Annotated in this window: 49 protein-coding genes, 1 other RNA gene and 1 pseudogene (1 of these 51 running past the window's edge); 35 read left to right on the forward strand and 16 right to left on the reverse strand. The window is 35.7% G+C overall.

The annotated features are described in order from the left end of the window. The 7 genes and pseudogenes from MT489_RS17995 to MT489_RS18025 form a co-directional block, all read left to right on the forward strand. A pseudogene (locus tag MT489_RS17995) lies at positions 1-247 on the forward strand (ABC transporter substrate-binding protein); the annotation flags it as partial. Positions 248-582: 335 nt separating this feature from the next. Beyond that, positions 583-2,244 (forward strand): extracellular solute-binding protein, encoded by a 1,662-nt coding sequence (locus MT489_RS18000; protein WP_244682961.1) that lies wholly within the window; start codon positions 583-585, stop codon positions 2,242-2,244. A 125-nt stretch (positions 2,245-2,369) separates the two neighbouring features. Further along, positions 2,370-3,116 carry a YesL family protein gene (locus MT489_RS18005; RefSeq protein ID WP_244682962.1) on the forward strand — a complete coding sequence of 249 codons (747 nt, stop codon included), beginning with the start codon at positions 2,370-2,372 and terminating at the stop codon, positions 3,114-3,116. A 139-nt stretch (positions 3,117-3,255) separates the two neighbouring features. Beyond that, positions 3,256-3,620, forward strand: a transfer-messenger RNA (tmRNA) gene (gene ssrA / locus MT489_RS18010). 1,971 nt (positions 3,621-5,591) lie between these two features. Further along, positions 5,592-6,926, forward strand: coding sequence for an ABC transporter substrate-binding protein (locus MT489_RS18015; protein ID WP_244683083.1), 1,335 nt, complete (start codon positions 5,592-5,594; stop codon positions 6,924-6,926). Positions 6,927-7,060: 134 nt separating this feature from the next. After that, positions 7,061-8,011 carry a carbohydrate ABC transporter permease gene (locus tag MT489_RS18020; protein WP_244682963.1) on the forward strand — a complete coding sequence of 317 codons (951 nt, stop codon included), beginning with the start codon at positions 7,061-7,063 and terminating at the stop codon, positions 8,009-8,011. 15 nt (positions 8,012-8,026) lie between these two features. Beyond that, on the forward strand, positions 8,027-8,887 hold the full coding sequence (locus MT489_RS18025; RefSeq protein ID WP_244682964.1) for a carbohydrate ABC transporter permease: 861 nt from the start codon (positions 8,027-8,029) through the stop codon (positions 8,885-8,887). A gap of 86 nt (positions 8,888-8,973) precedes the next feature. Here the strand turns inward: MT489_RS18025 and MT489_RS18030 are convergent, their stop codons facing one another. Then, positions 8,974-10,206 carry an MFS transporter gene (locus MT489_RS18030; protein WP_244682965.1) on the reverse strand — a complete coding sequence of 411 codons (1,233 nt, stop codon included), beginning with the start codon at positions 10,204-10,206 and terminating at the stop codon, positions 8,974-8,976. Between the two features lie 163 nt (positions 10,207-10,369). On the opposite strand from MT489_RS18030, the gene MT489_RS18035 reads away from it, so the two are divergent. The 4 genes from MT489_RS18035 (at position 10,370) to MT489_RS18050 (ending at position 15,265) form a co-directional block, all read left to right on the forward strand. Continuing rightward, complete coding sequence (locus MT489_RS18035) at positions 10,370-11,473, forward strand: Gfo/Idh/MocA family protein (RefSeq protein ID WP_244682966.1); 1,104 nt, start codon at positions 10,370-10,372, stop codon at positions 11,471-11,473. Between the two features lie 82 nt (positions 11,474-11,555). Then, positions 11,556-12,728, forward strand: coding sequence for an MFS transporter (locus MT489_RS18040; protein ID WP_244682967.1), 1,173 nt, complete (start codon positions 11,556-11,558; stop codon positions 12,726-12,728). Between the two features lie 70 nt (positions 12,729-12,798). Continuing rightward, a complete protein-coding gene (locus tag MT489_RS18045; RefSeq protein WP_244682968.1) occupies positions 12,799-14,142 on the forward strand; it encodes a multi antimicrobial extrusion protein MatE in 1,344 nt (447 codons plus the stop codon). A gap of 106 nt (positions 14,143-14,248) precedes the next feature. Next, positions 14,249-15,265 (forward strand): Gfo/Idh/MocA family protein, encoded by a 1,017-nt coding sequence (locus tag MT489_RS18050; RefSeq protein WP_244682969.1) that lies wholly within the window; start codon positions 14,249-14,251, stop codon positions 15,263-15,265. A gap of 222 nt (positions 15,266-15,487) precedes the next feature. Here the strand turns inward: MT489_RS18050 and MT489_RS18055 are convergent, their stop codons facing one another. After that, the gene (locus tag MT489_RS18055; RefSeq protein WP_244682970.1) at positions 15,488-16,381 is read right to left on the reverse strand and encodes a helix-turn-helix domain-containing protein; all 894 of its coding nucleotides are present in this window, start codon (positions 16,379-16,381) and stop codon (positions 15,488-15,490) included. Positions 16,382-16,523: 142 nt separating this feature from the next. Between MT489_RS18055 and melA the strand changes: the two genes are divergently transcribed. Next, positions 16,524-17,822, forward strand: a complete 1,299-nt coding sequence (gene melA / locus MT489_RS18060) for an alpha-glucosidase/alpha-galactosidase (RefSeq protein ID WP_244682971.1) — start codon at positions 16,524-16,526, stop codon at positions 17,820-17,822. 37 nt (positions 17,823-17,859) lie between these two features. Here the strand turns inward: melA and MT489_RS18065 are convergent, their stop codons facing one another. Then, positions 17,860-18,492 carry a YesL family protein gene (locus MT489_RS18065; protein ID WP_244682972.1) on the reverse strand — a complete coding sequence of 211 codons (633 nt, stop codon included), beginning with the start codon at positions 18,490-18,492 and terminating at the stop codon, positions 17,860-17,862. A 222-nt stretch (positions 18,493-18,714) separates the two neighbouring features. Here MT489_RS18065 and MT489_RS18070 point away from each other — a divergent pair, with 222 nt between their 5' ends. The 8 genes from MT489_RS18070 (at position 18,715) to MT489_RS18105 (ending at position 27,899) form a co-directional block, all read left to right on the forward strand. Continuing rightward, a complete protein-coding gene (locus tag MT489_RS18070) occupies positions 18,715-19,704 on the forward strand; it encodes a LacI family DNA-binding transcriptional regulator (protein ID WP_244682973.1) in 990 nt (329 codons plus the stop codon). Between the two features lie 27 nt (positions 19,705-19,731). Continuing rightward, positions 19,732-21,033 carry an ABC transporter substrate-binding protein gene (locus MT489_RS18075; protein WP_244682974.1) on the forward strand — a complete coding sequence of 434 codons (1,302 nt, stop codon included), beginning with the start codon at positions 19,732-19,734 and terminating at the stop codon, positions 21,031-21,033. A gap of 72 nt (positions 21,034-21,105) precedes the next feature. After that, a complete protein-coding gene (locus tag MT489_RS18080; RefSeq protein WP_244682975.1) occupies positions 21,106-21,975 on the forward strand; it encodes a carbohydrate ABC transporter permease in 870 nt (289 codons plus the stop codon). 10 nt (positions 21,976-21,985) lie between these two features. Beyond that, positions 21,986-22,846 carry a carbohydrate ABC transporter permease gene (locus tag MT489_RS18085; RefSeq protein ID WP_244683084.1) on the forward strand — a complete coding sequence of 287 codons (861 nt, stop codon included), beginning with the start codon at positions 21,986-21,988 and terminating at the stop codon, positions 22,844-22,846. Between the two features lie 195 nt (positions 22,847-23,041). Then, entirely contained in the window at positions 23,042-23,509 is a 468-nt protein-coding gene (locus MT489_RS18090; RefSeq protein WP_280518699.1) for a CarD family transcriptional regulator, read from the forward strand. A gap of 122 nt (positions 23,510-23,631) precedes the next feature. Beyond that, entirely contained in the window at positions 23,632-25,350 is a 1,719-nt protein-coding gene (locus MT489_RS18095; protein WP_244682976.1) for an ABC transporter ATP-binding protein, read from the forward strand. A 14-nt stretch (positions 25,351-25,364) separates the two neighbouring features. After that, positions 25,365-27,191, forward strand: coding sequence for an ABC transporter ATP-binding protein (locus MT489_RS18100; RefSeq protein WP_244683086.1), 1,827 nt, complete (start codon positions 25,365-25,367; stop codon positions 27,189-27,191). A gap of 135 nt (positions 27,192-27,326) precedes the next feature. Continuing rightward, positions 27,327-27,899, forward strand: a complete 573-nt coding sequence (locus MT489_RS18105; RefSeq protein ID WP_244682977.1) for a DUF7010 family protein — start codon at positions 27,327-27,329, stop codon at positions 27,897-27,899. Positions 27,900-27,934: 35 nt separating this feature from the next. Here the strand turns inward: MT489_RS18105 and opp4C are convergent, their stop codons facing one another. The 6 genes from opp4C to MT489_RS18135 form a co-directional block, all read right to left on the reverse strand. Continuing rightward, positions 27,935-28,834: an oligopeptide ABC transporter permease gene (gene opp4C / locus MT489_RS18110; RefSeq protein ID WP_244682978.1), complete on the reverse strand. Its 900-nt coding sequence runs from the start codon at positions 28,832-28,834 to the stop codon at positions 27,935-27,937. A gap of 13 nt (positions 28,835-28,847) precedes the next feature. Then, positions 28,848-29,798, reverse strand: a complete 951-nt coding sequence (locus tag MT489_RS18115) for an ABC transporter permease (RefSeq protein WP_244682979.1) — start codon at positions 29,796-29,798, stop codon at positions 28,848-28,850. A 137-nt stretch (positions 29,799-29,935) separates the two neighbouring features. Next, complete coding sequence (locus MT489_RS18120) at positions 29,936-31,618, reverse strand: peptide-binding protein (RefSeq protein ID WP_244682980.1); 1,683 nt, start codon at positions 31,616-31,618, stop codon at positions 29,936-29,938. A gap of 94 nt (positions 31,619-31,712) precedes the next feature. Then, a complete protein-coding gene (locus MT489_RS18125; protein WP_244683087.1) occupies positions 31,713-32,732 on the reverse strand; it encodes an ABC transporter ATP-binding protein in 1,020 nt (339 codons plus the stop codon). Positions 32,733-32,737: 5 nt separating this feature from the next. Continuing rightward, positions 32,738-33,721 carry an ABC transporter ATP-binding protein gene (locus MT489_RS18130; RefSeq protein WP_244682981.1) on the reverse strand — a complete coding sequence of 328 codons (984 nt, stop codon included), beginning with the start codon at positions 33,719-33,721 and terminating at the stop codon, positions 32,738-32,740. Positions 33,722-34,168: 447 nt separating this feature from the next. Further along, positions 34,169-34,315 carry a lmo0937 family membrane protein gene (locus tag MT489_RS18135; protein WP_244682982.1) on the reverse strand — a complete coding sequence of 49 codons (147 nt, stop codon included), beginning with the start codon at positions 34,313-34,315 and terminating at the stop codon, positions 34,169-34,171. Between the two features lie 339 nt (positions 34,316-34,654). Between MT489_RS18135 and MT489_RS18140 the strand changes: the two genes are divergently transcribed. Next, positions 34,655-35,260: a spore coat protein gene (locus MT489_RS18140; protein ID WP_244682983.1), complete on the forward strand. Its 606-nt coding sequence runs from the start codon at positions 34,655-34,657 to the stop codon at positions 35,258-35,260. 70 nt (positions 35,261-35,330) lie between these two features. Here the strand turns inward: MT489_RS18140 and MT489_RS18145 are convergent, their stop codons facing one another. After that, the gene (locus MT489_RS18145) at positions 35,331-35,648 is read right to left on the reverse strand and encodes a thioredoxin family protein (RefSeq protein WP_244682984.1); all 318 of its coding nucleotides are present in this window, start codon (positions 35,646-35,648) and stop codon (positions 35,331-35,333) included. Between the two features lie 285 nt (positions 35,649-35,933). On the opposite strand from MT489_RS18145, the gene MT489_RS18150 reads away from it, so the two are divergent. Then, positions 35,934-37,103: an FtsW/RodA/SpoVE family cell cycle protein gene (locus tag MT489_RS18150; protein WP_244682985.1), complete on the forward strand. Its 1,170-nt coding sequence runs from the start codon at positions 35,934-35,936 to the stop codon at positions 37,101-37,103. A 222-nt stretch (positions 37,104-37,325) separates the two neighbouring features. On the opposite strand, the gene MT489_RS18155 is transcribed toward MT489_RS18150, so the two are convergent. The 5 genes from MT489_RS18155 to MT489_RS18175 form a co-directional block, all read right to left on the reverse strand. Next, entirely contained in the window at positions 37,326-38,384 is a 1,059-nt protein-coding gene (locus tag MT489_RS18155; protein WP_244682986.1) for a Ger(x)C family spore germination protein, read from the reverse strand. Beyond that, entirely contained in the window at positions 38,381-39,463 is a 1,083-nt protein-coding gene (locus tag MT489_RS18160) for a GerAB/ArcD/ProY family transporter (RefSeq protein ID WP_244682987.1), read from the reverse strand. The genes MT489_RS18155 and MT489_RS18160 overlap by 4 nt, the downstream gene beginning before the upstream one ends. Positions 39,464-39,483: 20 nt before the next feature. Next, a complete protein-coding gene (locus tag MT489_RS18165) occupies positions 39,484-40,995 on the reverse strand; it encodes a spore germination protein (RefSeq protein ID WP_244682988.1) in 1,512 nt (503 codons plus the stop codon). A 177-nt stretch (positions 40,996-41,172) separates the two neighbouring features. Continuing rightward, positions 41,173-41,508 carry a spore coat protein gene (locus MT489_RS18170; RefSeq protein ID WP_244682989.1) on the reverse strand — a complete coding sequence of 112 codons (336 nt, stop codon included), beginning with the start codon at positions 41,506-41,508 and terminating at the stop codon, positions 41,173-41,175. 14 nt (positions 41,509-41,522) lie between these two features. Next, a complete protein-coding gene (locus MT489_RS18175) occupies positions 41,523-41,822 on the reverse strand; it encodes a hypothetical protein (RefSeq protein ID WP_370876421.1) in 300 nt (99 codons plus the stop codon). Positions 41,823-41,944: 122 nt separating this feature from the next. Here MT489_RS18175 and MT489_RS18180 point away from each other — a divergent pair, with 122 nt between their 5' ends. The 8 genes from MT489_RS18180 to MT489_RS18215 all read left to right on the forward strand — a co-directional run bounded on the left by MT489_RS18180 (position 41,945) and on the right by MT489_RS18215 (position 51,558). Continuing rightward, on the forward strand, positions 41,945-42,862 hold the full coding sequence (locus MT489_RS18180) for a proline dehydrogenase family protein (RefSeq protein WP_244682990.1): 918 nt from the start codon (positions 41,945-41,947) through the stop codon (positions 42,860-42,862). A gap of 129 nt (positions 42,863-42,991) precedes the next feature. Then, positions 42,992-45,376 (forward strand): 3-hydroxyacyl-CoA dehydrogenase/enoyl-CoA hydratase family protein, encoded by a 2,385-nt coding sequence (locus MT489_RS18185; protein WP_244682991.1) that lies wholly within the window; start codon positions 42,992-42,994, stop codon positions 45,374-45,376. 123 nt (positions 45,377-45,499) lie between these two features. After that, complete coding sequence (locus MT489_RS18190; RefSeq protein WP_244682992.1) at positions 45,500-46,675, forward strand: acetyl-CoA C-acetyltransferase; 1,176 nt, start codon at positions 45,500-45,502, stop codon at positions 46,673-46,675. 46 nt (positions 46,676-46,721) lie between these two features. Next, positions 46,722-48,506 carry an acyl-CoA dehydrogenase family protein gene (locus MT489_RS18195; RefSeq protein WP_244682993.1) on the forward strand — a complete coding sequence of 595 codons (1,785 nt, stop codon included), beginning with the start codon at positions 46,722-46,724 and terminating at the stop codon, positions 48,504-48,506. Between the two features lie 166 nt (positions 48,507-48,672). Further along, the gene (locus MT489_RS18200; protein WP_244682994.1) at positions 48,673-49,032 is read left to right on the forward strand and encodes an arsenate reductase family protein; all 360 of its coding nucleotides are present in this window, start codon (positions 48,673-48,675) and stop codon (positions 49,030-49,032) included. 71 nt (positions 49,033-49,103) lie between these two features. After that, positions 49,104-49,487, forward strand: coding sequence for a glycine cleavage system protein GcvH (gene gcvH / locus MT489_RS18205; RefSeq protein WP_244682995.1), 384 nt, complete (start codon positions 49,104-49,106; stop codon positions 49,485-49,487). Positions 49,488-49,773: 286 nt separating this feature from the next. Then, positions 49,774-50,688: an NERD domain-containing protein gene (locus MT489_RS18210; RefSeq protein ID WP_244682996.1), complete on the forward strand. Its 915-nt coding sequence runs from the start codon at positions 49,774-49,776 to the stop codon at positions 50,686-50,688. Between the two features lie 123 nt (positions 50,689-50,811). Continuing rightward, entirely contained in the window at positions 50,812-51,558 is a 747-nt protein-coding gene (locus tag MT489_RS18215) for a hypothetical protein (RefSeq protein ID WP_244682997.1), read from the forward strand. A 17-nt stretch (positions 51,559-51,575) separates the two neighbouring features. On the opposite strand, the gene MT489_RS18220 is transcribed toward MT489_RS18215, so the two are convergent. Next, positions 51,576-52,382 carry a glycoside hydrolase family 16 protein gene (locus tag MT489_RS18220; RefSeq protein WP_244682998.1) on the reverse strand — a complete coding sequence of 269 codons (807 nt, stop codon included), beginning with the start codon at positions 52,380-52,382 and terminating at the stop codon, positions 51,576-51,578. A 353-nt stretch (positions 52,383-52,735) separates the two neighbouring features. On the opposite strand from MT489_RS18220, the gene MT489_RS18225 reads away from it, so the two are divergent. The 5 genes from MT489_RS18225 to MT489_RS18245 all read left to right on the forward strand — a co-directional run. Further along, on the forward strand, positions 52,736-53,437 hold the full coding sequence (locus MT489_RS18225) for a winged helix-turn-helix domain-containing protein (RefSeq protein ID WP_244682999.1): 702 nt from the start codon (positions 52,736-52,738) through the stop codon (positions 53,435-53,437). A 32-nt stretch (positions 53,438-53,469) separates the two neighbouring features. Next, on the forward strand, positions 53,470-54,246 hold the full coding sequence (locus MT489_RS18230) for a hypothetical protein (protein WP_244683000.1): 777 nt from the start codon (positions 53,470-53,472) through the stop codon (positions 54,244-54,246). Positions 54,247-54,451: 205 nt separating this feature from the next. Beyond that, positions 54,452-55,795 (forward strand): ABC transporter substrate-binding protein, encoded by a 1,344-nt coding sequence (locus MT489_RS18235; protein WP_244683001.1) that lies wholly within the window; start codon positions 54,452-54,454, stop codon positions 55,793-55,795. Positions 55,796-55,881: 86 nt separating this feature from the next. Then, positions 55,882-56,883: a family 20 glycosylhydrolase gene (locus MT489_RS18240; protein ID WP_244683002.1), complete on the forward strand. Its 1,002-nt coding sequence runs from the start codon at positions 55,882-55,884 to the stop codon at positions 56,881-56,883. A gap of 681 nt (positions 56,884-57,564) precedes the next feature. Further along, positions 57,565-57,671 carry the beginning of an ABC transporter substrate-binding protein gene (locus MT489_RS18245; RefSeq protein ID WP_244683003.1) on the forward strand. It continues 1,216 nt past the right edge of the window, so the window shows 107 of its 1,323 coding nt (coding positions 1-107); it begins with the start codon at positions 57,565-57,567; its stop codon lies off the right edge, out of view.

Here is a 57,671-nt window from a genome sequence, read left to right on the forward strand (position 1 = left end):
AGCAAATGGTACAGAGTTCTCTAACCTTTCTCCGCTTCCTGAATCAGAAGAAGGTTTAGCAGAGCAACGTGTCAACGATATCTATGACGAAGCAAGAGCGAAAGCCCTTCATGCGAAGAGTGAAGAAGAAGTGCTAAAAATTCTGGACCAAGCAGAAAAAGATGCTCAAGCAGTCGGATATAGTAAAATGCTAGAATTCAAAACGAAAAAATGGCAAGCAAACAAAGATAGAATGGCTGGTAACTAATAAATAATAAAATGCCACATCAGACATAGAGTGTTATTAAATTGACACTCTATGTTTCTGAAGTGGCTTTTTTAGTTTGTTTCAACAATATTCTACAATTCTCTTAAGTATTTATTGACTATTTGTTACACCAAGTTTAAAATGATTATAACAATATGATGAAAAGGGTTTCATGAAGGTTTTTTTATTTTTGTAATAATAACACCATATATATTTTTTTGTGAAAGGTAAGCGTTTTAATTTTATGGATAGTTGCAACCGCATTTATCCATGCTTAGATTGGTTTAAGGCGCAAGCTTTAAATATATATAAAGTATAATTAGGGGGAAAAATGAATGAGAAACAAGATGAAGTTTTTAACTTTATCTCTAGTCGCTCTACTTATGGCTTTTAGTGTATTATCCGGTTGCTCAAAAGATAGTGCCGGTGATAACAAAGGCAATACCGGTGACGGATCAAAAAATTCAGGTGGTAAGAGTGAAGGATTCGTATTAGGTGAGGACGAGCTAGAATACACAATGTACGGTCATTACGACTGGTACACAATGCCAAATTGGGGTGAGGATGCTGCTTCAAAATGGATTAAAGAAAACAAAAAAGTTAACGTAAAGTCCGTTTCCTCTGGTGGTAACGCAGCCCAAAAGTTCAATACGATGATTGTTAGTAATGAACTGCCAGATGTTATCTGGATGGATCGTGGTCCAGATGTAGAAAAACTTCGTGAGGCTGGAATGCTTGTTCCACTTGATGAATACATCGAAAAATATCCAAATCTTAAAGAATGGGCTGGCGAATCAACACTTAATATGCTTCGTTCTGAGGATGGACATATTTATCAGTTTCCAAACTGGTATACAACTCAACCAAACGGTAACTCAGGTTATGTTGTAAACGATAAAATATATAAAGAATTAGGTTCTCCAAAATTAGAAACAACAGAAGATCTTTATGCTTTCTTAAAACAAGTAAAAGAAAAATATCCTGATATTATTCCTTATGAGCCTGGCCAAGGAGACGGACTTGATATCCTTTACTCCGCTTTTGGTGAAGATCATACGACAGCATTTGTAGGAATGCGTGCGGTTCCACAAGGTGATAAGCTAACTTCTATCTTTGCAGATCCTGTTTATAGAGAATCTATGCTATATGTCAGCAAGCTTTTCCGTGAAAAACTTATCTCACAAGATGCTTTAACACAAACAGCTGACCAGGTTAAGGAAAAAGTAATGACTGGTAAATTTGCAGTTTATGCAGGAAGCAGTCCAACAGTTAATTCTAACTTAGCCCACTCATTATTAAAAGATCAAGATCCAGATGCGGGGCTATTCATGGTTTGGCCGTTCCATAAAGAAGGCTTAGATAAAAATAAAATTTGGACAGGAAGCTGGTCACAGCTAGGATGGAACGTAAGTGTTATCACGAAAGCAGCAAAAAATCCTGAAGCTATCTTTGCATTCTTAGACTGGTATACTGGACCTGAAGGTCAACGTCATATATTCTGGGGACCAGAAGGTTTATATTGGGAAGGAACTCATGCTGTTGATGGAATAGCAGAAGCTCCTGTATTCACCGAGAAGTTTGTTACAGATGCTACAGAACGCGATAAATTAATGCAAGCAACAGATCCACTTCAATGGGCTGGAAACACTGTATATATTGACAAATCCAAAACTGCATTCGAGATGACATTACCAGAAGAACAACAAAACTGGGCTACAAGATATCAATCTCAAATTACTTGGAAAACACAATATAATACAACTGAATACGTTAACCTTTCTCCAATGCCAGATTCTGAAGAAGGTATAATTGAACAGCGAGTTAACGATATTTATGACGAAGCTCGTGCGAAATCAGTACACGCGAAGAGCGACGAAGAAGTCATTAAAATCCTTGATCAAGCAGAAAAAGATGCTAAATCTGTAGGATATGAGAAATTATTAGAATTTAAAACAAAAAAATGGCAAGAAAACAAAGCGAAAATGGCTGGTAACTAATTAGCCATATACAAAAGGGCCACTTCGTGCTGTATAGAGTGTCATATATTTGACACTCTATATACGTGCCGAGGTCAGGCCCTTATGTTATTCTAAACAAGAAAGATTGTTTCGAGGGGGACATCATGGGATACACAGGCTTTTCAAGGATACTTCTTGCAGTTTCTGAATGGATTATGAAATTTTCGCTAACTAATATTCTATGGTTGCTTTTTAATTTACCAATCGTCTATTTTGTACTGACTTTGCTTTATGCAGATTCTTTTGAAAAACTTCAATTAATTGTTATCACATTAGCCATTTTAACACCATTTTTCTTTTTTCCTGCAACAACAGCAATGTTTGGAGTTGTTAGAGATTGGATACTAGAAAAAAAATCCATGACACTTATCGCTTCTTATTGGAAATATTATAAAGAAAACTATGTAAGGAGCTTGCTTGGAGGCCTTATTATTGTACCAATATGGTCTGCATGGCTTTACAACTTTTTAACTTCTGGTGTAAAAATGGGTTCAGTATCATTTTATTTTTACGTAGCTATTACAATATTCCTGTTTACTATTACTGTTCATTTCTTTTCAGATACTGTTCATTTTCAAGTTAAATTAAAGGATTCACTTGTAAAATCGATTTTGCTGGCTATTGGAAATCCTCATTATACTATTGGTATAGCATTATTAAGTGGAATGCTAGTTTTTATGTTAATCAAATATATACCAGTCCTCATTCCATTTTGCATAGGTTCAATCATAGCTTATTTATCTTTTTATGGATATTATCGGATATTTTTAAAAATGAAATCATTAGTTGAAAAACTTGAAGGTTCGGTTGAAAATACAGTTCAAAACTCGGAAGAAAGTACAGAAAAATAAACTTTTTCTAGTTGGTACTTATTGTAAAACCAAGCAGTAAACCTTGAATTTTTACGAACAAATGTTATAATAATTTATGTAACACCTCAGATGTTTTGATCATGGTTACTAATAGTACCTAAAAACATCTTCTTATCATGGGGACGTTACGGATTCGACAGGGATAGTTCGAGCTTGGGTTGCGAGTCGAGGGGATCGTCCTCGTAAAAACGTCAAAGCCAATAATAACTGGCAAAGAAAACAACAACTTCGCATTCGCTGCTTAATAACAGTCGAAGCGGTTCCTCCCTCCATCGCCCATGTGGTAGGGTAAGGGACTCACTCTAAGTGGGCTACGCCGGAAGTCCTCCGCCTGAGGACCATGGAAGAGACCAATCAGGCTAGCGCTTCGGATGCCCGTCGATAGGCGAAAGAAGACGCGAAACAATAATATATTGACTACACTCGTAGACGCTTAAGTGGCGATGTTTCTGGACGCGAGTTCGACTCTCGCCGTCTCCACCAAATACATATTTGGTGGTTTTTATTTTGATCTTTTTTCAAAAATAATACTGTGAAACTCATCCAGTACTAATATGTCGTATGTTATTTTGTCTTATTAATATTTTAGCTAGATTACACTGCAGTAAAATTGCAATCTTTGAAATCTCATATATTCTTATCGTAAAAAAGCCAGTTAATTCCTTGAAAATAAGGAATAACTGGCTTTTATCATTCAAAAATAGCTTATCCTATACCAATTAAGGCAAAGATGTTTAGATTGCAAGGAAAAATAATACCCGGTCTACAGTATTGAAGACCCAGGTAAAAAATTTTACATAAGTCAATCATCCTATTTGGAAGAAAACTCCAGACATGTTATCAGAATAGTGATATAATTAAAAAATCAATAGAATTGGTTTCTCAAGGGTGGTCAGCATACCTCTATAGAAAGGGGGAGTGCTTGTGTCGGTCTTTGAAGCGTTGATTTTTGCGTGTACCTTTGCAGGCTTACTCGTGGCAATGCTACAAACTGGACCAAAAAAGTAACCCACCCTTGAGCCTCCAAGCATAAGGGGTGGGTTGATATCCTGCTAATAGCCGATTGCCCATGGAGGGAACCTTCTATTGTATGGACCGCGTAGTGCTTCAACGTAACCGTGGTTTCCAGCACCAGCGGTCTGTTTTTAAAATATGCTTCTGTATACTTTTATAATACCCGAAATAATAAATGGTTACTATTGAAAAAGGTAAATACTTTATCTATTTGTCACAGAAGCAAATAGGAAATGTGTATAATTTTGAGAGCAGACGCTGTTTTTGAAGGTGAGTATTAGTATGGTTATTGTGAAATATAGTCTCTAGGTGATAGTAATGGATAAGGAACTGTTATATGCTATTGAAAAATAAATTGAATATATGAAAAACCATTTGGATCAATAAAGCACTTCAGAAGAGCTAGCTGGTAAATTTGGCTACAGTACGTCTATTTTTTAAGATCCTTTAAGAAGCTATGGAAAAACACCATTTTATATCTGAGTTAAGGATTGAAGCGAGCAAGGAAATTTTATTGTACCCTCGAACACGATCCCCTAAAATGTATATTAGTTGTTGGACATAAAAGTATAGGTTCTTTTACCTCATGTTTTAAACAATTTGTAGGGTGGACTCATCAACAATTTAAAATCAAATAAATCACACTATTGTGCCCTCGAGAACAAAAAAGATAGGTGTTAAGGTTATCAATCACGCTAATGGTTCCCTTGAAAGAATAAAAGCTGAGGGTCAAGGTCACCAATTACAGTATTGGTGCCTTTTTAATCTAATAAAGTTTGGGGAGATTTAGGTCATCAATCTCTGTATCTTTTCTAAATCTTTAAGAAATAAAAATGATCAAACCGCTCATTAATCGTTTAGAAATAAATATTATATCATTCCGTTTTTTCCTCATTAACCTCCATATTACCACGATAATTCAAATATTAATTTATTAGTGTTCCGAAAAATTCATCATTACCTTTCAACTATTTATTCCCTCAATACTTTTTGCCCATTGCTTTTCTGCTTTAGAAAATGGCATAATTCCATCAATGAATTCATATTTCTCCTTAAGGACTAATTATTATTAAGGTTACAGTCTCTCTGTTTATTGACTTTTAATCTTAAAAACTATTTGTTCATAAAGTTTTTTAGTCAACAAACGAGAAAAAATGACAATGTTTGTGAGATTTTTCTACAAAAATTCCCAATGAAAAAAATAATCTTCCAATTATGGAAAACATATGATAGTATTTATAAAAAATAGACTGAATGTTTGATTGATTAAGAAATGTAATCGCTTAACTATGATTTTTGTCTTATAAAATTATGGTTGTTTAGGAATAAAGTAGTGACGAAATAATTAAGGAGGTGGTTTTCCACAATAATCATTTGGCGCATTTATACAAATGTTGTAACCATTGAAACATTAAAAAGGGGGTAACTGGGTTGAAGAAAGTGTCAAGTATCTACAAGGTATTTATGATGATTTTTATTTTAGTTATATCGGCTGCTTTGACTGGATGTGGTGGAGATTCAGCTGGAGGCAAGGGTGGTAAAAAAGTAGAAATTACTTGGCTAGTAAGAACAGATGCCAATATGATTAAGTGGGAAGAACAAACGATCGCGGATTTTGAAGCAAAGAATCCTAATATTAAAGTAAAATTGGAAACGATTCCACAAGATGAGATAGACCAACGTTTAACGACAATGATTTCTAGTGGAAACGTGCCGGATGTATGGTCTTCCAACTGGGCTAACTCTGGATTTGCAACATATCGTGGTATGGATGCATTACTAGATTTAACCTCTTATGTGCAAAACGATGCTCAACAGCTTAAGGGAATTCCGGATCACTTAATGGATATTTATAAGATTGATGGAAAGATTTATGGAATTCCAATGTTAGGGATTGGAAGTTATCTATTTTATAACAAAGATTTGTTCGATGAAGCAGGATTAGAATATCCACCGACTGATTGGAATGATACATCATGGAACTGGGATAAGGCTCTTGAATACGCACAAAAGTTAACAAAAGATAACGGTAAAGCTGCTGACAAGATTTACGGATTACTTGATAACAACTCACCTGCACGTAAAGCTTGGTCATTCGGAGGAGAATTCTTTAAACCAGAAGCATATACAACTGGGGTTATGGGAGAACCAGCAATCCTAGATAATCCTAAAAATGCTGAGGCACTTCAATTTTTTACTGATTTAATCAATAAATATAAGGTTTCACCTACACCTTCTGCTTTAGATGCTGTTTCTCAGCTTGGCGATCCTTTTATGACTGGAAAAGTAGCTATGGTCGTTAATGGTGGTTGGGGTTTCTGGGCATATAAGCCTGCAGAGTTCAACTGGGGAGTTGCACCAATTCCTTATATAGAAGGACGTATACCGACTTTATACGTAGACCCGTGGAATATTAGTGCAAAAAGTAAACATCCTGATGAAGCTTGGGAATTCGTAAAATTCCTTGCTGATCCAAATGGTGCAGCAAAATCATTTATGGAAGCAACATCAGCTACTCCGGCAGATGCAACTTTAATGGAAGATTGGTATCAACAAATGGCTGAAATTACTGGTATGTCAGTTGAAGACATCAAACAAGTTAATGATGGTGCATTTGTTGATGGTAAAGAAGCAGACAATCACTTGATTACTAAGTTCTCAATTATTGGAACGACCATTGATCAAACAATGACAGCCGTTTACGAAGGCAAAAAGACAGTAGACGAGGGCTTGAAGGAAATAGATAAGAACCTCCGTTCATTGGATTTGGATTAAATAATAATTAACCAAGTATACAATTAGAGGGTGCCACGTATGTATGGCACCCCTACTAACACAATATTAATTATGTGTTAGCAGGGACCCAGACTACGAATCACCCTTTAAAGAAAAAACGGAGGGACTATAAAATGGAACCAAAAGCAAGTATTTCTACAAATCAAAATGTGATAATTCCAAAAAAACGTAAGCTTTCTGCAGAGGCAAGAAAAGAAGAAAGAGCATTTTGGATATTTATTTCCCCTTGGATTATCGGATTTATTTTTTTCACAGGTGGTCCAATTATCGCTTCTTTAGCTTTGAGTTTTAGTAACTATAATGTTATCGATTCACCAACATTTACAGGCCTTGATAACTTTTCGAAATTATTTAATGACAAATTATTTTATAAATCACTTACGGTTACCGCGTATTATGTTGTTCTTGCAGTGCCTTTTAGTATTATTATTGGGCTTGCATTAGCAGTATTGCTTAATCAAAAGGTAAGGGGACAGGCTTTTTTTAGGACGATGTTCTATGCGCCTTCTATTATATCGGGCGTTTCCGTAGCATTTCTATGGTCATGGTTATTGAACCCTGATTTTGGAATTGTAAACGGCTTGCTGAGTGATTTATTTGGAATTGATGGTCCGGGTTGGTTTACGGATACTAAAACGGTAATTCCTTCGATGGTGCTAATGCAGCTAACAGCTGTTGGGGGCACAATGGTTATTTTCTTAGCAAGTTTGCAATCGTTACCAGCAGAATTATATGAGGCGGCTGCAATAGATGGTGCGAGTAAATTTAAACAATTTTTTAAAATTACAGTACCACTTATTTCACCAGTAATATTATTTAATACAATTATGGGCATTATAGGTTCCTTCCAAGTATTCACACAAGCCTATATCATTACTAGAGGTGGCCCAGATTGGATGTCTTACTTTTACGTACTCTATTTATTTGATACTGCCTTTGGCCAATTTAGGATGGGATATGCGTCTGCCCAAGCATGGATATTATTCATTATCATCTTCACATTCACTATGCTTTCCTTATGGGCTTCTAAAAGGTTGGTACACTATGAATATGAGTCGAAATAGTAGGGGGGCGATCGTATGCAATTAGCTGTCAAAAATAAGACTTTCAAGCATGGTCAATTAAGCTTAAGCGGTAAAGTTTTTGTTTATATCCTATTATTAGTAGGTTTATGTTTATTCGGATTCCCGGTTTACTGGATGATCTCTACCTCACTTCAAACATTGGGACAGGTTCACCAGCAATTAATGTTTCCAAAAACGTTCCAATGGATTAATTATAAGGAAGTATTCGGTACCCATCCGATGGGAATGTATTTGTGGAATACTTCCTGGTACACATTAGTAACTATGTTTGGAGCAGCGATTTCCTCTTCATTAGTAGCATTTGCCTTTGCAAGATTACGTGCAAGAGGAAGTACAGTTCTGTTTGCTCTCATTCTAAGTACGATGATGATACCGTCCCAAGTAACAATGATTCCTCAATACTTGATATTTAATAAGCTCGGTTGGATTGATTCCTATTTGCCATTAATCATTCCGTCTTTTGGAGCAAGTGCATTCCTAATTTTTCTACTCAGACAATTTTATTTAGGTATTCCAAAGGAATTAGATGAAGCTGTTAAAATTGATGGTGGTGGATTTTTTACAATTTATTTCCGTGTTATTTTACCGTTATCCATTCCAGCGCTTGCAACGGCAGGAATTATGGAATTTATGTATCGTTGGAATGATCTAATGGGTCCACTAATCTATTTAAGTACAAAAATGAAATATCCTATTTCATTAGGACTTGCTAGTTTTAGAGGAGCATATGGAACTACTCCATGGAACTTATTAATGGCAGCTTCATTTGTCGGAGTAATACCACCATTAACATTGTTCTTCTTTGCACAGAAATATTTTATTCAAGGAATCGTTATTTCAGGAACAAAAGGATAATGATACAAAAATAGAGACTGCCTTAAATAAAATGCACTTTTTGTAAAGGGCATTTTAAATAAGGTAGTCTCTTTAATTTCCAAATTTTAAGCTTTTAACAACTTATTTTTCCGCGAAAATGGTTTAGCCAAATATAATAATATCCCGATGTTAATTAATAATGAACTTACCATAATGATGAATGGAAATCTAGGATCCATTTTATAAGCCAAACCAGCTATAATTCCTGCAGGAGAAATGAACAATAATAGGAAAACTTGCAATATTGAATACATATTTGCACGATTTGCATCTTCAATCGAATTGGCTACAGCTGATTCTAAATATGGATTAGCAATAAGAACACCTGCAGCTGATAAAATTAGGCTAATAATGATTGGGAGTAAGCTGCTTCCCTTGGTTATAACCAATATAGCATTGGCGACAATCGATAATGAAAATCCGATCATCATATAATAATAGTTTAGCTCCTCTTTGAATCTAGGGATAACAAAAAAGAGGAGGAATAGCATACAAACTGATGATATAGCTGGGAATATAGAAATAGTTGATTCGGATACTGATAATGCCTCAACTAAGTAGACGTATAAATAAGTGTTTTGCATAACCATCTGGAAGTTGAAGAAGATATAAACGGCAAAAATTAAAAGAAGTCCTTTGTTTTTAACAATATTTTTCATGATTTTACCGTATTCAATAAATGTATCCTTAAATGAAATACTATTTGATTCTTTTTGTTTTAACAACCCAATTTCCGTTTCATGTGTCATAAAATGCCGGGAGATAATCATGATTAGCATAGATGTCCCAGCAATCGCATACATTATTCGAACAGCTGGAATTAAGGTTAGTTTACTTACTAATAAGCCGCCGATTGGTGCAAACAAACCACCTACGACTCCAATGACTTGCAAAATCGTAAAAACAATTGATCGATCTTTTGGTTTTGTGTCTTCCACTAAAAGACATGTCCAAGCTGTTTGTGGAATTTTATGAAATCCATTTAAAATAGCGGCAAAAATAAAGAACCATATATTTTGTGAGACGGTCCATATTAATACGGCAAGTGGCCAACTAATAAGATCATAAATTAATAAGGCTTTTTTTCTTCCTAAACGATCTGTTAAAAACCCACTAATAAAAGAAGTGAAAATTTGTACTACCAAGCCTAAACTTGCAATTAATCCAACCTGCGTTTTCCCAACTCCTAGAGCTATCATATACACAGAAACATAAGGGATATAAAGACTATAAGGAATAATAAATAATGGTTCTACAACTAAGCAGGCACGAGCATTCCCAGTAATTCTTTTGAACATAAAAAATCCTCATTTCGTATTTCATCAGAAGGTCATAAAACTAGTATAGTGCATTTTTAAGAATAGTATAGAGAGTAAATGATATTTTTTACTTGTAAATATAATGAAAATTGAATATGTTTTGTTTATACTATTATCAAATAGAAGAGTTAAGGAGGAAGTTATGAAAAGCGTAAAAGTAGGTATCATTGGATGTGGAAATATCAGTAGTATATATTGTCAGGCAGGTCAAAAATTTGATGTATTAGATATTGTTGCTTGTGCTGATTTAGATTATGAGCGTGCAAAAGCAAGAGCGGAAGAATATGGAATTTCTAAGGTGTATACTGTTGAAGACTTGCTTGCTGACCCTGAAATTGAATTAGTTATTAATTTGACGATTCCGAAAGCGCATGCAGAGGTGTGTATCGCTGCACTAGAGGCAGGAAAACATGTATACGTAGAAAAACCATTAGCGGTAACTCGTGAAGATGGTCAAAGAATCCTTGATATAGCTAAGGAAAAAGGGTTATTAGTCGGAGGAGCTCCTGATACATTTTTAGGTGGCGGGATTCAAACTTGCAGAAAGTTAATTGATGATGGTGTGATTGGGCAGGTCGTAGGAGCTACTGGATTTATGATGAGCCCAGGGCACGAAAGCTGGCATCCAGCCCCTGAATTTTATTATCAAGTTGGCGGAGGGCCAATGTTCGATATGGGGCCATATTACATAACTGCTTTTATCAATTTATTAGGTCCAATTCGTAGGGTAACAGGATCTACAAGAATTAGTTTTCCTGAAAGGACGATAACAAGTCAACCGAAGCATGGACAAAAAATACAAGTAGAGGTTCCTACTCATATTACTGGAATACTAGATTTTGAGAATGGTGCAATCGCTACACTTATTACAAGTTTTGATGTGGCTGGTTCGAATCTTCCTAATATTGAAGTGTATGGGTCAAAGGGTACTATTCATGTACCAGATCCGAATACTTTTGGTGGGCCTGTATACCTTCGCAAGCATGGTAGTAGGGAGTGGGAAGAAATACCTTTAACCCATGGTTATATTGATAATAGCAGAGGTGTGGGCGTGGCAGATATGGCGTACGCTCTTCGTAGTGGGAGACCTCATCGTGCAAATGGAGATTTAGCTTACCATGTATTGGATGTTATGCATGGAATCCATGATGCTTCAATAAGTGGTTCCCATTATGAATTAAAAAGCACATGTGAACAACCTAAGCCACTTCCGGTTGGGTTAGAAGAATACACTTTAGACATGTAATAGAATAGAAATGTAAGGAAGCGATCCTGATAAAGGATCTGCTTTCTTATTTTTTTCATGACTTTGTATATAGGAGCAGTAAATGATGGAATCAAAAAGAAGAATATTATTCTATTTAGTAACGATGATGTATTGGTTTTCCATGTATACGTATGTGCCTATTCTATCTCCTTATGTAGAACATTTAGGAGGCTCTATATTTATGATTGGCCTAGTTGTTGCGAGTTATGGTTTTACCCAGCTACTCGTCCGCATTCCATTAGGAATTTGGTCAGACGCAATTGGAAAACGTAAATTATTTATTATTGCCGGAATAGCTTGTGCGGTTTTAAGTAGCTTGGGGCTTGCCATGACGACTAATGTTTGGGCGATTTTTGGTTTTCGTTCACTTGCCGGTGTAGCTGCTGCAAGCTGGGTTGCGTTTACTGTTTTATTTGCAAGTTATTTTGAGCCAGAAGAAGCTCCAAAAGCAATGGGTTTGATTAGTTTTTATACGAGTATAGGGCAAATGGCAGCTACCACTCTAGGTGGATTTTTAGCAGAGTATATTAGTTGGACAGCACCTTTTTATGCAGGTGCACTTGTCGGATTAATTGGATTGATTTTAGCGTTAAAAATTGTTGAGATGCCAGCTATTGAAAGGAAACCCGTTGAAATAAAAGAACTTGTTAAAATGGGCGGAGAGAAATTATTATTATTTGTTTCTTTAATGGCTATTATCGTTCAGTGTATTACCTTTACTACGATGTTTGGTTTTACGCCGCTCCATGCAGTTAGCTTAGGTGCATCAAACGGGGATCTAAGTATTTTGACTCTTTTATCAACATTGCCAAATGCAATTGCAGGCTATATGAGCGGAACATATTTTGTTAGAAAATATGGAGAAAAAAGAACGATTATAATTGGATTTTTAGCTGCAGGTATATGTACAGTCTTATTGCCATTTACCGATAGTTTGCTATTATTGATTATTACACAAGCTTTTAATGGCTTTGCACAAGGCTTAATGTTTCCAGTTTTAATGGGATTAGCCATTCAATCTGTATCTGAAGAACGGAGAGCATCTGCAATGGGATTTTTCCAAGCCATATATTCATTAGGAATGTTTGGCGGACCGTTTATTGCGGGATGGATTGGTGAGTTGGCTAGTCTTTCAACAGGTTTTATCATGATCGGATGCTTAAGTTTTGTAGGTGCACTTATTACGGTAAAATGGATGCCAAGTAAAAAATTAAAAGTAAAGTCAGTAGAATAAATATTTGAATAGTTATTAAAGTTCTTGTATAAATATATATGTAATTAAAATACGATTGAAGGAATCTTATATGGACACTCAACAATCCGTAAAAGGAGAAAAAATCGCTTTTCGGACATTGTTAAACTTTTTTATTCCGCTAGGTATTTCGGCAAGTCTCGTTACGATTTCACACGTTATCATTAATAGTACTCTCGCTCGTGCAGCGGATCCGGCGGTTGTAATTGCAAGTTATTCCGTAGCGATGAGTCTTTTTGCTATCTTTGAACGGTGCGCAGTTATTTTACGACAAACTTGTGCAACTCTTGTTCGTGATAGGAATTCTTTTAAATTAGTTTCACAGCTTACTATTTTCATATTGTCCGCTATATTAATACTAAGCTTTATTATCGCATACTCTCCGATTGGGGAATTGTTTTTCTCGCGCGTCATGGGTGTTAAAGATCATATGCTTGAACCGACTTTGTCTGTATATAAAGTTTTAATGTTCGTGACTATTTTTTCTGGTATTCGCTGTCTCTTCCAAGGAATTATTATTACAAATTTGCGTACGAAATGGTTAACAATAGGAATGGTCATCCGTTTAGTAGTGATGGCGGGGATATCGTGGGTTATCATACAGAACAATTGGGTGAATCATGGTTATATTGGAGCTTATATTTTCTTAGCCGGTATGGTAGTAGAGGCAATTGTAAGTTTCAGTGAAGGGCGCCTGCTAGTAAAAAAAATGCCTGCAAAAAAAGATGATCATCAAGTGGTAAATCATAAGCAAGTGAGAAAGTTTTACCTGCCGTTATTAATGGCGTCGTTAATAGCTGTAATTATTGGACCTGCTACAAACGCAGTCCTAGGAGCAAGTGGGAGAGCGGAAATAGCAGTTGCATCGTATGCAGTAGCAGCATCGGTTTTGAATTTATTGCTTAGTTTTTCTACTTATTTCCACCAAATCGTTATTAACTTTTACGATCAAGATACGAAAACGGTCATTCGTTTTTCATTTATTTTTAGTTTTGTCCCTAGTATCTTATTATTAGTTATTGCTTATTCACCTATAGGAGTTTGGGGATTGCAGCACATTATGGGTGTATCAGGTGAACTTCTCGACCAAAGTCTACTAGCGTTAAAGTTTTTTATAATTTTTGCTTTATGTTTTCCTTGGCTGGATTTTGTAAATGGCGTGCTGATGTTGAAAGGGCAAACAAAAGTATTGCAATTTTCTCAAGCTGGAAATGTTCTCATCACAATTATAGTATTATTCACTCTTCTATTTGTAATACCAAATGGAGGAGGAGTCATTGGGGCATTGGCTCAATCGATAGGAGTAATGACTGAAGTAACGATTGCGTATATTTTTATGAGGAAGTTTTTACATCAACCAATAATAGGGATTAGAAGGAAAAAAATAAGTCAGTAATGACAATATTGCAGTTGATAGAAAACTATAATAATATAAATAAAACGATATGACTTCTCCGATACAACAATATTCGGAGATTTCTTTTTATGGGGGGATAGTAGTAATGGCAGAATTTAAAATAGTAGTTGCCGGTTGTGGGGGAATGTCGCATCAATGGATTGAATACGCTCTCACGAGAAAAGATGCGGAAATTGTAGCTCTCGTTGATTTATTTGAGGATGCGGCAAAAAATACTGCAAAAAAATATAGTCTGGACTGTAATACATACACTGATATTAGTACAGCCATTAAAGAAACAGGCGCTAATTTGGTTTTTGATGTTACGATTCCAGCCAGTCATAAAAATATAACCGTAACTGCCTTATCACTAGGTTGCAATGTTTTTGGCGAAAAGCCTATGGGAGAATCCATGCAGGACGCGATCGAAATGCAAAATGCAGCAAAAGCATCGGGTAAAAGCTATGTGGTTATGCAGAATAGGCGTTTCAATAAACAAATTAGAGCCTTTCGTGATTTAGTGCAATCAGGTGAAATTGGTGATCAAGGTTTTATCAATGCAGACTTTTTCCTAGGTCCACATTTCGGAGGATTTCGTGATGAAATGGATAGTCCATTGATTCTTGATATGGCAATCCATACATTTGATCAGGCGAGATTTATTTCAGGTGCGAATCCTGTTTCCGTTTATTGTCACGAATTTAATCCGAAAGGTTCTTGGTATAAAGGTAACGCTTCTGCCATCTGTATATTTGAAATGGATAATGGAGCAGTATTTAATTATCGTGGGTCTTGGAGTGCTGAAGGTGCTCCGACTTCATGGGAATCTGCTTGGCGAGTAGTTGGAAGTAAAGGAACCGCCATATGGGATGGAACCCATTCTCCTTATGCAGAAGTTCCCATCATAGGGGAAGAACAAAAATTTTTATATGACAATCAAAGAGTTGAAGTGAATCAGACTTACACTGGGCAAGATGGTCACTTCGGATGTTTAGACGAAATGTTTGCTTCTTTGATAGAAGATCGAAAAGCAGAAACAGATTGCACAGACAACATTCATAGTGTCTCCATGGTGTATAAAGCGATTGAAAGTGCTCATACTGGGAAAAAGGTGTTTTTCTGAAAACCTATCATTTTTTATAGCGTAAACGGTGAAATATTAGACAATTATTCAAGAAGTGTTGTGAGGCTTTTCTCATAAAATAGAATTCTTGCACACCAGTTTTTGAAAACAGAACTGCCTTTGTCCAATATTGCGTTTTTTTTGAAGGATTCCCGATAACTTGGGAATCCTTTTTAACGAGTACGTTAAAAAATTGTACGCTTTTTACAACATGAATCTATCCTAATCTATAACTATATGATTAACCGGCACTGTATGTTTACTTTGTCGAAATTGTCCAGGGCTCATGCCGATTTTTTTATGAAAAACTTTGCTGAAATAATTGCCGTTTGAGTAGCCAACTTGATCGGCAATCTCTTCTATTGGTAAGTTGGATTGTCGGAGAAGCTCAATAGCCTTATCCATTCGTATTTTCGTTAAATATTTTAAGGGTGTCATGCTGATTGTTCCATGAAAAAGCCTTGTAAAATGGTATTTGGACAGACCAGATGCCTCCACCATATCGTCTAAGCCTATTGGATTATTGTAATTTTTTTGAGCGAATAATACTGCTTTGGATATTGATTCGGGCCATTGTTCAGCCGGTGAACCGATATTTTGTACAAATCGATTTAACTCCATTAAAAATGAGTATCCAAATGCAGAAGCCTGATAAGAGTCTGTTATTTTTTTGCCAACAGCCTTTTCGAAAATATTAAGTAACAGTTTTATAGGTTCCGATTCGGGTGAAAATGTGATGATGTGTCCAATATTCACGTTGATAAAGTCGAAAATTTTTTGTGCTTCATTCCCATATAACGTAATGTGGATAAACTCCCAATGGTCGCCATTTGAAGGGAAAAAATACCGATGTTGACTTGGGATTTTTACTAAGAAAGCTTGACCAGCTGTTAAGGAATATTCTTTTTCGCCAACTTGAATTATCCCTTGTCCCGCAAGAGTATATTGAAAAACACATCTTCCAACTTCACTTCTTTTCATACCATCCCAGTCATAAGAAGGGGAAGTTACTTCATCCCATCCAATGGAGTCAATACCCACTATCTTTTTTTGATGTTCACCTTTAAATCTAAAACCGAATGATTCGTAGTTTTTATTTTGATTATTTAAGAGCAATATTTTACCCTTCTTTCATATGTTTTTACCATTGTAAGTGTTTAATATAAAATTTATGATGAATATATCAAGCATTTTAACATATTGTGATAAAAAATAAATATAGCAATATGTTACATATCACAAAAATGGAGGCTTTAATATGTCAAAAATTACTTTTCTAGGTGCTGGAAGCTCAGTTTTTGCAAAAAATGTTCTTGGTGACTGTATGCTTGTTCCAAGTATTCAAGGTTTTGAATTTGCGTTATTCGACATTGACCATGAGAGATTAAAAGACTCAGAAAATATGCTGAATAACTTAAAAGAAACGTCAAAATCGACTGTAACTGTAAAGGCTTACACGGATCGAAAAGAAGCTTTGCGTGGAGCGAAGTATGTAATTAATGCTATTCAAGTAGGAGGATACGATCCTTGTACAATTACAGACTTTGAAATTCCTAAAAAATACGGTTTACGCCAAACAATTGCAGATACAATTGGGATTGGTGGGATCTTCAGAAATTTAAGAACAATTCCTGTTATGTTAGATTTTGCAAAAGACATGCAAGAAGTGTGTCCAGATGCTTGGTTCTTAAATTACACGAACCCTATGGCTGTTTTAACTGGAACAATGATTCGCTACGGTGGCATTAAAACTGTCGGACTTTGCCACAGTGTTCAAGTATGTGCTGATCACCTACTTAAATCACTTGATATGCCTACAGATAATTTGCATTGGAAAATTGCAGGTATCAACCATATGGCTTGGTTATTGGAAATTGAACGTAATGGTGAGGACCTATATCCAGAAATTAAAAGACGTGCTGAAGAAAAACAAAAAACAAAGCACGATGATATGGTTCGCTTTGAATTAATGAGGAAGTTTGGATACTATGTAACGGAATCTTCTGAGCATAATGCAGAGTACCATCCGTATTTCATTAAGAGCAGATACCCTGAATTAATCGACCAACTTAATATTCCTTTAGATGAATATCCACGTCGTTGCGTTAACCAGATCGAAGGCTGGAAAAAGATGCGTGGTGACTTAGTTAATAATAAAAACTTAGAGCATACTCGTTCACATGAATATGGCTCATACATCATCGAAGCGATGGAAACGAATGTGCCATATAAAATTGGCGGTAACGTATTAAATACAGGTTTAATTACTAACCTTCCTCAAAAAGCAGTTGTTGAGGTGCCATGTCTTGTAGACAGCAATGGAGTGACTCCAACTTATGTTGGTGAACTGCCAGAACAACTTGCAGCATTGAACCGTACAAACATTAATACACAACTCTTGACGATTGAAGCTGCAATTACAAAGAAAAAAGAGCATATCTACCATGCGGCAATGTTGGATCCACATACTGCGGCAGAATTGTCTCTTGACGATATTGTTTCACTTTGTGATGATCTCATTGAAGCACATGGAAATTGGTTACCAAAATTCAACTAATATTAAAATAGGCTACCCTGAATGGGTAGCCTACTTATTAACTAGCTTCTTGTGTTTCCTGACTTAATTGCATCAATGCCTCTATTCTATTAAATGATCTATGACATAGGGCATAGATTAAATAAAACCCAATGCTCCAAACAATAATAGTCGTTATAGGGATAAAGTAGCTGATGAAGGCAGTTAATAGAAAAATAATTCCACACAGCACTGTAACCCAAAGCTGACTAATTGAAATGAAAAATGAGTTTTTTATTAGAATGAAAAAACGAGTATTATAATGGACCATGACCGGGAAAAGGAAAACGGATGTCATTAAGAAAAACAAACAGATAAATGACAACGCGGAAACCATAACCACTCTAACTGCACCTGACATTTGCAAGGTAATCATAAAGTTAAAATAAAACATAAGGGCAAACAAAAACCAGACAATTCCTAATACAAAGCTTTGCAAAAAGTTTTCTTTAAAAAAGGAAAAGAAAGGTTTAAAGACCCCTGTATCTTTTTTCTGAACCCATTGTCTTACGACTCCATACAATGCGGCTGTGGCAGGGAATATCGTAATGATCGGTAAACACATAATGAACCATAGTAAATTTAGTAAGAAAAAGTTAGTAAACTTCTCCAAAAATCGATATAAACCGCCATCAATACTGAAAATATTCATTTTCCACACCCTTGTCTACTAATCTATGTTATTCAAAAATAACATGTTTATTTTATAAAGGCAATGCGAAAAAAGAAGAAAAATACAGAATCTTTTTATAAACAAAATTGTATTTAACTGTTGATTATTTCAAAAGTCTAGATTATTATGAAACTTGTAACCGCTATCTGAAATCGATTTCAGAGTTGAGGTTTCAGATTTTATATCGCAGGGAGGAGGAATATGCCGACAATTTCCGACGTTGCTAGACTAGCTGGGCTATCAAGAGCAACTGTATCTAGAGTAATTAACGATCACCCATATGTGTCAGATGCTAAAAAAGAATCAGTTTTGAAAGCTATGCGGGAATTAGGATACATACCTAATTCTGCAGCACAGAATTTGAGAAAGCAGAAAACCAATATCATAGCCGTCTTAGTTCCAAAACTGACAAATCCATTCTTTGCATACTTAGTTGAAAGTATTGAAGCAAAAGCTGCTGAAAATGGTTTACAAATATTAATTTGTAATACTAAGTATGACAAGAAAAGGGAGTTAGAATTCTTAAAGTATTTGAAAACAAAGCAGGTAGATGGCGTAATCATGACTTCAATTGAAAACAGCTGGGAAGTAATTGAAGCAGTTACTTGGAGTGGACCCATTGTTCTTTGCAATGAATATAGCATAAAAGCAAATGTTCCTTCAGTCCGTTTAAACCAGATGCAGGGCGGGTATATGGGAACCAAATTTTTGCTTAAACAAGGGTACACAAAAATCGGTTATTGTTGGGGTGGTATTCTTAGTGGACTTGCGCACGATCGCTTTTTCGGTTTTGAAAAAGCGATGAAAGAGTCAGGACTTTCAATCAATAAGAACTGGCTGTTTGAAAATGCTTTTGATATTGAAGATGGAAGAAGAATCATGCATCAAATTGCTAGAATGACAGAAAAGCCCAATGCTCTATTTACTGGTAGTGATGAAGTAGCTGCTGGAATTATATCAGAAGCGAAGAAAATGGGATTAAAGATCCCTGATGATATTGCCGTTATTGGTTTTGATGATCAGCCAATAGCAGAAGTGATTGAACCAGCACTTACTACGATTCGACAACCGATTAATGACATTGGTACAAAAACAATGGAAATCATGGTTAACTTACTATCAAATGAACATTACACCACGGAAAAAGTTTATGAACTTCCATTAGAACTTATTGTTAGGGAATCAAGCTAAACACTAAAATCTTAGGGGGATTTCTCAATGAAAAAGAAATGGACGTTATTTAAAGTCATTCCGATGTTTCTTATTTTATTATTAGTCGTTTCCGGCTGTGGCGGAAGCAAATCGGGCGGTTCCGGAAAAAAAGTAGAATTAACAATGGCGGCATGGGGGAACCCTGCAGAAATTAAAGTGTATCAAAAAGGCGTGGATGCATACATGAAAGATCATCCAAACGTAAAGATCAAATTAGTACCTGTACCAGGTGATAACTATGAGGAAAAGCTATTAACAGAGTTATCAGGTGGTAAATCACATGATGTTTTCTATGTCGGTGCTGAAACAATGCCAAAACTTGTGGAAACTGGAAAAATCGCAGATCTTACAGAATTCCTTGATTCTTCAGCTAGCTATGTAAAAGCAGATGAATTCGCTGATGGTCTCTGGGGAGCTGCTCGTAAAGACGGAAAAATATATGGAGTATCAGTTGATAATAACCCTTTAGTTATGTATTACAACAAAAAGGTACTTGCTGAAGCGGGTATTGATAAATCACCTCAAGAGCTTTATGAAGCTGGTGAATGGAACTGGGAAACATTCGAAGATATGACTGGGAAACTCAATGCAGCAGGGAAAAAGGGCTTTGTAGCGGATGGATGGTCTGCACATTTATTCTCATGGGCTTGGTCCAATGGTGGACAATTATACGATGATGAAGGCAACTTTATTTTAGAGGAAAATGATAAAGCAAAAGAGGCATTTAAATATCTTGAAAAGAATATTAAAAGTGGTAATTTCACTTATGCTGGATCTTTACCAAAAGGACAAGGCGCAGACGCGATGTTTATGTCTAATCAAGTTGGTTTTGTAGCAGCAGGTCGCTGGTTGACTCCAATGTTTAGTGAAAATAAGTCATTGGAATTTGATTATATTCCATGGCCAACAAATACTGGAAATAAAATGGAGCCAGCTGCAATTGCAATCGCTTATATGTCAGTTGCTAAAGATTCCAAAAATGTGGAAGAAGCTATGAAGTTCATGTCATATTATACTTCAGCTGAAGGACAAAAAGCTCGTCTTGAAGGAAATGGGAATGCGGTACCTTCCGTAAGCGGTGTCGATGAATTAATCACTGAAGATGCGATTCCGGAACATGCGGAATATTTAATTGACGCCCGTGAAATTGGTATCGTTGAAGATAAACAAGTTCAAATTCCTGGCTTAGAGAAGGAATTGCGCGATATCACAGAAATGATGTATCTTGGAAAGCAAGATGCGGATAAAACAATTGCAGAGCTCTCTAAAAAGGCAAAAGAAATGATTGCTGAGCATAATTCAAAGTAATTAACACCAAGATGAAAAATTGAAAGAAAGGGAGAAAAAACCCTTTCTTTCAATAGTTGAGAGGATGATTACATGAGAAAGAATAATACTTTTTGGGGTTATTTCTTTTTAACGCCACAATTAATAGGTCTTCTTGCCTTTTCTCTTATTCCCCTTGGCTTTGCACTTGTACTAAGTTTTATGCAATGGGATGGATTTGGGGAAAAAACTTTCGTAGGATTAGGTAATTTTATAGGACAGTTTAAAAATCCAGTATTTTGGAAAGCTCTATGGAATACAACCCTATATACAATTCTAACTATTCCAATTGGTGTCACAATATCATTAATGCTAGCTATGGCATTAAATAAAATTAAAGGTAAGGAATTGTATCGTATTTTCTTCTTTATGCCTGTTGTCACAAGTTCTGTTTCAATCGGTGTAATTTGGATGTGGATTTTAAATGGTGATTTTGGAATTTTAAATCAGTTCTTAGCTAGTATAGGAATCCAAGGTCCTCATTGGCTGACAGATACGAAGTGGGTCATGGTTTCAATCGCCATGCTAAGTATTTGGTGGCAGGTTGGATATAATATGGTTATTTTCCTAGCTGGTCTTCAAGGGGTTTCCAATAGCTATTATGAAGCTGCAGAAATTGACGGGGCTTCCAAGTTTCAAAAGTTTAGACATATTACGTTGCCGCTTATTTCACCAACTACGTTTTTCGTTTCAATCATGTCCATCATTGGATCATTTCAAGTCTTCGACCAAGCCTTTGTTATGACAAGTGGAGGGCCTGCAAAAGCAAGCTATACACTTGTATATCATGTTTACCAAACCGGGTTTCAGAATTTTAAATGGGGGGAAAGCTCTGCGGTGGCAATGATTTTATTTGTCATCATCTTAATCTTTACACTCATTCAATTCAAGGTTTCTAAAAGGTGGGTTCATTATGAAGGCTAGTAATATTGAAATGAATAATAGTCCAGTGGTGGTTCCAAAAAAGAAATTTACATTTAAGTTTTCTACTCTACTTGCTCATGTAGGATTAATAATTGCTTCAGCTATTATGGTTTTTCCTTTTTTGTGGACAATCAGCAGCTCGTTAAAAGATATATCACAAATATTCATTGTTCCCCCTGAATTCATTCCGAAACCATTCGTTTGGTCGAATTACCCAGCTTCATTACAGGCAATGCCGTTTGGATTGGCCTATTGGAATAGTTTTTATATTACTATTTTAGTAGTGGGTTTCCAATTATTTACCGGCTCTATGGCCGCATACGCATTTGCAAAAATTCGCTTTCCGGGATCGAATTTACTATTCGTTTTATTTTTAGCAACAATGATGATCCCGAAGCAAGTCACGATGATACCAACATTCATGATTATGGATTATATTGGCTGGTTAGATACCCATTTACCATTAATTGTTCCCGGAGCCCTTTTTAATGCATTTGCCGTATTTTTATTAAGGCAATTTATTATGGGTATTCCGAATGAATTAGAAGAAGCCGCGGTAATGGATGGAGCAAGTCCAATTAGAATCTATTGGAGTGTTATTCTTCCTTTAATAAAGCCGGCTCTTGCCGCAGTAGGAATCTTTATCTTTATGGGATCTTGGAATAATTTCTTAGAACCATTAATTTACCTAACAACTCCGGAACTTTATACTGTTCCTTTATTGTTAAACTATTTTAAAGGACTATATGTTACTGACTGGGCATTAATGATGGCTGGCTCAACGATCTCCATTATCCCTGTCTTGATCATTTATATCGTCGCACAGAAACAAATCATCGAAGGGGTAGCATTGACTGGAATTAAAGGTTAACTGTATATCTGGAACCTTGGGTATTTTCCCGGGGTTCTTTTTTGTATATAATGAGAGCATAAATTTGTTTGAAAAAATGTGTTTTTTCTTTGTAAAAGTATTGACTGACACAATGTATAGGTGTTATATTTATATATTTGCTTAAATTTCCATGTAGTGGTATGCTTAATACATAGAGAATTTAGGAGTGATGAATTGTTTCAAATTGGCGATAAAGTCTTTTATCCAATGCATGGAGCAGGTGTTATCAAGGCCATTAAGGAACAAGAAATATTAGGTGAACGACGTGAATATTATGTAATATCTATTCCTATAAGTAATATGAACGTTATGATACCAATCAAATCTGTCTTAACAATAGGAATAAGATTTCTCGTTGATAGAAATAAGCTAAAAAACATTCTTTTTGATTTCCATAATGAGGAACCTACTTGTAGTCTTCCTTGGAAGGAAAGATACAAACAAAATATGGAGAAATTAAAGACTGGAGATATGGTTGTTGGTGCTGAGGTTGTCCGAGATCTACTACATCTCCAAAAAGGCAAGGTACTTAATACGAGTGAAAAACAAATGCTAAATGATGCAACCAAAATACTAATAAGTGAACTGAGTCTCATTAAGGACATAAGTGAGACACAGGCAGCAGATATGTTAATTATTTAGGTAAAAACATGGATTCTCATAAAAAGAGGGTCCATTTTTTATTATTTATTTGATGGTTGACTCTAGGAATTAATACCAATACGATATTATTATCTCAGTTTTATAAGGAAGTGAATTGTTTTATGCTCAAGCATTTGAAGCCTTATTCATGGCAAATAGGTTTGGTTATCATATTAACTCTAGGAGGAATTTTGCTGGAGTTGTTATTGCCTACGTTAATGGCGAATGTGGTTGATATTGGAATTGTAAACGGTGACATCCCTTACATAATTAAAACCGGTGTCTATATGATCCTTAGTGCTTTAGCTGCTGTTTTATTGACAGTAGGAGTGTCTTTTTTTGCTTCAAGAGTGGCACTTGGGTTCGGAAGAGACGTAAGGCGCAGTTTATTTGTCCATGTTGAAAACTTCTCATTACAATCATTTGAAAAAATAGGTACGGCTTCATTGATCACAAGGACAACAAATGATATTAAGCAAGTGCAAGATGTACTGAATATGATCTTAAGAATGATGACACGTGCACCTTTAATGCTAGTTGGCGGTATCATACTTGCAGTTTCGAGGGATCCTGGATTATCAACTGTTTTCTTGGCCGCTTTACCAATTCTGGCATTACTTATTTTTGTTATTTCAAGAAAGGCTATTCCATTGTTTGTTTCTCTACAAAAAAAGACTGATCGGCTAAATCTCATTGTGCGTGAAAATTTAACTGGAATTCGAGTAGTTCGAGCATTTAACAAAGTAAACTTTGAAAAAAATCGTTTTAACGTAGCAAATGAGGATTTCCGCGATACAGGGATTAAAGTCAATAAGCTGATGGCACTTATATTTCCGGTCATGATGATTGTTATGAACTTTACAAGCATTGCAATTGTTTGGTTTGGTGCGATTCGGATTGACAATGGTCTATTGCAGGTCGGAAATTTAATGGCTTTTCTACAATACGCCATGATGATCCTTTTTTCTTTAATCATGCTGTCGATGGGCTTCATAATGATTCCGCGGGCACAAGCGTCGGTAAATAGAATTAATGAAGTATTGAAGATGGAAGCAGAAATAGTGGACCCGGAAAATCCAAGAGACATTACGGATATGAAAGGGTATGTTGAATTCCAAAATGTAACGTTTCGATATGAAGGTGCTGAAAAGCCAGTACTTGAGAATATCTCTTTTAAGGTACAACCAGGGGAGACAACCGCAATTATTGGTAGTACTGGGTCGGGAAAAACAACTCTCATTAAATTAATTGCCCGTTTTTACGATGTCGAAGAAGGGGCAGTATTGATAGATGGGATAAATGTGAAAGAGATGACCCAGCAATTATTACGAAACAAGATTGGTTATGTCCCACAAAAAGCTTCCTTATTTAGTGGAAGTATTACGGATAATCTTCGGTATGGGAAAGAAGATGCGACTGAAGAGCAAATAATAGATGCCCTTAAAACAGCACAGGCAATCGATTTTGTTAATGAAAAAGATGACGGTATTCATGCAAAAATAGAGCAGGCAGGAGCCAATTTATCGGGCGGGCAAAAACAACGTCTTTCAATTGCGCGAGCACTAATCAGAAAGCCGGAAATTTATTTATTTGATGATAGTTTTTCAGCTTTGGATTATAAGACTGATGCGAAATTAAGAGCAGCATTAAAAAATGTAACAGATAATGCGACTATTATTCTAGTAGCACAGCGTGTTAGTACAGTTATAAATGCAGATCAAATTATTGTCTTGAATGAAGGAAGAGTAGCCGGAATCGGTACACATCGTGAATTGCTCTCTGATAATAAGATTTACCAAGAAATCGTATCATCACAAAGGACAGAGGAGGAGGGAGCATGAGTAATAATAGAAAAATGGCTCCTCCTAGAAGACATGGTATGGGAGGCGGACCTCCGCATATGATGCATGGAGAAAAGCCAAAGGAATTCAAAAAGACGTTAAAGCGCCTAGTTGGTTATTTAAAGCCTCGGAAATACCAATTAATATTAGTAGCGATTGCAGCTATTTTTTCAACATTATTTAATGTCGTTAGCCCAAAGTTACTCGGTAATGCCACAACGTCGATATTCGGAAGCATTACAAAAGGAATTGGAATCGACTTTTCTTTTTTAAGCAGGCTTCTTTTGATGTTAATTGGATTATATGTATTGTCGGCTCTGTTTGCTTATTTACAGCAATATATTATGGCTGGAGTTTCACAAAAGACAACTGCTGAACTACGTCAAGCTGTGAATGAAAAGCTGACGAAGCTTCCATTAAGGTACTATGATCAGCATCCACATGGAGATGTTTTAAGTCGAGTTATTAATGATATTGATAATATTAATAACTCAATTCAACAAGCATTATCACAATTAATTACATCTGCAATCATGATAATCGGGACAATTATTATGATGCTCGTTATTAGTCCTATACTAACATTAGTGTTACTTGTAACTTTGCCATTGGGTGCGTTCGCGATTCGTTTTATTGCATCTTTTTCACAAAAGCATTTTGTAAATCAGCAAACGGAACTCGGAAATGTAAATGGACATATTGAAGAGATGTTTTCAGGTCATCAAGTTGTAAAAGCGTTTGGACAAGAGAAAGCATCAATTGAAAAATTTGATGCAATGAATGAAAGATTATATGAATCTGGGTGGAAAGCTCAATTTATAAGTGGTATTATGATGCCTCTTATGACGTTTGTCGGAAATATTGGGTATGTGTTTGTAAGTATCGCTGGTGGTATTCTCGTATTAAATAGAAGTATCTTTCTAGGAGATGTTCAAGCCTTTATTCAATATACTCAACAATTATCACAGCCGATGGCTCAAGCGGCAGGAATTGCGAATATGATTCAAACGGCACTTGCCTCTGCTGAAAGGGTATTTGCATTATTGGATGAAGAGGAAGAGAGGCTGGAAGAGCCTGCAGCAATTAACTTGGATAATCTTGAGGGGAACATTTCATTCAATCATGTCCAATTCGGATATGAGGCAGAAAAGCCAGTTATTAAGAATTTGTCTTTAAACGTAAAATCAGGCCAAACAATCGCCATTGTCGGACCAACTGGTGCTGGAAAAACAACGATTATTAATTTGTTAATGAAGTTTTATGAAATTAATAAAGGCGATATTACAGTAGATCATATAAGTCTTCGTGAATTGTCTCGAGAACAGGTAAGATCGATGTTTGCAATGGTGCTACAGGACACTTGGCTATTCAATGGAACGATTCGCGACAATATCTCGTATGGTCGTGAAGGAGCTACGGAAAAAGAGATTATCCAAGCAGCAAAAAGTGCTTATGCTGATGATTTCATACGTACATTGCCAGATGGGTACGATACGGTTCTAACAGAGGATGCCTCCAATATATCTCAAGGGCAAAGACAGTTATTAACGATAGCAAGGGCCATTTTAGCGAATCCTAAAATTCTTATTTTGGATGAGGCGACAAGTAGTGTCGATACAAGAACGGAAATGAATATTCAGCTTGCGATGAATGAACTTATGGTTGGACGTACCAGCTTCGTAATAGCTCATCGACTTTCAACCATACGTGACGCAGACACCATTTTAGTGATGAATGATGGAGATATTATAGAAAAAGGTTCACACGATGAATTGATTCAGCAAAATGGATTTTATGCTGATTTGTATAGAAGTCAATTTGAAGCAGCCAGTACCAGCTAGAAGTAGATTTAATGCAACTCATTGGATTTTTCCTGATGGGTTGTTTTTTATTTTCTTTCCTCTCTTTTTGAAAAATTCAAATAATTACCAGTAGTATTTAGTATAATAGAAAAAAAGATAGTAAGGGGGATACATATGGATTATAAAAATATGACTTTAGAGGAATTGAAAAAAGATTTAATAATTGATGCGCAAAAAGGGCATCCGTTTTTTCTGGCAGGCGCTATTTATTGGTTGGCTATGGGGGTGCTTGGTTTTTTTCTTGAAGGTCAACAACTGGCATTGTTTTATTTAGTGGGAACAGGAAGTATTTTTCCTCTGGCGATTTTATTAGGAAACATGCAAAAGGTTAACATTTTATCAAAAAATCCACTAGGCGTATTAGGTGGAATCATAGGAGGAATTCAAGCATTTTATATACCAATATGGATTGTCATTTATATGAAAGAGTATCAATTGCTTCCTATGGCAATTGGTGTATTAGCTGGCTCGCATTTTTTTCCATATTTATGGATTTATAAAAGCAGGGCATACTTGTTTTTTACAGTAGCACTGGCTCTAGTTTCTTTTATTTTCGGTTACATAATTATTGATCAAGCATTTTTATTACTACCGTTTTTATTGACTGCATTATATTTATTAATGGTAGCAGCACTAAAAATGGAAACAAAAGCCTTTTACGACAACACATCAATAAATATGCAATAAATAAAAAAGCCAGGAAAGAATCCTGGCTTTTACTATTAATCCCCTTTAGGATCTAAAGCATCACGTAGTCCATCACCAACAAAGTTAAAGCAAAGAACAGTAATTAAGATGAGGAGACCTGGAAAGAATGGATACCATGGCGCTTTTATTAATATAGTAATACTTTGTGCGTCCTGCAACATATTTCCCCAGCTTGGAGTAGGAGGTTGAATACCTAAACCGAGATAGCTCAAAGCTGCTTCAGAAAGTATAACCCCACCTACCAATAAAGTAGCCGCTACAATAATAGGTCCCATTGCATTCGGTAATATGTGGCTAAAGATGATTCTAGATGCTCTCGTTCCTATCGTTCTAGAGGCGAGTACGAATTCTCTCGATCTTAACGATAAGAATTCTCCACGAACTAACCTAGCAGTACTTGTCCATGAAGTTAGTGCAAAAATAATGATCAATTTATCCCAACCTGGATTAAAAATAGTTACGATTGTTATTAGTAAGAATAAGCTTGGAATTGAGATAACGATATCTACAAATCTCATTAGAATAGCATCAAGAATGCCACCATAGTAACCGGCAAGAGCTCCAATTGTCGTTCCTATGATTAGTGCACCTGCAACTGAACCAAAGGCAACCAGTAAGGAGATTCTTCCCCCGAAAAGGAGACGAGAGAAAATATCTCTTCCAAATCGGTCCGTACCGAGCAAATACTCTGAACTTGGGGGCTTTAATTTTTCCTTCATGTTTACAACTTCATGGTTGTAAGGAGCAAGCAAAGGTGCAAATATTGCCATTAAAATAATCACTAGTAAAATTATTGCGCCGACAACGGCTAATTTATTTTTGAAAAACTTACGAAAAAATATTCTTGTTAATGTATCTGGCTTTTGTTGATTGGGATTTAAGTCGAGTTGATCAATAGTAGAATTTGTTGACATAATAAATCCCTCCTTAATACTCAATTCGCGGATCAAATATTGCATATAAAATATCCGCTAATAGATTTCCGATTACTACAAAAACTGCAGAAATAACTGTCAGAGCCATAATTACTGGGTAGTCACGGGTAAACGCCGCTTCAATAAATAGACGACCAAGACCAGGCCAGCTAAATACGTTCTCTGTTATGGCTGCACCACTAATAAAAGAAGGTATCATGAGACCGAAAATAGTAATAATTGGAATTAAGCCATTTCGAAGTCCATGTTTTAAAACTACCTTATTTTCTTTAAAACCTTTAGATTTCGCTGTTCGAATGTAATCTTGTTGAAGAACATCTAGCATACTTGAACGTGTATAACGTGTTAATGCTGCCATATCAGCTGCAGCCAAAACAAATGCAGGCATGATTAAATGGTGTATTCTATCCCATAAACTAAATGGGGCGTTAAGGGTTGCAACCCCACCTGTTGGAAACCATTTTAAAATAACACCAAAAAAGTAAATCATCATAATTCCTAGCCAAAAGTTTGGAGTAGCTACGCCTAGAAACGAACCGACCGTTACGGTGTAATCTCGAATTGTATAGGGTCGCATGGCAGAAAATATGCCCAAAGGTACGGCAACGAGGATTGCTAGTATAGTGGATACTCCCATGAGTAATAAAGTATTTGGTAAACGAGCCATAATCATTTCACTGACAGGAACACCTCGTTCAATGATGGAAGTGCCAAAATCGCCTTGAACCATTTTGCCAAGCCAAACTGCATATTGTTTAGGAATAGGATCGTCTAAGCCGTATTTTTCTCTAAACTTTGCTTGGTCCGAAGGTTTTAAAGTTGGATCCATCATTAATGTTGTGGGATCTCCTGGTGCTAATTGAATTATGGCAAATGATAAGATCGAGATACCGAGCAATAACGGAATGGCCATCAGCGTTCGACGAATTATATAGGAAATCATTGCCTATTCTCCTTCCAAATTGAATCATCTATCTTATATATACGGCGGGGAGCAGTATATTAGTTTTCGAGTTAATAATCAAAGAAAAAAGGGGAAGCGAACAATCCATTTCCCCTTTTTTCAGAACCTCTAATTTCTTACTCAGCTTTCTTTAACCACCATTTATTTGGATGATAGATATAGTTTTTAGCATGGAACTCATAACCTTGAAGTTCAGCTGGCATAGCACGGTATTCTTCAGGATAGTAAAGGAATGAATATGGTTGATCTTCAGCAATACCTGCTTGGATTTTTCCAATTTCTTCTTTACGTTTTTCTTTATCTTGTTGTTGCAATTGTGCATCCATTAATTTATCTAACTCTGGGTTAGAATAACCTGCGAAGTTTAATCCTTCAGCAATTTCTTTCGTATGGAAGATTCCACTTGGATCTGGGTCTGTTGCAAGGCTCCAGCCTAGAACGATAGCATCAAAGTTCCATACACCTGGGTCGATGTCAGCAATTAAAGAGCTGAATTCAACAACCATAGGTTTAACTTCGATACCAACATCTTTCAATTGAGATTGAAGAAGAACAGTGATATCTTCACGTACTTTGTTACCTTGGTTTGTTTTTACTTCAAATGAGAAACGTTTTCCATCTTTTTCAAGGATGCCGTCAGCACCTGGCTTCCAACCTGCATCAGCAAGCATTTTCTTAGCTTTTTCAGGATCATACTCAAACTTAGGTACATCTGGATTGTAAGCCCAGCTTAATGGACTTTCTGGAACGTCGGCAACTTCACCTTTTCCGTCCATGATTTCATCAACGATTTGTTGACGATCAATAGCATGTGTAATAGCTTGACGTACTTCTTTTTCCTTAAATAGGTCATTACGTAAGTTATAACCTAAGAAAGTATAAGAAAGAGCAAGACCATGTTCAAGTTTAATTCCAGCTGAATCTGCGAAAGTTTCAACAGTTTCAACATCTGATTGAGGAACTCCAGCCCAGAAATCGATATCTCTGTTTTGAAGCTGTGTCAACATTGCGTTAGCATCTGGAACAATTTTCATTGTAATTGTATCCAAATATGGACGTCCTTGGTAGTATTCATCAAATGCTTCAACTTTTACATACTCGCCTGGTTTGTTTTCAACGAATTTAAATGGACCAGAACCAATAGGTTTCTTTGTATTAAATTCATTTGTTCCTAGGTCAGCAATTGGAACATCGCCAAGGATGTGCTTAGGAAGAATTCCGAAGCTCAATCCAACAGATGGGAACTGAACATCTACTTGTTTAAGGTGGAATTTAACTGTTAAATCATCCACTTTTTCAACGCTTTCTAAAGATTCAAAATAAGACTTACGAGGACCATCATAGTCATCGCTTAATGGAATATTGTAAGTAAATACTACGTCATCAGCAGTTAAAGGCTCGCCGTCATGGAATTTAATGCCATCGCGAAGTTTAACCACATAAGTAAGTCCATTGTCTTCCTCATTTACACTTTCAGCCATAGCATCATCTGTAGTAGGGTTGAACTCTAAGTCAGAGCCAATTAGGCTGTCATAAATCATACCTTCAACGTCAGAGCTTACACTGTCGTTTGAATATAATGGGTTAAATAAAGTAGGTTTACCACTTGACCCAATGATTAAGTCTCCGCCTTGAACAGGCTCATCATTTGCTGCTGGTTCTTCGGTTTTTCCACCAGTATTACCATTGTCATTTCCTTTGTTATCGTCGTTTGGAGTAGCGTTTTTGCCACCACAAGCAGCCAAAAACATGGAAAGAACAAGCATCATGCTTATTAAAAGCCATGCAGGTTTTTTCATTGTTTTCCCCCCATAATAATTTTATTTCCTCATTGTAATGCATAACTACTAAATGTTTTAAAATGCATCTCCCCCTTTCAAGTGTCCATTTTAGTTACTTATCTTGGTATAGATGACAAGCAACAAAATGTTCGGGTTTTACTTCTTGAAAATTAGGGGCTACTTTTCTACAAATGTCCATAGCCATTGGGCATCGCGTATGGAACACACACCCAGTAGGCGGATTTGCTGGACTAGGTAGCTCTCCTTTTAAAACGATTCTTTCGCGGACTGCTTCACCTTTTTTTCTAGGTACAGGCACGGCAGAAAGAAGTGCTTGCGTATAAGGATGCAAAGGTTCTCCATACAAATCATTTTTAGGAGCCAATTCCATCATTTTTCCAAGGTACATAACGCCGACACGGTCACTTATATGACGAACGACACTAAGATCATGGGAAATGAATATATACGTAAGTCCAAAATCATCTTGTAAATCTTCCATCAAGTTAATAATTTGGGCTTGAATGGATACGTCTAAAGCGGAAACTGCCTCATCCGCAATGATTAAATCTGGATTTAAAGCCAATGCACGGGCGATACCGATTCTTTGACGTTGACCACCAGAAAATTCATGCGGATATCGGTTGATAAATGAAGGATTAAAACCAACACGATCAAGGAGTTCTGCTATCTTTTCATCTCGTTCTTTACGATTATACATATTATGAGTGATCATCGGTTCGCTTAAGATAGATTTCAACGTTTTCCTAGGGTTCATAGAAGCATAAGGATCTTGAAAAATCATTTGAATGTTTTTGCGAACAGAACGGCGTAATTCTTTCTCAGACATTTTGGAAATATCTTGGTCATTAAAAATGATATTCCCATCTGTTGGTTCGTACAACCGGATTAGTGTTCGTCCTGCAGTTGATTTTCCGCAGCCCGACTCACCAACTAGTCCGATTGTTTCACCTTTTTTTACATGAAATGAAATCCCATCTACTGCTTTTACATGTCCAACAGTTCGTTGGAGCACTCCTGCCTTGATAGGAAAATGTTTTTTTAAATTATTTACCTCTAATAAATATTCTGACTTTTTGTCATTCGAGAGGCTTTGTTTATTCTCTGTCATAGCTGTCATACTGTAGCCTCCTCTTTATCGTATAAAAAGCAGCGAACTGACCGTTTTCCGTCTAAAGACATCAAACTAGGAACTTCTTGGAGGCAACGATCAAATGCGTGTGGACAACGCGGTGCAAAGCGACAACCTTGTGGGAAATTATCTGGTGAAGGCACATTTCCTTTAATAGGTATTAATCGGTCTGTATCGCCATCAAGTGATGGTATAGACTCCATTAATCCTACAGTATATGGATGTAATGGCTCATCAAAAAGATCTTCAACAGATGCTTCTTCTACTACTTGACCACAGTACATAACAAGCACTTTATCAGCAATGTCAGAAACTACTCCAAGATCATGAGTAATGATTAAGATAGAAGTGCTTGTCTTCTGGCTTAATTCTTTCATTAAATCTAAAATTTGTGCTTGTATTGTAACGTCTAGTGCAGTAGTAGGCTCGTCTGCAATTAGTAATTTAGGATCACAGCTCATTGCAATTGCTATCATGACACGTTGTCTCATCCCGCCGGATAGACGATGTGGATAATCATGGATAATTTCATCTGCACGAGAAAATCCTACCATCTTTAGTAGGTCAATTGCTTTTCGAGTAGCCTCTTTTTTAGACATTTTTTTATGATAAATGAGGACTTCTGTAATTTGTTCACCGATTGTTAAAACAGGATTTAACGAAGTCATAGGCTCTTGGAAGATCATGGAGATATCATTTCCGCGAACTTTGCACATTTCGCTTTCTGTTAATTTTACCAAGTCAGTTCCGTTAAATAAAATTTCACCGTCAACAATTTTCCCTGGTGGGCTTGGTATTAGTCTCATTAGCGATAGGGAGGTAATACTTTTTCCAGATCCTGATTCACCAACGAGAGCAACCGTCTCACCTTTATTGATTTTTATATCAACTCCATCAACAGCGGGGATAACCTTTTTTCTATTGAAAAAATGTGTCTTTAAATTCTTGACTTCCAATAATGTAGTCAATTAAAAGTCACCTTCCTTGTACTAAGACTATTTAACTATAAATCACGATATTAATAGATTGTATAATAGATATATAATTTGCTCAATAAAATAAATCGTTTTCACGAAAAAAACTATTATTCCAATATATTAAAGTTTTCAGTAAAATGTTGTTGCTCATATGTATATTATTACAGATTAATTACGAATACAATAACTTTTTTTAATTTAATATAGTTATCGGTTTAACCATATAATATTTTTTTATATAACAATAATACCTAATTAGGATAAATTGAGGAATTCGTATGTACTATTTACCAACGCGTGTTATCGTCTAATCTCCCTATAAAAGTTGTAACTAGATGCAATTTTTTTGATGAAAGAAAGATAATTATAGAGCGAAATTCATATTTATGCAAAGAGCCTACAATATTAAAAAAGCCGCTCCAATCAGGAACGGCTTCTTCACCTTGCTTTTTTACCTGCTATTAAGTTAAAGACGAAGAGTACGAGAGCGACGATAAGTAAAATATGGATAAGAGCGCCCCCTATTTTAGCGATAAATCCTAGTAACCATAAAACGACTAGTATCCCGATAATGGTCCAAAGCATAGATCAAAGTCCTTTCATTTACTGTATTTTGGAGCTTAACTTTAAATTACCCAAAGTGTAGTGTATTAAAACTTTAATGGACGTGGACTTGATAATAAATGAAGGAGGAAAATGTTAAAAGAATATATTTTTCCATTTAGGAAAGTAATTATTATTTGGGGAATGAAGCAAGTAAATTATTTTAATATAATACGTTATCGTTACTAAAGAATATTCATAACCTTTTTGATGATAAACGATTAAGGAGTATTTCCTTATTCTATTTGAGATAGGCGTTTTTTAAAAATAGTGAATAAAAAAAAGCTATCGTTGAAGAATAATGTCTGGAGGTGAAATTACATGCAACTAGCATCGCATGAATTACATGAATTAAGTGAGTTGATTGCAAGTTGTTTTAATACTGTTACTTGCATGGGTACATTTATTAATCAGGCGCAAGATCCTAACTTAAAATCATTGCTTCAAAAACATTATCCGAAACATATTGAGGATTACAATTTAAAAGTGGAGTTTGTGCAAAATGCAACAACACCTGATATTTCAAAATTTCAGCCGGATACTTTAACACCTAAGCTAAATAACTACACACAAACACCAACCAATTTGGCGCAAGCAACGGCTCCTCGCACGAATGCTGAGACTCATAATGATCGAGAAATTGCAACTGCTTATTTATTAAATCAAAAGGCTGCAGCTAAAAATTATGCTGCTTCCGTTTTAGAGTGTGCAAATCCTACGCTAAGAACATTTTTAGAAAATGCTTTTCTTAACAGTAGTCGCCATAGCTACGAAATATGGGAATATATGATGGAAAAAGGATATTACCCTTTATCGCCAGCTACAAATGAGGCAATTCAAGCTGTTGGTGGAATGTATCAGACGGTACAGCAATTCCCCTATATGGGAGATTCAAGTACAATGCCACAACAACAACATCTGCAATAAGCATTTTAGAAAGAATATAGATTTAAAAAGCCAGGTATCTTTTTATAGATAACCTGGCTTAAAAAATATCTTATTTAACACTTTCAAGAAATTCATTTACTTGTTCTGGTGATTTAGCGTTTGCACTATGCAAGTGTGCATTTTTTTCTCCGTTTTGGAAGATAAGCAAACTTGGTATACCCATGACAGAATATTTTTCGGCGATTTCAGGAAAATTATCTCGGTTAATCTGATACCATGTGTACTGTTGATTTGCTTCTACGATGTCCCCGATAAACATATCCATTCGTTTACAATCCGGGCACCAACCAGCCTCAAACTTTACAATGACAGGTTCATTGCTAGAAATAACCTCTTCAAATTGTTCTTTACTTTTAATTTCTTCCATATATATCCCTCCTTTTGTTATCTTTATCTTATAAGGTAAAAACAATCAATTCAATTTTCAAGCATTCCGTCAATATTGTGAAAACCACAAATTGCTTCTTTTTATATTTAGTTTCATTCAGTATAATGATAAGATGACTAAGGGTTATTCTTAAGTTGCTTTCCTTTTGCTTCAATTAGGTAAATTCGGAACTCTCTTTAAGTTTCATTCAACATACTTCCACTGAAGTTTTACAAAAATAAAAGCAAATTTAACAAAGCCTATTAATATAGAGGAGACGAAGTGATGACTTCTCAAAAAAAACCATTACCAAAAATAGATTACGGTCTTATTTTAACATTAATGTTACTGACTATAGTTAGTTTAATTACTATATATAGTGCCCAAAAAACTGGACAATATGGTAATCGTAACTTTGTAATTGACCAAATAATGTGGTATGTCATTAGTACGGTAGCTGTAATTGTAATTGTGCAACTGGATTCGGATCAGATGAAGAAGATTGCATGGTATACGTACGGAATATGTTTATTATCGTTAATTGGATTGTATTTTTCTCCTGAAAGTGATTTTACTCCGATTAGAAATGGTGCTAAAAGTTGGTACGTTATTCCAAAGGCAGGTGCCATTCAACCATCAGAATTTATGAAAGTTTTTACAATCATTGTGCTTGCGAAAATAACGGCTAGCCATAATCTAAAATTTATTAACAAAACAATAAAAACAGATTTTTGGCTGTTGATTAAATTAGGTATCTTAACAGCAATTCCTGCCGCTGTTATCCTTAAACAACCAGATTTGGGAACTGCACTTGTGTTTGGATGTATATTATTAGCGATTATTCTAGTATCCGGGATTTCTTGGAAAATATTATTCCCTCTTTTTTCATCCATGGCAGTTATAGTTGGTGGAGTGTTGTATATAGCAATATTTCAACACGAACTGTTAAAAGGAATTTTAGCAGATCATCAATATAAAAGAATTTATTCCTGGCTAGATCCCTATTCTTATCGCTCCGATGAAAGTTTTCAGTTAGTTAAATCACTACTAGCAGTCGGATCAGGTCAAACGACTGGAAAAGGGTACAAGCATGGAGAAGTATATATGCCAGAAGCCCATTCTGACTTTATTTTCAGTACAATAGGAGAAGAATTTGGGTTTATTGGTGGAAGTATTGTCATCAGTTTATTTTTTATGCTTATCTATCAAATTACGAAAACAGGAATAGAGACAAAAAATCCTTTTTATTCATATATTTGTGCAGGCGTTGTTGCTATGCTTGCGTTCCACGTATTTGAAAATATTGGCATGACTATAGGTTTAGTACCGATTACTGGAATTCCATTACCTTTTATAAGCTATGGGGGAAGTGCTTTACTTGGTAACATGATGGCGGTTGGAATAATTCTTTCAATTCGATATCATTATAAAAAATATATGTTTTCAGATGACTAAGAAGGCGGTCCGAGTGGGCTGCCTTTTTATTTACTATTAATCAAGGATTTCTATCTAATTGAACTCATTCGGACAGGGAAAAAATAAGGATTTTGTGTTTTTTGTTTTCACCTCGAATAATGAATTCGTAGCAAGATAAAAATTGCCGTAATTAAGTCAATTCGTAACCCAGGCAAAAGCTCCGAATACATAGTTGTTTTAAAAAATATTCTCCTATATACCTTACTCAAGTGTGCCAGATTCAGATATCGTGACTTTCGAATGGATATTAAATGTTATATTTTTATATTCCTCTTCCCATCTTTTATGGTTAAAATTTCTGTTTTGCTGGATGAATTTTCGTTGGATTCCAACAGGATCAACGCCATGATTCTGAAAGTCGGTTAACAATTGGTTGAGCTTCCTTTCAATTTTTCTTTCGGTATTTTTAGTTAATTCTCCAATAAATTCACGCTTCAATTTTTTACCGGTATATTTTGTAATAATGCCTGTCATATTATAGTGAATATCTACTGTCATTGTTTTCATATTAGTTTTTATAGAGGATCGTGATCTTATGTTTTGTATTGTTGCTCCTTTATCTTTTATTTTTACATCTAGGCTCCCTTTGTTGTGCTTATCAACTAATAATTTAAAGTAAAACATATCATCCGATGGAATTTTATAGACTAATTTATCCTTAGAAAAAACTCCGAGTCCGTCTATTTTTATTTTATCTTGTTCCACTTTTTTTAATATGGGAAGGTAAGCATCTTTAGCTTTTTGGAAAAAGTCTGATGCAAACATATGTAAGTTTGTTCTAGGAATGTCACGATTCTTAATATTAGATTCAATCATATTAGATATAAATTTTGCATTTCCTTCCGAACCATAATTACCTAATAGTAATTCGTTTGCTGAGGTATCTGAAATTGATAAATAAAGACGTGAACCTACACTCGGTTCCCTTTGTAAAGTATCAATGATTGGAAATATCCCCGTTTTTGCTGTCTTCATATCAATCACGAGGATATCAAGACCTCCAATTAACACTGGGGCTGTAGCTTCCCTAGATAAATGGTCAATAATACCTGCATCATGGTGCATAGTCATGGTAATATTTTTATCTTCAGCTTGTTTTTGTTCATTGTATAGCGTAAACAACGCGGTGATTCTAATGTCTTCTCCATCAACGTAATCAATTCCTCCGGCGTTAACTAATGTTATATTATCAATGACTCTAGTCTGTACACACCCAGACAATACAGGAATAAAGATGAAAAGGATAAATAGCTTTTTCATTTCTTCACCTTCTTTACAATAATAACAATCACTAATAAAAGTGGAATATAAATAAAATTAAGAAAAATGCCTGCTTTATTAATAAGAGAAAGAAAATTATAAATTTGCTGTCTTGTTTGTAATAAAGGAACTAAAAATAAGAGTAACGCAGAAATCCAAATTAATGCGCTGCGTTGGGTCATTTTGAATGTTTTTTTCATGATTCTGCTGGCACACCAGAGAGGTATGCAAATATTTGGAAGAATGGCGAAGAACCATGTAGCAATTCCGATATATTCAAACCTCCACATGAAAGAAAGCTTTACTATTTTCCAAATAGACAATGTAGCCCAAATAATATGTTGAAGCTGAGGTTCACTGTAATAGCCGAAGGAGATAAATGTAATATATAGATAAATAAAACATGTAAATAATAATGCAAGATGAGCCCATTTCTTAGATTTTTTAGGATTTTGGATAAAAGGGTAATAATAAAGTAGAGTCTCATACCCTAAATAGCTTATGGCCAATTGCCCGGTTGCTTTGAAAATATCTTTAAAGGAATGATGAAGAACGGGCAGAAAGTCACTATAGTCTGAATAAGGTACTGCAAACAGAAAGGCAAAATATAAGTAAAAGGGGATGATTATACTATAAAAAGCAATCCCAGTAACAGTTCTAATCCCACCATTAACAACATATATCGCCAAAAGTACAATGATAAAAGTAAACCAAAAAACTCTTAAATCTGGAAAGAGCCAAATTTGCAAAATTTCAATGTAAGAACGAATTACACCAATAACGATTGCGATGAAATAAAAGGAGAAAACAATATTGAAAAATCCTCCCAAGATTCTTCCAAACGTGAAGGTATGTGTATCATTTAAATCACCTTTTCCAATCTCTGCAATCTTATAGATAATAAAAAGGACAATATGTGAAATTACACAAGCAAGTAGGACAGAAATCCATGTATCGTAGCCAGCAGTTTTTGAGATTTGCCTTTGGTATCCGAGGACGCCAATTCCAATTTGCATCGAATGGACTAGGAAAAAAACGAGATATGGAGCAAGTTGCATTCCCTTTGAGGTACTGCTCATTAATACGTCCTCCCATTAATTCATTCATCGATGTCTTTGTTTTGATTCTCCTTATTTGTTTGAAAACGAACTGGCTTTTTGCTTTGTAAATACCCTGGGCGCATTTGTCCCTTATAAAAAGGAAATCTCACGAAAGAATCTTTTAAATCAGTAAGTCTTGGTGGATAAATGGGCTCCAAATAAGGTCTTCCTAGTGATTTTAATTGAATTAGATGCGCTAAGATAATACAAACATTGATGACAATTCCTAAAAACCCCAATAATTGGGCAAATAATAAAAAAGGAAAACGAATTAATCGTATTGTCGTGCCTATTTTATAAACAGGAGTAGTAAATGAGGCCAATGCTGCGATTGACACTAGAATTAACAATACATTACTTGTCAGGCTAGCTTCTACGGAAGCAGTTCCAAGAACGATACCGCCTACAATACCGATTGTTTGCCCGACTTTAGTTGGGAGGCGAGCTCCTGCTTCACGTAGTAATTCAATCGTGATCTCTAGAAACAAAGCTTCTACAAAAGGTGGAAAAGGGACGTGCTTCCTGGAACTAACAATCGATGCCATTAAATCCTTCGGTATGATTTCAGGATGATACGTTAAAATCGCGACGTACATAGGAGTTGCAAATACAGAAGCCATTACACCTATTATTCTTAGAATACGAATAAAGGAAGCGACCCCCCAATTCATTAAATAATCTTCCGCGGAACTGAAAAAAGACATCACAGATGATGGCCCCATGATAGCAAAAGGAGATCCGTCCATAACTACCGCAACCTTTCCTTCAGCTAATGACGATATGACTTTTAAAGGTCTTTCACTATTTAAAAGCTGAGGAAATGGAGAATTTTTATTATCTGCTATCATTTCTTCTAGATATGAACTATCTTGGATTTGATCAAAGTTGATATTCTCGATTCTTTCCTTAACAGTATTTATATCTTCCATATTTGTAAGACCATCAATATAAATGATTGCTACCCTAGTTTTTGTTAAGGTGCCTACAATCACTTCTTCGATAACAAGCTCTTTTATTGGAAGCCTTTTTCTGATTAAATTGAGGTTCTTTTCAATTGACTCTACGAAGCTTTCTTTTGGTCCTCCTACTGTAAACTCTACCTCGGAAGGTGAAACTTCTCGACCGACTTCAGCTGTTGCGGGTAATAATGCAACAGTGTCGTCGTTAGATTTTAGCCTAATCATTATGCATCCAGTAAGTAATTTTTGCTCAATTTCATCCGTCTCTGATGTTATTATGCAATCACGTGATGGAATCAAATACTTTAAATCTTTTAGCGTTTGAAATTGTCCATATAGTAAGTAAGGCATCAAATCCTTTTGGATAATTTCGTCATCAATCAAAGTAGATATAAATAAGACTTGAAATGATGTGTTTGTCTGTTCATTAATTGCTTCTGATTGCTTAAAATCTTTTGATTTCCTTAATTGTTCAATAATCTCAGGAAGGGATTTTTTGGGGTTAACAATACTAGTAGAAAACTTTTTTTGTTTTTTAGGGAACAAAGCCATTTAATCATCCCTTCTTATATGTGTGTTTAATTTATTTGTGCCCGTGTTTACATAAAATATGCGAAAAAAGAAAAGCGAAAGACGCCTTATGTGTTATTTGACTTCATAAAATTGGTGCTGCAGAAAGGCCAAAATAGAAAAAGATGCAAACTTGGGGTTGTTTGCATCATTTAAATATTATTGCACTTGACCACTATAAGGGAATTGATCTGTGTAACCAGTGTGTTGCTGGTATGACTGTTGAATTTTTTGAGTATCTTGTGCCTCCAATTTATACCAGCCTTTTTGGAACATGAGATTATATAGATCTCTCTGCATTTGTTGGGTCTCATTAAAGATTAATAATAAATCACCATATAAATGTTGATGGCTCGCCTCGTGGAGGGCAGTAGTATAAGCTTGGGTCATGTATTTTTCTGTAGAAAGCATATCATTTAGAAAATCTCGATCGTTCATTTGTGGTGTTTTTGGAATTTGTGTAGATGGATTTTGAATTTTATTTTGATTTTGCATTGTATGCCTCCTGTTTATTGCATTATTGAATTGTTATGTTGTTTTTCCTCTAAGTGTCCAAGAATTTTCATATAGTGTTTTTGATGCATTTGACCACAGGCATCTAGTTGGGATTTGATTTGTTGATCCTGACATTGGGTTGCAGCAAAATGTGCTTTCTTCATCACAAGAAGATTCCATGCCAACATATCATTAATGTAGGCAAAATCCTTCGTCGTAATGACATGGGGTGGTTGTTGCATATGTTGCTGTTGATTTTGCTGCATCATGTTTTGTTGATTTTGCATTTGTTGGTTCATTTGCTGATTTTGCATGTATTTACCTCCTCATAATTATTACTTTTTTTATCATGCCTGTTCAATTTCTTTTTATGTACGGAATAAAAAATGATAAAATAAAAGCGGTTACAACAACGACATTAGGGGAGAAATGAATCATGGAGAAATTGATGCGGACATTCTTTTTATTTTTGTCAAAAAATAGATTCCTAACGAGAATGGCAAAAAAATACGGGCTTCACTTTGGAGCATCTAAGTTTGTAGCGGGAGAAACGATAGAAGAAGCTGTTAACGTGATAAAGGATTTAAATAGTAAAGGATTAACTGTCACGATCGATTATTTAGGGGAATTCGTGGATACTGAAAAAGAAGCAAATGAAATGGCAGATAATTCGATAAAGGCTATCCAAGCTATTCGAAAAGAAGGACTACATTCACAATTATCATTAAAGCTCACGTCGATGGGACTGGATATATCTGACAAGCTTGTTCTTCATAATATGCGAAGAATTATGAATGCAGCTCTTGAAAACAACGTGTTTGTAACAATTGACATGGAAGACTATTCTCGATGTGAAAAAACATTGCAGATATTTAAATTACTAAAGTCGGAATATAAAAATATTGGGACTGTTTTACAAGCTTATTTATATCGTACCGAACAAGATTTAAACGATTTGGATGATTATTCTCCTAATTTACGTCTTGTAAAAGGGGCATATAAAGAATCTGCCGAGGTTGCTTATCCTGTAAAAGAAGATGTAGATGGAAACTATAAAAAACTCATTGCTACACATCTATTTAATGGGAATTTTACCGCTGTAGCCACACATGATGACACGATCATTGAATACACTAAACAGTTTGTATCCGAACAACAAATTGAACGCGACTTATTTGAATTTCAAATGCTCTATGGGATTAGATCCGAACGTCAGCTTGAACTTGCTAAAGAAGGATATAATATGAGGGTTTATGTCCCGTACGGAACTGACTGGTATGGATACTTCATGCGCAGATTAGCAGAAAGACCGGCAAACGTCGCCTTTGTATTGAAAGGAATATTCAAAAAATAAATAGATTAAAAGATTGCACATAAAGAATATTTTCGATATATTAATAATAATTATATACTCATTCGTGAGTAATTTTTTTACCGAAAAAATGAATGAGTATTCATTCAAAAAATAGAGGGGGAGTTACTTTTGGCGTTCAGCATTAAAAAAGCTGCAGTAATTGGATCAGGAGTTATGGGCTCTGGAATTGCAGCACATCTTGCAAATGTTGGCATTCCAGTATTGTTGCTTGATATTGTTCCTAAAGAATTAACTAAGGAAGAAATAGCAAAAGGGCTGTCATTGAAAGATAAGGCAGTCCGAAACCGTATGACAAGTTCAGCGCTTGCTGGTTTGTTGAAACAAAAGCCTGCACCTCTTACACATAAAGATCGCTTATCTTACATTAGTGTTGGCAATCTGGAAGACGACTTGGAAAAATTATCAGAAGTTGATTGGATTATTGAAGTTGTTGTTGAAAACCTCCATGTCAAAAAGAAAGTGTTTGAAATGGTCGATAAGTATAGGAAAGATGGATCGATCGTAAGTTCCAATACATCTGGAATTTCCGTCAACGCAATGGTGGAAGGACGATCAGAGGATTTCCAAGAAAACTTTTTAGGCACACACTTTTTTAACCCTCCCCGATATTTAAAGTTGTTGGAAATCATCCCGACCGAAAAAACAAATCCCCAAGTGCTAGAATTTATGAAACAATTTAGCGAAGATATTTTAGGAAAAGGCGTTGTTATCGCAAAAGACACCCCGAATTTTATTGCTAACCGAATCGGAACGTATGGATTACTTGTGACGGTTCGTGAAATGTTAAAAGGTGGATTCAGTATTGGAGAAGTCGATTCAATTACTGGTACTTTAATTGGACGTCCAAAAAGTGCCACCTTCCGTACATTAGATGTTGTCGGGCTCGATACATTCATCCATGTCGCGAATAATGTCTATGAGCAAATTGATGGTGAAGAAAAACAAGTTTTTGAAGTACCTGAATTTATGAAAAAAATGAATGAAAAAGAGTGGCTTGGCAGTAAGTCTGGTCAAGGGTTTTATTTGAAAAAAGGAAAAGATATTTTGGAATTGAACCCAGATACTTTTGAATACGAACTTAGAAAAAGCTTGAAGACACCAGGAATAGAAATGGCGAAGCAGGCAAAAGGGACAGCACAAAAAATGAAAGCGCTTGTATATTCGGATGATAAAGCTGGAAAACTGCTTTGGAATATTATGGCTCCAGTCCTTGCGATTTCTGCAAAGCTTTTGGGAGAAATTGCAGAAACTATTTATTCGATTGATAATGCGATGAAATGGGGTTTTGGCTGGAGATTAGGACCTTTTGAGACATGGGACGCTATTGGTGTTGAGAAATCGGTTGAAAAAATGGAAGAACAAGGTATTCAAGTTCCTTCATGGGTTAAAGAGATGCTTAAAGCAGGTAATACATCATTTTATAGAGAGGAAGAAGGTCGTAAGTTTTATTTTTCTAATGGAGAATATAAAGAAGTTATTAGAAATCCAAAAGAAGTTGACCTTCAACGGTTAAAAAAGGAAGGAAAAGTACTTAAAAAAAATAGTGGTGCCAATTTAATAGATATTGGAGATGAAGTTCTTTTACTTGAATTCCAGTCACCAAACAATGCAATTGGATTTGATATTATCCAGATGATCAATTACGCGATAGATGAAACGGAAAAAAATTATAAAGGTCTTGTTATTGGGAATCAGGGAAAGAACTTTTGTGTTGGTGCTAACTTAGCGATGATCTTAATGGCTGCCCAAGATGATGATATTTTTGAAATTGATACGGTGGTGCGTCAATTTCAGAAGGCGATGATGAGAATTAAGTATAGTAAGAAGCCAGTTGTCGCAGCACCATTTGGAATGACACTCGGTGGAGGAGCAGAAGTGTGTCTTCCATGTGCTCATATTCAGGCGTCAATGGAGACTTATATCGGGCTTGTTGAAACAGGAGTTGGACTCATTCCCGGCGGTGGTGGAAACAAGGAGTTGTATTTGAAGCTGTTGAACGAAATGCCAGACGGATTGGAAATTGATTTACAGAAAGTTGCAAACCGCGTTTTTGAAACAATCGCTATGGCAAATGTCTCTACTTCAGCAGAGGAAGGAAGAGTAAATCATTTCTTAAATGCTCGTGACGGAATTAGTGTAAATGGAGATCACCTATTATTTGATGCGAAACAGGCAGTTCTTGCTTTAGATGAGCAAGGGTACAAACCGCCAGCTAGGAGAAAAATTCCTGTTACTGGTGAAACAGGCTATGCAACTCTTTTGCTAGGTGCGGAAGCTATGCATCTATCAGGCTATATTTCCGATCATGATATGAAAATAGCAAAAAAACTTGCTTATGTCATCGCGGGAGGAAAACTGCCTTTTGGAACAGAAGTTGACGAGCAATATTTGCTAGATTTAGAACGTGAAGCTTTTTTAAGTTTAATAGCAGAGCCGAAATCTCAACAACGCATGCAGCATATGCTTGTAAAAGGAAAACCATTAAGAAACTAAAGTGAAAATGAAAAACTACTAAGAGCAAAAAGTCATGTTGAAATTTTTAGTTAAAAGGAAATTGAAGTAATCTTCTTGAAGAATGAAAACCACTCAAATACTAGATTGAAAGTGGGGGATACCATGCGAGAAGCAGTAATAGTTGCAGGAGCAAGGACACCTGTAGGAAGGGCGAAAAAAGGGACACTAGCCCATATGCGTCCAGATGATTTAGGAGCAATTGCAGTTAAAGAAACATTAAAAAGAGCGGGGGATTATGAAGGAAATATTGATGATTTAATTATCGGGTGTGCAATGCCTGAAGCAGAACAAGGGATGAACATGGCAAGGTATATTGGAGTGCTTGCGGGACTTCCGAATACTGTACCTGCCATTACAATTAATCGCTATTGTTCATCTGGTTTACAATCGATTGCGTATGCAGCAGAAAGAATTATGTTAGGGAACGCGGACACTATTATTGCCGGTGGAGCTGAATCAATGAGTCTCGTACCAATGATGGGGCATGTCGTTCGACCAAACGTTAAAATTGCTGAGAGTATGCCGGAATATTATATGGGAATGGGACATACGGCAGAAGAAGTGGCTAAAAGATTTAATATAACACGTGAAGATCAAGACGCGTTCGCTGTAAGAAGTCATCAAAAAGCAGCTCGAGCAATTGCTGAGGGGAAATTTGATGAAGAAATCGTACCCGTCGATGTTGTATCCCGTTCTGTAAATGCCGATAACAAATTAGAGGAAAAAAGAATTGAATTTAAGATAGATGAGGGTGTCCGTCCTGACACAAATATGCAGATTCTCTCAACCCTCCGTCCAGCTTTCTCAGTTAATGGTACGGTTACCGCAGGAAATGCATCGCAAACGAGCGATGGTGCAGCAGCTGTTATGGTTATGGACAGAGAAAAAGCTAATTCTTTAGGACTCTCGCCACTGGTTAAATTTAGATCTTTTGCCGTAGCTGGAGTTGCACCAGAAATAATGGGAATTGGCCCAGTAGAGGCAGTTCCCAAGGCTTTAAAAATGGCTGGCCTGGAGCTGTCTGATATTGGTCTTTTTGAATTAAATGAAGCCTTTGCTTCTCAATCCATACAAGTCATCCGTCATTTAGGATTAGATGAGGAAATTGTGAACGTGAACGGTGGTGCGATAGCCCTAGGACACCCACTTGGATGCACTGGAACGAAGTTAACATTGACACTTGCTCACGAAATGAAGCGCAGGAATGTTCAATTTGGTGTAGTTACAATGTGTATAGGTGGAGGAATGGGGGCAGCTGGAGTGTTTGAGCTAATATAAGACGATTTACTACTTGCAGTGAAAAGATTAATCGGGAGGGAAAACGATGGAAAGTAAAACTGGAAAGCTGATTAAAGGCGGAGTTTTTTTAATCGAAGATATTTCTTCGGACCAAATGTTTACACCTGAAGATTACACTGATGAACATAAAATGATATACAAAACGAGTGAAGATTTTGTCGCTAATGAAGTTTTACCTATTGTAGATAAATTAGAAAACCAAGAGTTTGATTATTCTGTTGAACTATTAAAACAAGCGGGTGAATTAGGCTTGCTTGGAGCAGATGTTCCAGAGGAATATGGCGGGCTAGGACTTGATAAAGTAAGTTCGTCGCTAATTTCCGAGGCAATGTCAAGAGCCGGCGGGTTTTCCATTTCTCATGGTGCTCATGTTGGAATTGGTTCTCTTCCAATCGTTCTTTTTGGTAATGAGGAGCAAAAGAATAAATATTTGCCTGCACTTGCAACAGGTGAAAAACTAGCTGCTTATGCATTAACTGAACCGGGCTCAGGTTCCGATGCCCTTGGAGCAAAGACAAATGCGAAATTAAACGAAGCCGGAACGCATTACTTATTAAATGGAGAGAAACAGTGGATTACGAATTCAGCCTTTGCCGATGTCTTTATCGTGTATGCAAAAATTGATGGTGAACATTTCTCTGCTTTTATTGTAGAGCGTGATTTCCCAGGGGTTTCGACTGGTGCTGAAGAAAAGAAAATGGGAATTAAAAGTTCATCAACGCGAACTCTAATTTTGGAAGATGCACAGGTTCCCGTTGAGAATTTGCTTGGAGAGGTTGGAAAAGGACACCGAATTGCATTCAATATTTTAAATATTGGTCGCTACAAGCTAGGAGTAGGTGCTGTAGGTGGTTCAAAGCGGGCACTTGAAATAACTATCCAATATGCAAACCAACGGAAGCAATTTAAAACGCCAATCTCACAATTTAATTTAACGAAGGAAAAGTTCGGGACACTTGGTGCAGAACTGTATGCTGCAGAAAGCTCTGTTTATCGGACTGTAGGTCTGTTTGAAGATCGAATGAGCCAATTGACGGAGGAACAAATTAAAAATGGTACGGATGTAGCAAGTTCCATTGCTGAATATGCGATTGAATGCTCATTGAATAAGGTGTTTGCCTCGGAAGTTCTTGACCATGTTGTCGACGAAGGCGTTCAAATTCATGGCGGTTACGGTTATATGCAAGAATACGAGATTGAAAGAGCCTATCGTGATTCACGTATAAACCGTATTTTTGAAGGGACAAATGAAATAAACCGCTTGCTTGTTCCAGGAACTTTTTTACGGAAAGCATTTAAAGGAGAACTTCCACTTTTAGAAAAGGCACAAACCCTACAAGAAGAATTAATGATGCTCATGCCTGAAGAACCTGGAGACGCTTCGCTTGAACAAGAAAAGTATTTAATTAGAGGAACAAAAAAGGTTGCACTTATGATTGCAGGACTTGCTGCTCAAAAATACGGCCAGGCACTAGAAAAGGAACAAGAAATTTTAGCAAAGCTCGCTGACATTGTTTCTTATGCATATTCGATGGAATCATCAATGCTGCGGACTGAAAAATCAATATCTAAGGTTGGACTTGAAAAAAGTTCTCAAAAACTGCTTTATACTCAAATATTTTGCCAGGACTCTATTGTTAAGGTGGAACAACTTGCAAGAGAATGCCTAGCCGCAATAGAAGAAGGCGATATGTTCAGAATGATGAATTCCGCTCTACGTAAGTTGATACGCCACACACCAATTAATGTAATAGCTAAAAAGCGAGAAGCCGCTGAAAGATTAATTGATGCAGAAAGATTTGTAGTATAAATAGGTATTTAAAGGGGAGGATCGAAAGAGGATCGATGCTCTCTTTTTTTTTGAATCATAACATTATTAAATATAACTATAATGTGAACTAAATAGGGAGACTCTTTATATTATAATTATTTTTATGTTATAATGAATACAATGATGTATAGGAGGGAAATAAAGATTGGGTTTACGTTTTTATTGCTATCCAAAATGCGGCACTTGCCGTCAAGCTAAAAAATGGTTGGATAGTCATCAAATTGATTATACTGAAATACATATTGTTGAAAATCCTCCATCTAGTGAGGAAATGAAGAATATTTATAAAAGCAGTCATTTAGAACTGAAGAAATTTTTCAATACGAGTGGAAACAAATATAGAGAACTTGGGTTGAAAGATATAATGGGGACTGCTTCAGAAAAGGAATTATTAGATATACTTGTCAGTGATGGAATGCTTATAAAGCGTCCTTTAGTTACGGATGGGCATAAAGTTACTGTTGGATTTAAAGAAGACGAATATGAAAAAACTTGGCTTAAATAAAAGAATGATTTCTTGATTTAGCCATTTCGTTTTTGTACATTAATAATAGATGATATCATGGAGGGATCTAGATGAACACACCGAAAGAATTGCGTTATTCAGAAGAACATGAGTGGGTAAAAGTAGAAGATGGACAAGTTAGAATTGGAATTACTGATTTTGCACAATCAGAGCTTGGAGATATTGTTTTCGTTGAACTTCCTGAAGTAGGAGATGAAGTCACAGCGGACGAGCCGTTTGGAAGTGTAGAGTCTGTAAAAACAGTTTCCGAACTTTATGCACCACTAAGCGGAAAAGTAGTTGCGGTAAACGAAGATCTTGATGACAGCCCAGAATTCGTAAATGAATCACCATACGAAAAAGCTTGGATGATTGTCATTGAACCATCTGATCTAAGCGAAATGGATAACCTAATGACCGCAGAAGATTATGAAAAAATGACAAACGAAGAATAATCACCTATAAGGATACACCGAGGCTGGAGGCTGAGGTGTATTTTTGTACTTTTTCTCCATATTCCAAAGATAACAAAGTGGAAATTTTGTAGATATGTTGTTTGTGGGAGGTTCTCGTATTGACATAAGAGTCTACTCTCTAACATACTTCATGTGGTTTTCCCCACGACAAGACAAGTGAACAAACACAATTCCCACGGTCTGTGGTAATGTCAACTGGCTTTCCTTGAATAAAAAGGATATATTGCCTACTATTAAGATAATTACTCTAATAAGGATGTGGAAAATGGCAATTAAAAAGCGTGTTGAAAGTAAAGAGTTGAAAGTATATAGGTCCTTGAATAGTAGACAGTTGTTAACATCTGAGAAAATGAATCAACTTTTTAATCTTGAAAAGGGTTTTGAAGGTGAGCTATTATTTGATGAGCTTATAGATGCACTATCGAAAGAATGGCTAGTTCTCAATGAATTACTTTTGGAAAGTAATAATACGGACTTCCAAATTGATTCGTTGATACTAGCTGAAAAAACGATATTGGTAATTGAGATTAAAAATTATGAAGGAGATTATTTTATCGAAGATGGTAAATGGTATTACATTAATGGAACCCAAATACAAAATCCAGTCCCCCGACTCGAAAGAAGTGAATTTCTCCTTCGGCGACTGCTTCAAGACCACGGTTATAATATCCCCGCCGAATCCTATCTCGTGTATGTTAATCCTGACTTCCACTTATATAACTCTCCACGAAATCTACCTATTATATACCCAGTCCAACTAAATCGATTTATTGATAAGTTGAGAAGATTACCATCGAAAACAAACGAGCGCCATAAGACGTTAGCTCACAAACTCATTTCCCTACATAAGGAAGATTCACCTTTTACAAGATTGCCGGAATATAGCTATGAAAAGCTGCGGAAAGGGATTACGTGTGCTTCCTGTTATTCTTTTAATATTGAAAGTAAAAAAACTTTGGTAGTATGTAAAAATTGTAGAGGTATGGAAAATATCGATACAGCAGTTTTAAGAAGTGTTGAGGAATTTAGACTTCTTTTTCCGGACAGAAAAATTACAACTAGTGATATATACGATTGGTGTAAAGGATTAAAGACCAAGGAAACGATTCAAAAGATTTTATTGAAAAAATATATTCAAATTGGGAAGACAAAATCTTCATATTACATTAAAAAGGAGTAAGTTACTAAGGTTAATATTGTCTATCTTAAACTAGCAACAATTCAGAACAATATATAGCTGGAATCTTCTCATGTGGCCACAATATTGTAATTGATTCACAACATAAAGAATTAATCTACTGGCTTGGTCGAGAATCACGCTCTAATTCTCGACGAAAATACTAGACATGATGATTTCATCGAGAAAACAACTTTAATTCCCGATGAAAATAGTGAATCTGTTGATTTGGTCGAGAATCCCGCTGTAATTCTCGACGAAAATAGTAGAGATGATGATTTCATCGAGAAAACAACTCTAATTCCCGATGAAAATAGTGTATCTGTTGATTTGGTCGAGAATCCCGCTGTAATTCTCGATGTAAATAGTAGAGATGATGATTTCATCGAGAAAACAACTTTAATTCCCGATGAAAATAGTGAATCTGTTGATTTGGTCGAGAATCCCGCTGTAATTCTCGACGAAAATAGTAGAGATGATGATTTCATCGAGAAAACAACTCTAATTCCCGATGAAAATAGTGTATCTGTTGATTTGGTCGAGAATCCCGCTGTAATTCTCGACGAAAATAGTAGAGATGATGATTTCATCGAGAAAACAACTCTAATTCCCGATGAAAATAGTGAATCTGTTGATTTGGTCGAGAACCCCGCTGTAATTCTCGACGAAAATACTAGAGATGACAATTTCATCGAGAAAACAACTCTAATTCCCGATGAAAATAGTGAATCTGTTGATTTGGTCGAGAATCCCGCTGTAATTCTCGACGAAAATAGTAGAGATCATGATTTTATCGAGAAAACAATCCTAATTCCAAATGAAAATAGTGAATCTGTAGATTTGGTCGAGAATTTACTTTCTTTTCCATTTTAGTGGCATCAATCATTAACTCAATCCTTCTTTCTCTCATAAACCCTTACATAATCCACTTCTAACTGAGCGGGGAGGTTGGCGTTTTTGATATTCCCGGCCCAATCACCGACTTCGGCAGTGATTTTTAAATAAGAGGGTGATTGGGAAACACCACCTGCTGATGTACGCCATGTTTCTTGGTCATCGATGTAAAAAATGTATTCATCTTTATTCCATTCCAATGCAAAAGTGTGGTAGCCCTCATAAATTCCGGGGATATGGGCTACTTCTCCAGCACTTTTGTGATTTTGCTCATAACCATCCCAATGTAATGCATGTTGGATATAGTCACCTTTTTTTGCAAAAGGGGTTTCAAATATATCTATTTCTGTTCCGTCTTTTCCATCATTGCCTACTGTATGTACTGAATTTGACATTAGCCAAAAAGCAGTCCAAAATCCTTCTTCCTTTGGTAGTTTGGCATGAATTTCATAATAGCCATATGCTTGCTCAAAAATGTCTTTTGTTCTTATAGCTCCTGAATAATATTTCCCATCTTTTTCACTTACTTGAATAATTAAATGCCCGTTTCCATCTAAAAAAGCTTCTTGATCTGACCACTGTCCACTATGTCTGGTCCATTCTGGTGCGTGCGCCCATTTTTTAGGGTCAAGCTTCTCCCCTTCGAAATTATCGGAAAAAGTCAGCTTCCACCCTTCTTTTTTCTTAGCTTTTATGGCTATCGTTTCCTCCTTGCTCACAGAATTCGCACAACCTGTTACGAGAGATATAAAAATAGAAAGAATTAAAACATACATACCCTTCTTCATAAAAAATATAGACATCATGCTTCTCCTTTGGTATAAAAATAAAAAATATTAATAGCAAAAAAATGACAATACTTCTTATTAATTTAAACGCTACGTGCATTATGTATAGAGGGGGATTCTTTTTCAATATGTGTAATTTATGATTTATCCATTTTTTACCATATATTATTATGGTTTTGCAATTAAAATTTGGAATTTTCTTAAACAAAAAATAATCCTTGCATACCTTAGAGCCGTAACGTTTTTTTAAAATGGTTTGAATATCTAACATATATAGAAAAAACTTACATACTTAAATGATGTTGACGCTTTCAAAAAAAAGTCCGTATAATCCGAATTATTAAGAATTGAGCAAGGGGCGTGATTATATGAAAATTTTGATTGTAGAATCCGAGGCATCGTGCAGAGATGTTCTTAAGTCTCATTTTCTAAAAGAAGGTTGGGGAGTTATGACTTCAAATGAAGGAACGGATGCCTTACAAAAGCTTCGAAAATTTAAAGTAGATTTGGTTATATTAAATCCTATGGTTCAAAAATTTAGTTACAGTGAAATTTGCAGTGAAATTAGAAAGATTTCAAATGTGCCACTATTTATTATTTCTTCCAGATCTAAGGAAGAAGATATCATTAATGGATTTAAACAAGGAGCAGATGATTATATCGTCAAGCCTTTCCGAATTAACGAAGTCATCGCACGTATATATGCTTCATTTAGAAGGATTGAATTATATAAAAATGAGAGCCAAAAAGTCTTTTGTTTTAATCAAAATAGTCTCGTTATTAATTTTGAGACACAAGAAGTATTAGTTGATAATAAAACAGTCAAATTAACATCTACCGAATTCAAAATACTTGATGCATTTGTAAAAAAGCCTGGAAAAGTATTCAGCAGACACGATTTATCATATATTGTCCAAGGATATCGTTATATCGGTGATGCGCGTACTATGGATGCCCACATAAAAAACTTGCGGAAAAAGATAGAAGAAGATCCAAAGAATCCAAAATATATCGTTACGAAAATCGGTGCAGGGTATAAATTTGATTGCCTAATGGACCAGGCTCAATAAAAACTATCATCAGAGGAACACGGGGGGTATTAATGAGATTAACAGACGCATTCAGAAAAGTTCACAATCATTACACTCTCATATTAATTCCAATAATTTATGATTTCATATCATTGGGACTTGGCTTGCTGCTAGTTGGTTTTAATGGAAAAGAGATGTTATCAAGTCGCCTTATATTAGAAATGGGCATACCTTCCGCCAGTCATTTATCCAACATCCCCCTATTTGCGAATCATGTAGATCTTCTACATATCTCAGACAAAGGACATTCATTTTCGTGGATTGTTATTGTAGTAATGATCATAATTGGAGCATTTCTTCAAGGTGGTTACATTAGTTTTTTACATTCAATTGTAATAGGAAATGATTTTCGATTTTCAAGTTTTTTAAAAGATGGTAGAAAAAATTGGATTCAATTTATATTTCTGCACATGATTGTCTTTTTGGGAAAAATTAGTGTAACCGCATTTTTAGTCATATTTTTTAATATAATTGGAGTTTTTGCTTCTCTAGTTATTTTTCTAATTCTGCGGATCATTTATATTTACTTAGAATTCACAATAGTAGTAGATAGAGTAAGCGTTGCTAAAGCATTAAAATTGAGCAATGTTTATTTAAAAAGATCTTTGCCATTCTCTTTATGTCTTATTATCGTTATGTACATTTTTTCAAGTTCGATAAGTTTAATGTTACATAGATTATGGTCTCCAATTACTATTATTGGAACTATAGTTGTTTACTCATATTTAATGAGTATCATGCAAATTGCCTTTATGTCATTATTTTGTCGTTTGAAAAAAGCAGCATAGGAATGAATAAAATTCTTCACACGAAATTCACACACTGTAAAGTAGAATAATGTTAGGGCTTTCATGGCTCATTTTTATTTGTAATATATGGAGGTGCATAGGGGGAAGTAATTGATCTGATTACGCAACAAATAGATAAAAAGATTTAAAGATTGCACTTATGTTTAAAAGATTGCACTTATGTTTAATGGGAGGTTTTTAGATCATGAAAAAGAATTTTAAGTCTTGGTTATTGTTCCTTATAGCAGCATTAGCAATTTCTATTATTGCGGCTTGTAGTAGCAATAATGCAGCTCCAGCTGACACTCCTGAAAAAGAAGCTCCAAAGGAAGAGCCTAAACAACAGGAGGAAGCAAAAAATGATGAACCTGTAACTATTAGATGGGCACACCAATGGGGAGAAGAGAACTTCGAAGAGACTATCGGTCAATATGTAAAAGAAAAATTCCCTAATGTAACGATTGAAGTCCAAGAAGCTGGAACGGATAATGCTGAATCATTGGAGCAATTGGTAGCTGCTGGTAAAAGCCCTGATATTGTTACAATGGGACTTATGACACACGTTAACTTTTTAGAAGACCTTGGTCTTGCTTACGATATGGATGAACTAATTAAAATGCAAGGTTTTGATTTAGAACGTTTTGAGCCATCTATTATTACTTTTGCTAGAAACCAAGATCCGCATCAAAATAATGGATTATATACACTTCCAACTGGACGTGCGACATTCTCTTTGCACTATAACAAAGACGTGTTTGATATTCTTGGAGTGGACTATCCATCAGATGAAATGACATGGGAAGAAGTAGTTGAACTTGCAAAAGAATTGACTCGTGAAGTAAATGGAGTTCAATACCGCGGATTGGATCTTGACGTACCATACGATGCTTATACACAATTTAGCCAAAATTCAATCGACCCAGATACAGATGAAGTATTAATTACTGAATCAGAAGCGTATAGAAGATATCTTGAGATGGTAAAAGCAGTTACTTCCATTCCTGGAAACTATCCTGCTGAAGAACCAGGTAGCCTTCTACATAACTGGGGAGCAGCATTCGGTGAAGGAAATGTTGCAATGGCACCTGCTAAAACTCACTTTGGTTGGTTAGGACAAGATAATATTGATATCGTTTCTTTCCCAGTATGGGAAGGATATGAAGGAATCGATCCAGGTCCAAATGGAAATGGTTACACGATTACTGCACCAAGTGAGCACAAAGAAATAGCATTGGAAATTCTAGATTTTATTTATTCCGATGAAATGCAAAAGAATAGATCCAAAGATGGTTGGGCGTCACCTTTAGTAAATCCTGACATTCATGCAGTTTTTGCTGAGAACAAGCCAGAATTCTTAGAAAAGAACCTTGCTTCCATGTTCCTCCATGAATATGCAACTGGTCCAGCAAAAAAAGCAAAATATGGTGATGGCGTTCTTTGGACAGCTCCAATTGAGTTTGTAAACTCAGGAAAAGATATTAATGAGTTTTTACGTATCCTTCAAGAACAAGCTGAGGAAAATGTACGTTCTCAAAAAGAAAGCGAGTAAGCTGATAGAAATTTAATCGACAAATAAAGACACCTCTGCGAATGAATTTGCAGGGGTTCTTTAATTATATTTAGGAGGGAATAATAATGAGTAGTACAATTAGAGCATTTCATTTGCGGTTTGGTTCACATGAACTAATGGAACCATTTAAGGAATTTATAAAAAAAGTACTAGTTCCAAGAGGCATTAATTATTTAGTCGTTGAATGCAATACATCTTTCCAATTCGAGTCTCATCCAGAACTTGCTGATGGTTCGCTTACAAAAGAAGATGCTAAAGAGCTAGCAGAATTATGTAAATCAAATGGAATTCGCCTTATTCCGTTATTTCAGTGCTTGGGACATCAAGGGTGGGGAGGAGCTCCTAATAGTTTATTGAAGCATTATCCTGAATTTGATGAAACTCCACATATTCCATTAGATGCAAAATGGCCAGACTTTTTTTGCAGGAGTTGGTGTCCTCAGCATCCTGAAGTGTATTCTATTGTTTTTGATCTGTTGGACGAATTGATTGAGGCATTTGATGCCGACGCTTTTCACGTAGGGATGGACGAAGTCTTTGCATTGGCAGATGATCAATGTCCTCGTTGTAAAGGGAAAGATCGAGCTGATTTATTTGCAAAAGCTGTTAACGATTTACATGATCATCTCGTTAAAAAACGAGGGATCGATATGTTTATGTGGGGAGACCGTTTAATCGACAGTGTTGCGAGTGGGTATAATAACAAGTGGGAAGCCGATACTTTTGGCACCTATAAGGCTATTGATAAAATTCCAAAAGATATAAAAATCATGGATTGGCATTACGAAAAACATGATTCATTTCCATCGGTAGGTACTTTTCTTCAACATGGTTTTACAGTAATCCCCGCCTGTTGGTTTAATACAGAAGCAGCAACCAATTTTTTAAATAATAGTAAACAACAAGCCGTTGAACTTAATGCTGAGGAAAGAATGCCGGGCATGATCGTAACGTCATGGCATCATTGGAGTGATGAGGCTTTTGCAAACTTTATTAATAACACTGTGAATGGCGAAATAAAAGAATTATATGAAACTCTAGATAAAATTACGTCTATGTTGAAATAGATTTGAAACCTTGGTAGCAGCTTTAAATAGTTGTTATCAGGGTTTTTTTGAAGAGGCTTTGCGAATCTTGGACGTTAATTTTCTCCAAGAGCTCGTTTCCCAGTGCGGTTAGAAAGAACCTAGATGCTTGGCGTCTTTGTAGGTCCTCATACCTGGCTTGACATCTTAACCTAGCGGCAAAATAAAAATTTATTTAAAAATATCCATTGAAACAGAAATCCACAAAATAATTTTTCAGTCCATATCTAGCCCTTTAGGCACATTCCACCGTTAACGTAAATATTCAACAGAAACGTTTAACATGATTAGAAAATAACTATTCTTTTTGTCAATTGTTCATATAAGAATCTAAGAACACCTTACAATTTTTTACAAAAATATAGAACTTTATAATTATTTGAAAATTGGGACTTGGAGGAATTTTTTGGATATGTTATTTTTATTTTACCGGTAACAATCTTTGCGTGCCTTCTGAATTAATTAAATCTAAAATAGTGAAGAGGTGAAAGTGGCGAGTTTTAGTTAATTTTTTTTCATTATGTAAGCGTTTTAGTGAGCTGTGTAATTTAAGGTGAATTTTAATCTACAGGCATATTAGTAACATTTTACATACTAGGTTTTCAGCATATGGAAAAGTAAATTATCTGTATTTAGGTCAAACATAACCTGGGGAGGAAAATAATGAACATTAAAATCAAAGGCATTTTGGGGACGATGCTACTTTTGATATTCGTAATATTATCTGCATGTTCAAATGAAACTTCTACACCGAAAAAAGAAAAGAAAAA

Source organism: Lederbergia wuyishanensis, from assembly GCF_022900255.1.
GTDB classification, from domain to species: Bacteria; Bacillota; Bacilli; order Bacillales; family Bacillaceae_C; genus Lederbergia; species Lederbergia wuyishanensis.

Coding starts and splice junctions, on each gene's coding strand:
- MT489_RS18000 (WP_244682961.1), top strand. CDS start 583: ATGAGAAACAAGATGAAGTTTTTAACTTTATCTCTAGTCGCTCTACTT.
- MT489_RS18005 (WP_244682962.1), top strand. CDS start 2,370: ATGGGATACACAGGCTTTTCAAGGATACTTCTTGCAGTTTCTGAATGG.
- MT489_RS18020 (WP_244682963.1), top strand. CDS start 7,061: ATGGAACCAAAAGCAAGTATTTCTACAAATCAAAATGTGATAATTCCA.
- MT489_RS18025 (WP_244682964.1), top strand. CDS start 8,027: ATGCAATTAGCTGTCAAAAATAAGACTTTCAAGCATGGTCAATTAAGC.
- MT489_RS18030 (WP_244682965.1), bottom strand. CDS start 10,206: ATGTTCAAAAGAATTACTGGGAATGCTCGTGCCTGCTTAGTTGTAGAA.
- MT489_RS18035 (WP_244682966.1), top strand. CDS start 10,370: ATGAAAAGCGTAAAAGTAGGTATCATTGGATGTGGAAATATCAGTAGT.
- MT489_RS18040 (WP_244682967.1), top strand. CDS start 11,556: ATGATGGAATCAAAAAGAAGAATATTATTCTATTTAGTAACGATGATG.
- MT489_RS18045 (WP_244682968.1), top strand. CDS start 12,799: ATGGACACTCAACAATCCGTAAAAGGAGAAAAAATCGCTTTTCGGACA.
- MT489_RS18050 (WP_244682969.1), top strand. CDS start 14,249: ATGGCAGAATTTAAAATAGTAGTTGCCGGTTGTGGGGGAATGTCGCAT.
- melA (WP_244682971.1), top strand. CDS start 16,524: ATGTCAAAAATTACTTTTCTAGGTGCTGGAAGCTCAGTTTTTGCAAAA.
- MT489_RS18065 (WP_244682972.1), bottom strand. CDS start 18,492: ATGAATATTTTCAGTATTGATGGCGGTTTATATCGATTTTTGGAGAAG.
- MT489_RS18070 (WP_244682973.1), top strand. CDS start 18,715: ATGCCGACAATTTCCGACGTTGCTAGACTAGCTGGGCTATCAAGAGCA.
- MT489_RS18075 (WP_244682974.1), top strand. CDS start 19,732: ATGAAAAAGAAATGGACGTTATTTAAAGTCATTCCGATGTTTCTTATT.
- MT489_RS18080 (WP_244682975.1), top strand. CDS start 21,106: ATGAGAAAGAATAATACTTTTTGGGGTTATTTCTTTTTAACGCCACAA.
- MT489_RS18085 (WP_244683084.1), top strand. CDS start 21,986: ATGAATAATAGTCCAGTGGTGGTTCCAAAAAAGAAATTTACATTTAAG.
- MT489_RS18095 (WP_244682976.1), top strand. CDS start 23,632: ATGCTCAAGCATTTGAAGCCTTATTCATGGCAAATAGGTTTGGTTATC.
- MT489_RS18100 (WP_244683086.1), top strand. CDS start 25,365: ATGGCTCCTCCTAGAAGACATGGTATGGGAGGCGGACCTCCGCATATG.
- MT489_RS18105 (WP_244682977.1), top strand. CDS start 27,327: ATGGATTATAAAAATATGACTTTAGAGGAATTGAAAAAAGATTTAATA.
- opp4C (WP_244682978.1), bottom strand. CDS start 28,834: ATGTCAACAAATTCTACTATTGATCAACTCGACTTAAATCCCAATCAA.
- MT489_RS18115 (WP_244682979.1), bottom strand. CDS start 29,798: ATGATTTCCTATATAATTCGTCGAACGCTGATGGCCATTCCGTTATTG.
- MT489_RS18120 (WP_244682980.1), bottom strand. CDS start 31,618: ATGAAAAAACCTGCATGGCTTTTAATAAGCATGATGCTTGTTCTTTCC.
- MT489_RS18125 (WP_244683087.1), bottom strand. CDS start 32,732: ATGACAGAGAATAAACAAAGCCTCTCGAATGACAAAAAGTCAGAATAT.
- MT489_RS18135 (WP_244682982.1), bottom strand. CDS start 34,315: ATGCTTTGGACCATTATCGGGATACTAGTCGTTTTATGGTTACTAGGA.
- MT489_RS18140 (WP_244682983.1), top strand. CDS start 34,655: ATGCAACTAGCATCGCATGAATTACATGAATTAAGTGAGTTGATTGCA.
- MT489_RS18145 (WP_244682984.1), bottom strand. CDS start 35,648: ATGGAAGAAATTAAAAGTAAAGAACAATTTGAAGAGGTTATTTCTAGC.
- MT489_RS18150 (WP_244682985.1), top strand. CDS start 35,934: ATGACTTCTCAAAAAAAACCATTACCAAAAATAGATTACGGTCTTATT.
- MT489_RS18155 (WP_244682986.1), bottom strand. CDS start 38,384: ATGAAAAAGCTATTTATCCTTTTCATCTTTATTCCTGTATTGTCTGGG.
- MT489_RS18160 (WP_244682987.1), bottom strand. CDS start 39,463: ATGAGCAGTACCTCAAAGGGAATGCAACTTGCTCCATATCTCGTTTTT.
- MT489_RS18165 (WP_244682988.1), bottom strand. CDS start 40,995: ATGGCTTTGTTCCCTAAAAAACAAAAAAAGTTTTCTACTAGTATTGTT.
- MT489_RS18170 (WP_244682989.1), bottom strand. CDS start 41,508: ATGCAAAATCAAAATAAAATTCAAAATCCATCTACACAAATTCCAAAA.
- MT489_RS18175 (WP_370876421.1), bottom strand. CDS start 41,822: ATGCAAAATCAGCAAATGAACCAACAAATGCAAAATCAACAAAACATG.
- MT489_RS18180 (WP_244682990.1), top strand. CDS start 41,945: ATGGAGAAATTGATGCGGACATTCTTTTTATTTTTGTCAAAAAATAGA.
- MT489_RS18190 (WP_244682992.1), top strand. CDS start 45,500: ATGCGAGAAGCAGTAATAGTTGCAGGAGCAAGGACACCTGTAGGAAGG.
- MT489_RS18195 (WP_244682993.1), top strand. CDS start 46,722: ATGGAAAGTAAAACTGGAAAGCTGATTAAAGGCGGAGTTTTTTTAATC.
- gcvH (WP_244682995.1), top strand. CDS start 49,104: ATGAACACACCGAAAGAATTGCGTTATTCAGAAGAACATGAGTGGGTA.
- MT489_RS18210 (WP_244682996.1), top strand. CDS start 49,774: ATGGCAATTAAAAAGCGTGTTGAAAGTAAAGAGTTGAAAGTATATAGG.
- MT489_RS18220 (WP_244682998.1), bottom strand. CDS start 52,382: ATGTCTATATTTTTTATGAAGAAGGGTATGTATGTTTTAATTCTTTCT.
- MT489_RS18225 (WP_244682999.1), top strand. CDS start 52,736: ATGAAAATTTTGATTGTAGAATCCGAGGCATCGTGCAGAGATGTTCTT.
- MT489_RS18230 (WP_244683000.1), top strand. CDS start 53,470: ATGAGATTAACAGACGCATTCAGAAAAGTTCACAATCATTACACTCTC.
- MT489_RS18235 (WP_244683001.1), top strand. CDS start 54,452: ATGAAAAAGAATTTTAAGTCTTGGTTATTGTTCCTTATAGCAGCATTA.
- MT489_RS18240 (WP_244683002.1), top strand. CDS start 55,882: ATGAGTAGTACAATTAGAGCATTTCATTTGCGGTTTGGTTCACATGAA.